This is a genomic window from Streptomyces sp. NPDC048442 (assembly GCF_040651475.1).
GTDB lineage: Bacteria > Actinomycetota > Actinomycetes > Streptomycetales > Streptomycetaceae > Streptomyces.
In genome coordinates this window covers 1-55791 of record NZ_JBEZKB010000019.1, presented here as the reverse complement: position 1 = coordinate 55791, position 55791 = coordinate 1, and the positions used below count along the sequence as shown (strand labels likewise).

Annotated in this window: 55 protein-coding genes and 1 rRNA gene (1 of these 56 only partly in view); 38 read left to right on the top strand and 18 right to left on the bottom strand. The window is 70.2% G+C overall.

What is annotated here, in order from left to right:
* The 3 genes in view from AB0D18_RS26150 to AB0D18_RS26140 are tightly spaced (at most 51 nt apart) and all read right to left on the bottom strand, a layout consistent with a single transcriptional unit that may run on beyond the window.
* A protein-coding gene (locus AB0D18_RS26150; RefSeq protein ID WP_362423211.1) for a hypothetical protein crosses the window boundary here: on the bottom strand, nt 1-1128 show its 5' portion. Its footprint begins 327 nt before the window's first position; 1128 of the gene's 1455 nt are visible here — the first part of the coding sequence; it begins with the start codon at nt 1126-1128; the stop codon falls past the left edge of the window.
* An 8-nt stretch (nt 1129-1136) separates the two neighbouring features.
* Nucleotides 1137-1391 carry a MoaD/ThiS family protein gene (locus tag AB0D18_RS26145; RefSeq protein ID WP_362423208.1) on the bottom strand — a complete coding sequence of 85 codons (255 nt, stop codon included), beginning with the start codon at nt 1389-1391 and terminating at the stop codon, nt 1137-1139.
* A 51-nt stretch (nt 1392-1442) separates the two neighbouring features.
* Nucleotides 1443-2390 (bottom strand): alpha/beta fold hydrolase, encoded by a 948-nt coding sequence (locus tag AB0D18_RS26140; RefSeq protein ID WP_362423205.1) that lies wholly within the window; start codon nt 2388-2390, stop codon nt 1443-1445.
* Nucleotides 2391-2668: 278 nt separating this feature from the next.
* Here AB0D18_RS26140 and AB0D18_RS26135 point away from each other — a divergent pair, with 278 nt between their 5' ends.
* The 5 genes from AB0D18_RS26135 to AB0D18_RS26115 all read left to right on the top strand — a co-directional run bounded on the left by AB0D18_RS26135 (nt 2669) and on the right by AB0D18_RS26115 (nt 8507).
* Complete coding sequence (locus tag AB0D18_RS26135; protein ID WP_362423202.1) at nt 2669-3451, top strand: response regulator transcription factor; 783 nt, start codon at nt 2669-2671, stop codon at nt 3449-3451.
* Between the two features lie 142 nt (nt 3452-3593).
* On the top strand, nt 3594-4616 hold the full coding sequence (locus AB0D18_RS26130; RefSeq protein ID WP_362423198.1) for a LacI family DNA-binding transcriptional regulator: 1023 nt from the start codon (nt 3594-3596) through the stop codon (nt 4614-4616).
* Nucleotides 4617-5161: 545 nt separating this feature from the next.
* The gene (locus AB0D18_RS26125; protein WP_362423195.1) at nt 5162-6244 is read left to right on the top strand and encodes a trypsin-like peptidase domain-containing protein; all 1083 of its coding nucleotides are present in this window, start codon (nt 5162-5164) and stop codon (nt 6242-6244) included.
* Between the two features lie 83 nt (nt 6245-6327).
* A complete protein-coding gene (locus AB0D18_RS26120; protein ID WP_362423192.1) occupies nt 6328-7092 on the top strand; it encodes a response regulator transcription factor in 765 nt (254 codons plus the stop codon).
* The gene (locus AB0D18_RS26115; protein WP_362423189.1) at nt 7089-8507 is read left to right on the top strand and encodes a HAMP domain-containing sensor histidine kinase; all 1419 of its coding nucleotides are present in this window, start codon (nt 7089-7091) and stop codon (nt 8505-8507) included. Before AB0D18_RS26120 ends, AB0D18_RS26115 begins: the two co-directional genes overlap by 4 nt.
* A 31-nt stretch (nt 8508-8538) precedes the next feature.
* Here the strand turns inward: AB0D18_RS26115 and AB0D18_RS26110 are convergent, their stop codons facing one another.
* Together AB0D18_RS26110 and AB0D18_RS26105 are read right to left on the bottom strand one after the other, a co-directional pair.
* Entirely contained in the window at nt 8539-9522 is a 984-nt protein-coding gene (locus tag AB0D18_RS26110; protein WP_362423187.1) for a hypothetical protein, read from the bottom strand.
* A 429-nt stretch (nt 9523-9951) separates the two neighbouring features.
* Nucleotides 9952-10254: a hypothetical protein gene (locus AB0D18_RS26105; protein WP_362423184.1), complete on the bottom strand. Its 303-nt coding sequence runs from the start codon at nt 10252-10254 to the stop codon at nt 9952-9954.
* A 122-nt stretch (nt 10255-10376) separates the two neighbouring features.
* Between AB0D18_RS26105 and AB0D18_RS26100 the strand changes: the two genes are divergently transcribed.
* Together AB0D18_RS26100 and AB0D18_RS26095 are read left to right on the top strand one after the other, a co-directional pair.
* On the top strand, nt 10377-11186 hold the full coding sequence (locus AB0D18_RS26100) for a helix-turn-helix transcriptional regulator (protein ID WP_362423181.1): 810 nt from the start codon (nt 10377-10379) through the stop codon (nt 11184-11186).
* Nucleotides 11183-11368 carry a DUF397 domain-containing protein gene (locus AB0D18_RS26095; RefSeq protein ID WP_362423178.1) on the top strand — a complete coding sequence of 62 codons (186 nt, stop codon included), beginning with the start codon at nt 11183-11185 and terminating at the stop codon, nt 11366-11368. Before AB0D18_RS26100 ends, AB0D18_RS26095 begins: the two co-directional genes overlap by 4 nt.
* 514 nt (nt 11369-11882) lie before the next feature.
* On the opposite strand, the gene AB0D18_RS26090 is transcribed toward AB0D18_RS26095, so the two are convergent.
* Both AB0D18_RS26090 and AB0D18_RS26085 read right to left on the bottom strand, forming a co-directional pair.
* On the bottom strand, nt 11883-12254 hold the full coding sequence (locus tag AB0D18_RS26090) for a hypothetical protein (protein ID WP_362423175.1): 372 nt from the start codon (nt 12252-12254) through the stop codon (nt 11883-11885).
* On the bottom strand, nt 12251-12916 hold the full coding sequence (locus tag AB0D18_RS26085) for a TetR/AcrR family transcriptional regulator (RefSeq protein ID WP_362423172.1): 666 nt from the start codon (nt 12914-12916) through the stop codon (nt 12251-12253). Before AB0D18_RS26085 ends, AB0D18_RS26090 begins: the two co-directional genes overlap by 4 nt.
* Nucleotides 12917-12986: 70 nt before the next feature.
* Here AB0D18_RS26085 and AB0D18_RS26080 point away from each other — a divergent pair, with 70 nt between their 5' ends.
* On the top strand, nt 12987-13649 hold the full coding sequence (locus tag AB0D18_RS26080; protein ID WP_362423169.1) for a class I SAM-dependent methyltransferase: 663 nt from the start codon (nt 12987-12989) through the stop codon (nt 13647-13649).
* A gap of 173 nt (nt 13650-13822) precedes the next feature.
* Complete coding sequence (gene abc-f / locus AB0D18_RS26075) at nt 13823-15481, top strand: ribosomal protection-like ABC-F family protein (RefSeq protein WP_362423167.1); 1659 nt, start codon at nt 13823-13825, stop codon at nt 15479-15481.
* 82 nt (nt 15482-15563) lie between these two features.
* Here abc-f and AB0D18_RS26070 read toward each other — a convergent pair whose 3' ends face one another.
* On the bottom strand, nt 15564-17402 hold the full coding sequence (locus tag AB0D18_RS26070; protein ID WP_362423164.1) for a bifunctional metallophosphatase/5'-nucleotidase: 1839 nt from the start codon (nt 17400-17402) through the stop codon (nt 15564-15566).
* A gap of 198 nt (nt 17403-17600) precedes the next feature.
* Here AB0D18_RS26070 and AB0D18_RS26065 point away from each other — a divergent pair, with 198 nt between their 5' ends.
* The 14 genes from AB0D18_RS26065 (at nt 17601) to pstB (ending at nt 33318) form a co-directional block, all read left to right on the top strand.
* Nucleotides 17601-18674, top strand: coding sequence for a PDDEXK nuclease domain-containing protein (locus AB0D18_RS26065; RefSeq protein WP_362423161.1), 1074 nt, complete (start codon nt 17601-17603; stop codon nt 18672-18674).
* A gap of 116 nt (nt 18675-18790) precedes the next feature.
* Entirely contained in the window at nt 18791-19750 is a 960-nt protein-coding gene (mshD, locus tag AB0D18_RS26060) for a mycothiol synthase (protein WP_362423158.1), read from the top strand.
* A 97-nt stretch (nt 19751-19847) separates the two neighbouring features.
* Nucleotides 19848-20288, top strand: a complete 441-nt coding sequence (locus tag AB0D18_RS26055) for a GntR family transcriptional regulator (protein ID WP_362423156.1) — start codon at nt 19848-19850, stop codon at nt 20286-20288.
* Nucleotides 20285-21217 (top strand): ABC transporter ATP-binding protein, encoded by a 933-nt coding sequence (locus AB0D18_RS26050; protein WP_362423153.1) that lies wholly within the window; start codon nt 20285-20287, stop codon nt 21215-21217. The genes AB0D18_RS26055 and AB0D18_RS26050 overlap by 4 nt, the downstream gene beginning before the upstream one ends.
* A complete protein-coding gene (locus AB0D18_RS26045) occupies nt 21214-22164 on the top strand; it encodes an ABC transporter permease (protein WP_362423150.1) in 951 nt (316 codons plus the stop codon). Before AB0D18_RS26050 ends, AB0D18_RS26045 begins: the two co-directional genes overlap by 4 nt.
* Nucleotides 22161-22874: a hypothetical protein gene (locus tag AB0D18_RS26040; RefSeq protein WP_362423148.1), complete on the top strand. Its 714-nt coding sequence runs from the start codon at nt 22161-22163 to the stop codon at nt 22872-22874. The genes AB0D18_RS26045 and AB0D18_RS26040 overlap by 4 nt, the downstream gene beginning before the upstream one ends.
* Nucleotides 22871-23845, top strand: a complete 975-nt coding sequence (locus tag AB0D18_RS26035) for an ABC transporter permease (protein ID WP_362423145.1) — start codon at nt 22871-22873, stop codon at nt 23843-23845. The genes AB0D18_RS26040 and AB0D18_RS26035 overlap by 4 nt, the downstream gene beginning before the upstream one ends.
* A 795-nt stretch (nt 23846-24640) precedes the next feature.
* Nucleotides 24641-26962, top strand: a complete 2322-nt coding sequence (locus AB0D18_RS26030) for an RNA degradosome polyphosphate kinase (RefSeq protein WP_362423143.1) — start codon at nt 24641-24643, stop codon at nt 26960-26962.
* A 58-nt stretch (nt 26963-27020) separates the two neighbouring features.
* Nucleotides 27021-28103 carry a CHAD domain-containing protein gene (locus tag AB0D18_RS26025; RefSeq protein WP_362423140.1) on the top strand — a complete coding sequence of 361 codons (1083 nt, stop codon included), beginning with the start codon at nt 27021-27023 and terminating at the stop codon, nt 28101-28103.
* Nucleotides 28100-28555 (top strand): NUDIX hydrolase, encoded by a 456-nt coding sequence (locus tag AB0D18_RS26020; protein WP_362423136.1) that lies wholly within the window; start codon nt 28100-28102, stop codon nt 28553-28555. Before AB0D18_RS26025 ends, AB0D18_RS26020 begins: the two co-directional genes overlap by 4 nt.
* A gap of 380 nt (nt 28556-28935) precedes the next feature.
* Nucleotides 28936-30069, top strand: coding sequence for a phosphate ABC transporter substrate-binding protein PstS (pstS, locus tag AB0D18_RS26015; protein ID WP_362423133.1), 1134 nt, complete (start codon nt 28936-28938; stop codon nt 30067-30069).
* Between the two features lie 352 nt (nt 30070-30421).
* Nucleotides 30422-31435, top strand: coding sequence for a phosphate ABC transporter permease subunit PstC (pstC, locus tag AB0D18_RS26010; protein WP_362423130.1), 1014 nt, complete (start codon nt 30422-30424; stop codon nt 31433-31435).
* Nucleotides 31432-32508 carry a phosphate ABC transporter permease PstA gene (gene pstA / locus AB0D18_RS26005; protein ID WP_362423127.1) on the top strand — a complete coding sequence of 359 codons (1077 nt, stop codon included), beginning with the start codon at nt 31432-31434 and terminating at the stop codon, nt 32506-32508. Before pstC ends, pstA begins: the two co-directional genes overlap by 4 nt.
* 33 nt (nt 32509-32541) lie before the next feature.
* A complete protein-coding gene (gene pstB / locus AB0D18_RS26000) occupies nt 32542-33318 on the top strand; it encodes a phosphate ABC transporter ATP-binding protein PstB (RefSeq protein WP_362423124.1) in 777 nt (258 codons plus the stop codon).
* Between the two features lie 147 nt (nt 33319-33465).
* Here pstB and AB0D18_RS25995 read toward each other — a convergent pair whose 3' ends face one another.
* Both AB0D18_RS25995 and AB0D18_RS25990 read right to left on the bottom strand, forming a co-directional pair.
* Complete coding sequence (locus AB0D18_RS25995) at nt 33466-34464, bottom strand: inorganic phosphate transporter (protein WP_362423121.1); 999 nt, start codon at nt 34462-34464, stop codon at nt 33466-33468.
* A gap of 4 nt (nt 34465-34468) precedes the next feature.
* Nucleotides 34469-35089 carry a DUF47 family protein gene (locus AB0D18_RS25990; RefSeq protein ID WP_362423118.1) on the bottom strand — a complete coding sequence of 207 codons (621 nt, stop codon included), beginning with the start codon at nt 35087-35089 and terminating at the stop codon, nt 34469-34471.
* A 217-nt stretch (nt 35090-35306) separates the two neighbouring features.
* On the opposite strand from AB0D18_RS25990, the gene AB0D18_RS25985 reads away from it, so the two are divergent.
* Nucleotides 35307-35654, top strand: a complete 348-nt coding sequence (locus tag AB0D18_RS25985) for a metal-sensitive transcriptional regulator (protein WP_362423115.1) — start codon at nt 35307-35309, stop codon at nt 35652-35654.
* 131 nt (nt 35655-35785) lie between these two features.
* Here AB0D18_RS25985 and AB0D18_RS25980 read toward each other — a convergent pair whose 3' ends face one another.
* The gene (locus AB0D18_RS25980; RefSeq protein ID WP_362423614.1) at nt 35786-35947 is read right to left on the bottom strand and encodes a hypothetical protein; all 162 of its coding nucleotides are present in this window, start codon (nt 35945-35947) and stop codon (nt 35786-35788) included.
* Nucleotides 35948-36128: 181 nt separating this feature from the next.
* Nucleotides 36129-36935, bottom strand: coding sequence for a hypothetical protein (locus AB0D18_RS25975; protein WP_362423112.1), 807 nt, complete (start codon nt 36933-36935; stop codon nt 36129-36131).
* 543 nt (nt 36936-37478) lie between these two features.
* On the opposite strand from AB0D18_RS25975, the gene AB0D18_RS25970 reads away from it, so the two are divergent.
* A complete protein-coding gene (locus tag AB0D18_RS25970) occupies nt 37479-39086 on the top strand; it encodes an FAD-binding oxidoreductase (protein ID WP_362423109.1) in 1608 nt (535 codons plus the stop codon).
* Between the two features lie 21 nt (nt 39087-39107).
* Here the strand turns inward: AB0D18_RS25970 and AB0D18_RS25965 are convergent, their stop codons facing one another.
* The 4 genes from AB0D18_RS25965 to AB0D18_RS25950 all read right to left on the bottom strand — a co-directional run bounded on the left by AB0D18_RS25965 (nt 39108) and on the right by AB0D18_RS25950 (nt 42505).
* Complete coding sequence (locus tag AB0D18_RS25965) at nt 39108-39854, bottom strand: phosphatase PAP2 family protein (protein ID WP_362423582.1); 747 nt, start codon at nt 39852-39854, stop codon at nt 39108-39110.
* Nucleotides 39855-40155: 301 nt separating this feature from the next.
* The gene (locus AB0D18_RS25960) at nt 40156-41172 is read right to left on the bottom strand and encodes a bifunctional lytic transglycosylase/C40 family peptidase (RefSeq protein WP_362423106.1); all 1017 of its coding nucleotides are present in this window, start codon (nt 41170-41172) and stop codon (nt 40156-40158) included.
* Nucleotides 41173-41387: 215 nt separating this feature from the next.
* Nucleotides 41388-41729: a hypothetical protein gene (locus AB0D18_RS25955; protein WP_362423103.1), complete on the bottom strand. Its 342-nt coding sequence runs from the start codon at nt 41727-41729 to the stop codon at nt 41388-41390.
* A 320-nt stretch (nt 41730-42049) separates the two neighbouring features.
* Nucleotides 42050-42505: an ATP-binding protein gene (locus AB0D18_RS25950; protein WP_362423100.1), complete on the bottom strand. Its 456-nt coding sequence runs from the start codon at nt 42503-42505 to the stop codon at nt 42050-42052.
* 202 nt (nt 42506-42707) lie between these two features.
* Between AB0D18_RS25950 and AB0D18_RS25945 the strand changes: the two genes are divergently transcribed.
* The 13 genes from AB0D18_RS25945 to AB0D18_RS25885 all read left to right on the top strand — a co-directional run bounded on the left by AB0D18_RS25945 (nt 42708) and on the right by AB0D18_RS25885 (nt 55035).
* Nucleotides 42708-43559 carry a helix-turn-helix transcriptional regulator gene (locus AB0D18_RS25945; protein ID WP_362423097.1) on the top strand — a complete coding sequence of 284 codons (852 nt, stop codon included), beginning with the start codon at nt 42708-42710 and terminating at the stop codon, nt 43557-43559.
* An 11-nt stretch (nt 43560-43570) separates the two neighbouring features.
* Nucleotides 43571-43756, top strand: a complete 186-nt coding sequence (locus AB0D18_RS25940) for a DUF397 domain-containing protein (RefSeq protein WP_362423094.1) — start codon at nt 43571-43573, stop codon at nt 43754-43756.
* Nucleotides 43749-43925 (top strand): DUF397 domain-containing protein, encoded by a 177-nt coding sequence (locus AB0D18_RS25935; RefSeq protein ID WP_362423091.1) that lies wholly within the window; start codon nt 43749-43751, stop codon nt 43923-43925. The genes AB0D18_RS25940 and AB0D18_RS25935 overlap by 8 nt, the downstream gene beginning before the upstream one ends.
* Nucleotides 43922-44104, top strand: a complete 183-nt coding sequence (locus AB0D18_RS25930) for a DUF397 domain-containing protein (RefSeq protein WP_362423088.1) — start codon at nt 43922-43924, stop codon at nt 44102-44104. The genes AB0D18_RS25935 and AB0D18_RS25930 overlap by 4 nt, the downstream gene beginning before the upstream one ends.
* A gap of 286 nt (nt 44105-44390) precedes the next feature.
* Complete coding sequence (locus tag AB0D18_RS25925; protein ID WP_362423085.1) at nt 44391-44663, top strand: DUF397 domain-containing protein; 273 nt, start codon at nt 44391-44393, stop codon at nt 44661-44663.
* Between the two features lie 59 nt (nt 44664-44722).
* A complete protein-coding gene (locus tag AB0D18_RS25920; RefSeq protein WP_362423082.1) occupies nt 44723-45139 on the top strand; it encodes a hypothetical protein in 417 nt (138 codons plus the stop codon).
* A 690-nt stretch (nt 45140-45829) separates the two neighbouring features.
* A complete protein-coding gene (locus tag AB0D18_RS25915; protein ID WP_362423079.1) occupies nt 45830-46138 on the top strand; it encodes a hypothetical protein in 309 nt (102 codons plus the stop codon).
* 204 nt (nt 46139-46342) lie between these two features.
* The gene (locus tag AB0D18_RS25910) at nt 46343-47194 is read left to right on the top strand and encodes a hypothetical protein (protein WP_362423076.1); all 852 of its coding nucleotides are present in this window, start codon (nt 46343-46345) and stop codon (nt 47192-47194) included.
* Complete coding sequence (locus tag AB0D18_RS25905) at nt 47184-48581, top strand: hypothetical protein (RefSeq protein ID WP_362423073.1); 1398 nt, start codon at nt 47184-47186, stop codon at nt 48579-48581. Before AB0D18_RS25910 ends, AB0D18_RS25905 begins: the two co-directional genes overlap by 11 nt.
* A complete protein-coding gene (locus tag AB0D18_RS25900; protein WP_362423070.1) occupies nt 48578-50128 on the top strand; it encodes an SCO6880 family protein in 1551 nt (516 codons plus the stop codon). Before AB0D18_RS25905 ends, AB0D18_RS25900 begins: the two co-directional genes overlap by 4 nt.
* A gap of 22 nt (nt 50129-50150) precedes the next feature.
* Entirely contained in the window at nt 50151-51584 is a 1434-nt protein-coding gene (locus AB0D18_RS25895) for an ATP-binding protein (RefSeq protein WP_362423068.1), read from the top strand.
* A gap of 1 nt (nt 51585) precedes the next feature.
* Nucleotides 51586-53250 (top strand): type IV secretory system conjugative DNA transfer family protein, encoded by a 1665-nt coding sequence (locus tag AB0D18_RS25890; protein WP_362423065.1) that lies wholly within the window; start codon nt 51586-51588, stop codon nt 53248-53250.
* Between the two features lie 141 nt (nt 53251-53391).
* On the top strand, nt 53392-55035 hold the full coding sequence (locus AB0D18_RS25885) for an amidohydrolase family protein (RefSeq protein WP_362423062.1): 1644 nt from the start codon (nt 53392-53394) through the stop codon (nt 55033-55035).
* A gap of 8 nt (nt 55036-55043) precedes the next feature.
* Here AB0D18_RS25885 and AB0D18_RS25880 read toward each other — a convergent pair whose 3' ends face one another.
* Both AB0D18_RS25880 and rrf read right to left on the bottom strand, forming a co-directional pair.
* A complete protein-coding gene (locus AB0D18_RS25880; RefSeq protein WP_362423059.1) occupies nt 55044-55601 on the bottom strand; it encodes a GNAT family N-acetyltransferase in 558 nt (185 codons plus the stop codon).
* 109 nt (nt 55602-55710) lie between these two features.
* Nucleotides 55711-55791, bottom strand: a 5S ribosomal RNA gene (gene rrf / locus AB0D18_RS25875); the annotation flags it as partial.

Genomic DNA, 55791 nt, shown 5'->3' with positions numbered 1-55791 from the left:
GTGCCCTGCGGCGACGACGGTCAGCGCGGCCGTGGTGACCCCGGCCGTCAGCGCGTACATCCGCTCGTCGGCGGGCATCCGGTTGCGCAGATGCAGGACGACGGTCAGCAGGACCCACACGCCGAGCGTCCCCAGAATCGCGGCGGGCGCGTGCAGGGCGTCGACGGCGAGAAGCGCGACGTCCGCGACCAGACCGCCGAGGAACGCGAGCGCGATTCCCTGCCTGGCCGGCCACATCCCGTTCAGCCGGAACCAGCCCGCAGCCGTCACCGCCTGCAGCAGCACCACCGGCACGACCAGCGCGAACTGCCCGAACACGGCCGCCCCGGCGAGCAGCGCCGCCAGCACCGCGGTCAGCAGGGCGGGCCTCATGCCGGGCTCTATGATCGGCGACCGCCCTTCCGCGCGGGCCCGCTGGGCGTCGGTGATCCGGGTGTTGCCGCGGGTCGCCGGGGAGCTGTAGGCGGGGGCGGAGGTGGAGGGCGTCTCGTACGGGGCGGGGGCCGGGGTCCCGGCCTGAGGGGACGCGTAGGAGGGCTCGGGGGTCTGGAGCGGGCTCTGCATGGGGACCTCGGGCGGCAGGGGGTACGAGCCGGAGGGGCTGGTGGGGCCGGAGGGACCGGTGTGGCCGGTGTGCCCGGTGTGCCCGTTCTGCGGCGGGAGGTAGGCGGTGTCAGCCGCGGCCGGAGCCTGGTGCTGCGGGGCCTGGTGCTGCGGAGCCTGGTGCTGCGGTGCCTGCTGGACCGGCTGGTACTGGGTGTCCCAGGTCTGCCCCTGCCAGGTCTGCGTCGCGTACGGGTCCTGTGCGGCGGCGGGTCCCGGGTACGACTGGTGCTGCTGCGACTGCTGGTGCTGCTGCGGCTCCGGGTACTGCTGGTCACCGTACGAAGGCTGCGGGGCCTGCTGGGCCTGCTGGGCCTGCTGGGCCTGCTGGGCCTGCTGGGCCTGCTGGGCCTGCTGGGCCTGCTGGGCCTGCTGGGCCTGCTGGGCCTGCTGGCCATACGGATCCTGCCCGTACTGACCCTGTGCGTACGGATCCGGTGCATACGGATCCTGCCCGTACTGGTCCCGCCCGTACTGGTCCTGCCCGTACGGCGGCGGGTACTGCTGGTCGTTGCTGCTGCTCATGGTCTCGGTCACCCTCCTGCGAACGGTGGGAGCACCTCGACCGTGCCGCCTTCGGCCAGCCGTACCGTGCCGTGGTCACGTTTCCCGACGGGGTCGCCGTCGATCAGGAACGAGCACCGCTGGAGCACCCGCACCAGCTCCCCGGGGTGCTGTGCGCGCACCGCGTCCAGTGCCTCGGCGAGCGTTTCGGCCGCGTACGGCTCCTCGCCGGTCCCGGCAGCGGCCTTGGCCGCCGCCCAAAAGCGGATGGTTCCCGCTGCCACAGCGGCACTCCTCTCGCGCAACTCCCACAGCCCTCGGGTCCCTCGGGCTCCTCAGCTGTCCATGATGGGCCATCCGGCCGCCCGTTCCGGCGAACGATCAATGGCCCACTCCGCGATGCGGGCCAGCAGCGCCGCGTCCGCCGCGTTCTCCGCATGCCCCATCCCTGGCTCGATCCACAGTTCCGAGCCGGGCGCGGCCGCGGCGAGCGAGCGCGGGTGGTCGAGCGGGAAGTAGGGATCGCGGTCCCCGTGCACGACGAGCAGCGGTGTCGGCGCCAGATACGGTGCGGCCTCCACCGGCGACAGCGGTACGGGGTCCCACGCCCCGAGGTGAATCCGCGTACGGAATCCGGCCCTCCCGACCAGACGCCCGGCCGGTCGCGTCACCACCCAGTGAAGGCGCCGCATCGGGGCCGTCCCCCGGTAGAACCACCGGGCCGGAGCACTGACCGCCACCACGGCATTCACCCTGGCGTCCACCCCGACGTCCACCCCGACGTCCGCCCCGGCAGTCACCCCGGCGCCGACCGCCACCTCACCGTCCGCGCCCGAGCGCGCTTCCGTGCGCCCCCTCTGCAACGCCTCGTACGAAAGTCCGTACAGCGCCCCCTGCCGCAGCACCACGGACCCGCCCATCGAGAACCCGACGGTGGTCACGTACCGGTGCCCCAGCGATCTCCCCCAGGCGATCGCGGCGGCCAGGTCCAGCACCTCCCGGTCCCCGACCGTCGAGCGCCCGCCCGACCTCCCGTGCCCCCGGAACGAGAACGTGATCACGGCCCCGTACTGCGCGAACACCCGGGCGGCCCGCCGCACGGCCGGCCGCTCGGCGGACCCCGTGAAGCCGTGCGCGAGGACGAAGAGCGGGACCGCCGAGGGGGCTGCAAGAGGGGCAGGACCCGGCTCGTACACCGCCTCGACGGACACCGAATCGCCCGTACGGAGCGTGCTCCGCCGGGCCGTCGGAGTGACCAAGGAAACAGCGGAGGCGCCTGTCATGTGGGCTATTCTGCTGGGCAGAGGACTCGGGCACCGTTGCCCCCGGGTCCTTTTGTGCTTTCCGGGAGACCTAAAAAGCTCGGAAAGAACAGGGCAAGAGAGCAGGAAAACGGGCACGTCGGACCCCGGGGCGCGGGGGCCTTCGACCTAGTAGTACGAAACAGAAGCAGTACGAAGCAGTGCCGTAAACGTCCTCGCAGGGACCGAGGAGGAACCGACGTTATGGGCGAGCGAACCGTGCACGAACCGGAAATGAAGCTGTGGGCAGGTGGAGCGCGATGAGCTCTCTGCTGCTCCTCACCAATGCCCTCCAGCCGTCGACGGAGGTGCTTCCCGCCCTCGGCCTGCTGCTGCACAGCGTGCGGGTGGCCCCCGCCGAAGGCCCCGCACTCGTGGACACCCCTGGTGCCGACACGATCCTGATCGACGGCCGGCGCGACCTCCCGCAGGTGCGTTCGCTGTGCCAGCTGCTGCGCTCCACCGGCCCCGGCTGCCCGCTGATACTGGTCGTCACGGAGGGCGGTCTGGCCGCCGTCACCGCCGACTGGGGCATCGACGACGTACTCCTGGACACGGCGGGGCCCGCGGAGGTCGAGGCGCGGCTGCGGCTCGCGATGGGCCGCCAGAACCTGGCCGCCGACGACATCCCCACCGAGATCCGCAACGGCGACCTGTCGGTCGACGAGGCGACGTACAGCGCGAAGCTCAAGGGGCGGGTCCTGGACCTGACCTTCAAGGAGTTCGAGCTGCTGAAGTACCTGGCGCAGCACCCTGGCCGGGTCTTCACCCGGGCGCAGCTCCTGCAGGAGGTGTGGGGGTACGACTACTTCGGCGGCACGCGGACGGTGGACGTGCACGTCAGGCGGCTGCGCGCGAAGCTCGGCGTCGAGAACGAGTCGCTGATCGGGACCGTCCGGAACGTCGGCTACCGCTTCGTGGTGCCGGAGAAGCCCGAGAAGGCGGAGCCGAAGCCGGAACAGGAGAAGGCCGCGGGCCGGGAGGCCGAAAAAGCCCGTGCGCGCGCCTCGGCGTCGGTGGCGCGGCCCGAGGCCGGGTCGTAGGCCGGGTTCGCCAGGCCCGCAGGTCCGCAGGTCCGTAGGCCAGACGGAGGAATCACTCGTACCGGAGTAAGAAGGTCTCAACTCGGCATGATCCTTGGGACGACCGGCCTGTGACCTGGTCCATCCGCGTAGACTGCCGCGCGTGGCCAAGGTGACGCGGGACGATGTGGCACGACTGGCGGGTACTTCGACCGCGGTCGTCAGTTACGTCATCAACAACGGACCCCGGCCGGTCGCCCCGGCCACGCGCGAGCGTGTCCTCGCCGCGATCAAGGAACTGGGCTACCGCCCGGACCGGGTCGCGCAAGCGATGGCGTCGCGCCGCACCGATCTCATAGGCATGATCGTGCCGGACGCCAGGCAGCCGTTCTTCGCGGAGATGACCCACGCGGTCGAACAGGCCGCCGCCGAGCGCGGAAAAATGGTCCTCGTCGGCAATTCGGACTATCGCAACGAACGCGAGATCCACTACCTCCGGGCCTTCCTCGGCATGCGGGTCTCCGGCCTCATCCTGGTCAGCCAGGGCATGAGCGAGAGCGCGGCGGCGGAGATCGACGCGTGGGACGCGAGGGTCGTGCTGCTGCACGAGCGCCCCGAAGCGATCGACGACGTCGCGGTCGTCACGGACGACGTGGGCGGTGCGCAGCTCGCCACCAGGCACCTTCTGGAGCACGGCCACGAGTACGTGGTGTGCTTCGGCGGCACCGAGTCCACCCCGTCGGTGGGCGACCCGGTGGCCGACCACATCGAGGGCTGGCGGCGGGCGATGCGGGAGTCCGGGCGGCCGACGGAGGGGCGGCTGGTCCAGGCGCCGTACGACCGGTACGCGGCGTACGAGGTGGCGCTCGGGCTGCTCTCGGGGCCGGACCGCCCCCCGGCCATCTTCTGCTCGACGGACGACCAGGCGATCGGCGTACTGCGGGCCGCCCGCGAGCTCCGTATCGACGTCCCCGGCGAGCTCGCGGTGGCGGGCTTCGACGACGTCAAGGAAGCGGCCCTGACGGACCCGCCCCTGACGACGGTCTCCTCGGACCGGCCTGCGATGGCCCGCGCGGCGGTCGACCTGGTCCTGGACGACGGGCTGCGGGTGGCCGGCTCCCGACGCGAACGCGTCAAACAATTCCCCTCAGCCCTAATAATCCGCCGCTCCTGCGGCTGCGGGTAGCCGCACCTGACCCTCAGCCCCAAGCCCCCTCGGGCGGCTGACGTCGCCGACCCCTAGCCCTCTTGGGCAGCGGGGCCGCCCCCGGGGGCGGGACGGGTGGGCAAGGGGGCGGCCCCACGCGGAGCACGCCCCCTCCGCGACCGCACACCCCGGAGGACCTCCTGCGGGTGCGTCGTGGCTGATCGCGCAGTTCCCCGCGCCCCTAACTGCCTGCCCCTTACCCCCTAGCCTCCTTGGGCAGCGGGGCGGTCATCGTGCCGGTGCGTCGTGGCTGATCGCGCAGTTCCCCGCGCCCCTAAAAGCCTGCCCCCGAGCCCCCAGCCCCCTCGGGCGGCTGACGCCGCCGACCCCTAGCCTCCTTGGGCAGCGGGGCCGCCCCCCGGGGGCGGGACGGGTGGGCAAGGGGGCGGCCCCCACGCGGACCCCCGCCCTCCGCGACCGCCCGCGCCCCTAAGGGGCCGTCCCGTCCTTATGTCCGGCATACAGGAATCTGGCGCCCTTCTTAACCGCCCCTCAGACAGTTCTCATTCACCGCCCCCAAGCTCATGAGCATGACGACCGAGACCCCGCGCCCCAGCGGCGAGCAGCCCGAGCAGCCCGAGCAGCAGTCCTCGTACTCGTACGCGTACGCCGGATTCCCCCCGCCCCCGGCCCACGCGCCGGCACCGGCACCGACCCCCCGCGCCCGCCGTGCCCGCGGGCCCGTCGCGCTCCTCGCCGCCGTCGCCATCGTCGCCGCCACCGTCGGCGGTGGTACCGCCTACCTCACCCAGCGGCTGGCAGGCAGCGACGGCGCCACCGCGGACGGCGTGAGCGCATCCGGCAGCAACGTCTCGCAGTCCAGCATGGGGACCGTCGCCGGTGTCGCCCAGGCCGTCGGCCCCGCCATCGTCGAGATCAGTGCGAAGTCGAGCGCCGGTGCCTCCACCGGTTCCGGCGTGATCGTCACCGCCGACGGCGAGATCGTCACGAACAACCACGTCGTGGCGGGCGCCGACACCGTCAAGGTCACTCTCTCCACCGGCAAGACGTACACCGCGAAGGTCGTCGGCACCGACCCCGACAAGGACCTCGCCCTGATCAAGGTCCAGGGCGGGAGCAAGCTGCCGACCGCCAAGCTGGGCAGCAGCAAGAGCCTCAAGGTCGGTGAGGAGGTCGTCGCGATCGGTTCGCCCGAGGGCCTCTCCGGCACCGTCACCAGCGGCATCGTCTCCGCCCTCGACCGCGACGTGACCGTCTCCAAGGACCAGCCGGGACAGCAACAGCAGCGCGGTGGCGGCGGTTGGCCGTTCGAGTTCGGCGGCGAACAGTTCAACGGCGACACGGGCCAGTCCAAGACCACGTACAAGGCGATCCAGACGGACGCCTCCCTCAACCCGGGCAACTCCGGCGGCGCCCTCATCAACATGCGCGGCGAGATCGTTGGAATCAACTCCGCGATGTACGCCCCGAGTTCGGGCGGTCAGAGCGCGTCGGGCAGCGTCGGTCTCGGGTTCGCGATCCCCGTCGACGCGGTGAAGGCCGACCTCGACAGCCTCCGCAAGGGCGGGCCCGGGGGTCAGGACCAGCAGCGGAACCAGCAGCAGGACCAGGGCCGCGACGGGTTCGGCAGCGGGTTCGGGGTCTAGGACCTCCGGCCTCAGGGCCCGCCATCGTGTAAAGCTGGACGTGCCCCCGCCCGTACCGGAGAAGAGCAGGACAGGACAGCCGGATGACCCCCGCAGCCACACCCCCCGAGGACCGGCCCGCCACCGAGCGCATCCTCGTCGTCGACGACGAGCCCGCCGTGCGCGAGGCGCTTCAGCGCAGTCTGGCCTTCGAGGGGTACGGGACGGAGGTCGCCGTCGACGGCATCGAGGCGGTCACGAAGACCGCCACGTACGCACCGGACCTGATCATTCTCGACATCCAGATGCCCCGGATGGACGGCCTGACCGCCGCCCGCCGCCTGCGGCACGCCGGGGACACCACCCCGATCCTGATGCTGACGGCCCGCGACACGGTCGGCGACCGGGTTTCGGGGCTCGACGCGGGCGCCGACGACTATCTCGTCAAGCCGTTCGAGCTCGACGAACTCTTCGCCCGGGTAAGGGCGTTGCTCCGCCGCAGCTCGTACGCACAGCAGGCGGGGCTGCCCGCCGCCCCGGGCGACGTCCTCACCTTCGAAGATCTGCGCATGGACATGGTGACGCGGGAAGTGACGCGCGGGGAGCGTCAAGTCGAGCTCACCCGGACCGAGTTCACCCTCCTTGAGATGTTCCTCGCCCACCCCCGGCAGGTCCTCACGCGCGAGCAGATCCTCAAGTCCGTCTGGGGCTTCGACTTCGAGCCGTCCTCCAACTCCCTCGACGTGTACGTGATGTACCTGCGCCGCAAGACCGAGGCGGGCGGCGAACCCCGCCTGGTGCACACGGTGCGGGGCGTCGGGTACGTACTGCGCGCGGACTCCGGTACGCAGCCGGGCGGCGCGGCGTGACCTCGCTCGCCCACCGCCTGCGCACGCTCCGCATCCGTACCCGGCTCGCCCTCCTCGTCACGACGGCGGTGGCGGTCGCGGTGGCTCTGTCGGCGGCGGCCTGCTGGCTCCTGACGCAGAATCAGCTGCGTTCGGAGCTGGACAACACCCTCCAGAACTCGCGGGCCTCGACGGACTACCTCCGTACGACGGCGGGCAACTGCCGCGACACCGCCTTCCCCGGCGGTCAGACACTGCCGGGTTCCGCGTACGTACAGATCGTGCTGGAGGACGGCAGCCGCTGTGTGGGTCCCGGGTCGACCCCCGTCCGGGTGCAGAAGGTCGACCAGGCGGTGGCCATCGGCATCGCCACCGAGACCCTGCACGACGGGGTGGACACGGACGGCAAGGACGTGCGCGTGCTCACCCGCCGCGACCCGTCCACCCACTTCACCGTCTCCATCTCGCGCCCGCTCTCGGAGATCGACACCCCCCTCAACAACCTCGCGCTCGTCCTCCTCCTGGTCGCGGGCCTGGGAATCGTCGGCGCGGGAGCGGCCGGCTTCTGGGTCGCCCGTACCGGCCTGCGCCCGGTCGACCGCCTCACGGAGGCCGTCGAGCACATCGCCCGCACCGAGGACCTGACCGTACGGATCCCCCTCACGGGCTCCCCCGAGGACGAGACCGCCCGCCTCTCCGCCTCCTTCAACGCGATGACCGCCGCCCTCGCCTCGTCCCGCGATCTCCAGTCCCAGCTCATCGCGGACGCGGGCCACGAGCTCCGTACCCCCCTCACCTCACTCCGTACCAACATCGAACTCCTCTCCCGCAGCGAGGACACCGGCCGCCCGCTGCCCCCCGCCGACCGCAAGGCCCTCCTCGCCTCGGTCAAGGCCCAGATGACCGAACTGGCCGCGCTCATCACGGACTTGCAGGAGCTCGCCCGCCCGGAGACCTCCCCGGGCAGCCCCTCCCCGCAGGTCGTCTCCTGGCACGACCAGACCCGTACCGCCCTGGAACGGGCCCGGCTGCGCGGCCCCGAGCTGAACTTCGACGTGTCACTCGCCCCCTGGTACGTACGTGCCGAACCGGCGGCCCTCGAACGCGCGCTGGTGAACATCCTCGACAACGCGGTGAAGTTCAGCCCGCCCGGCGGCACGGTCGACGTCCGTCTCCACCTGGGCACCCTCACCGTCCGCGACCACGGCCCGGGGATCCCGCCCACCGACCTCCCGCACGTCTTCGAACGCTTCTGGCGCTCCCCGTCCGCCCGCGCCCTCCCCGGCTCTGGCCTCGGCCTCTCGATCGTCGCGCGTACGGTCCGGGAGGCGGGCGGCGAGGTGTCGCTCCGGGCCCCGGAGGACGGCGGACCGGGTACGGAGGCGGTCGTACGGCTGCCGGGCGCGCCGACGCTGCCGCCGAGCGAGGTTCCGTAACGGGCTTACCGGCGTGAGTGCCGTTGCGGGCTTACCGGCGCTTGCGCCGCCGTCGCGCCCGGCCCGCCGGGCCCGCCGGGGTCGCTCCCCCACCCTCGCGCCTCACCCGCATCTCCCTGCGGATGCGTGCGGCCTTGCCCCGTACGGCCTTCGGCGAGGGCCCGCACGCCGGGTCCTGGCAGCCGGACCGCCCACACCCACCGCCTCGCTCCCCGCCCGCGCACCGCACCGGCTTCGCGCTCCGGCACGGGCGGCACAGCCCGCCCGGCAGCTCCTCGGGCCGCCCGGCGGCCCCGCACCCGACGCACTCGGTCATCGGGTCGCCGAGGGGTGTCGGGGGCAGCTCGGGCGGCAGCTTGGACAACAGCCGCGACTGTACGAAGCCGAAGGGGTGGGTGATCCGGCCGGGCAGCAACAGCGTGAGGGCGTAGGCGAGTTGGGTCTCGCTCGCCCCTCGCCGGAACCACTCCCCCGCTGTCTCGGCGAGCGCGTAGCACTCGCTCTCGGACAGCGCCAACTGCGGCTCCCGCCGCCCGATCCGGGCCAGCGCGCGGAACCCGCGCCCCTCGTTCCCGCCACTCTGGGGTACACCCGGCTCGGGATCGTCGTAGCCGGACGAGGGCACGCTGTCGGTGAAGACGTCGTGCCACCAGGCGGCGGGCCTGGGCGTACGGCTGAAGTAGGACTGGGTGACGTACCTGACGTTGCCCTGGTCGTCCATGAGCCCGGTGCGGCGGCGGCGCAGGTGACCGGCGGTGGTGAGGCGGTTGAGGACGGTACCGAGGGCGCACTGGCCGTAGTCGGCCATCTCGCGGGCGAGGGTCTTGATGCTGATGTCGGCGCCCTCGGGCAGCCGGTCGATGTACTGGGCGACGGCCGCTTCACGCCTGGGCAGGTGTGCGAAATCGCCCCTGGCGCGGGGCTGTTGGTCCGGCGCTTCGCGCTTCCCGAAGCCGGGGGAGGCCATGGGGTGGGCGGGGGCATGGAGGGTACGACTAAGCTGGCCAGCAGCCATGAGATCGTCTCCGCGATCGGAATGGTCAGGCCTCTGTGCGGTGCGACAACACCCACAGGGGCCGTTCTGTTGTGACGGACCGTACACGGTCGCCACGCACTGCCGCCACCTGGTCACGAAACGTCACCCGGCTTGCTGAATGGGCGAGTTGGCGTCGCGCGCGTGCGTACGCGGGGACGCGTGGGCGCGAGGGGCGGGTGGGTGGGTAAGTTCCCACCGGCCTCTTCCGAGTAAAAACGTCTCGACTCTCTGAGCTCGAATCTCAAGGCTGGAAGGCCTGGTCAGAGGCGGTCGGGCGGGCGGGCTGCGGGAGCGGGTAAATAACCGGCAGAGGTGCACGGCAGGCCGGGCAGCGGCTCGTACCGTCCATCCACAGAACGATCTTCTGGCATCCGGGGCACAGGACTGCCTCACCCCCGTCCTCGGCACTCAACTCTGCGCCGCCGTCCACCTGTGGCCGAGGAGAACGGCCCGCGATTTCTGAATCTCGGCCTCAAGGGCCAGGAGGAAGTTGAGCCGCCGGGCCAGATTCAGGCAGTCCACCGCGCTGAGTCGGCCGAGGTCGAGCGGGACGCCGGGCTCGTCGAGGCAGAGGGCGAGGTGCGGGAGCAGGGTGCCGGCTTTCGCAAGGGCGGCGAAGAGCTCGTTGAAGGCGATGGTCGCGGTCTGATTCTGCTTCTCAAGGGCGGTGTCGCGCGGGGGTGTGGGGGTTGTTCTGGACCTGGTGCTCATTCCGCTTCTTCCTGCTCTCGCATCCGAACTCCACTGTTCTCCTTCCAGGTTGACCACTCACGGTTACGATCGGTAGGAGTTCGCTATCGGAGTGCGATCGAGGTGCGCGGCATATGCCAGGGATGCGGGAGCCGGACCCCAGCGAGAACATCGAGCAGTACATCGGGAATGCGGTGCAGGAGGCCCGGCTGGCCAAAGCCCGCGCGAAGGTCCCTGGCGAGGACTGGTCGCAGACGTTCCTGGCACGGCGGGTCTTCACGAGCCAGTCCCGAATCTCGGAGGTGGAGACGGGGGATGCGCCGCCGGATACGGATCTGGCGCGGAAGCTCGAATCGGCGTTGGGGCTGCGGCCGGATGAACTGGTGAACCTGGTCAGGATTCTGGAGCAGGACACGGTAAGGGACTACGCAAAGCCCTTCCTGCGTCGGCAGGCTCAAGCGGAACTGATGCACGCATGCGGGCCCGTCGTACCCGGCCTGCTCCAAACGCCGGACTACACACGCGAATTGCTGCTCTCCGGCCAGGCAGGCGACCCGAAGGACATCGAATCCTTCGTGGAGCAGCGCATGGCACGGCAAGCCGTCTGGGAGAGGGACAGCCCTCCATGGATGTCCGCAGTGCTGGCTGAATCCGTCCTGCACGGAGCTACCGCCCCTCAGCTCAAAAGGCTCCTGGAAGCCCAGGAGACGCCGAACATCACCTTGCAGATTCTCCCGAGCCGAGCCGGACACGTACTGGGGACCATGATGATCCTCACTCTCCCCAACGGTGTCCGGGGTGCCTACACAGAAGGTTTCGACACTGGCCGTTACAGCGAGGAGCTGGCCCAAGTCCTGCGATTCCAGAAGGTTTATGATCGGCTTGCCGCCGACTCGATGGCGGCCGAGGCGTCCACTGCGGCCATCCACGAGGCACTGAAGAGGTTCCTTTGAGCGGCGACACTCTGAACTGGTACAAGTCCTCGTACAGCAGCGGGGGCAGCAACGACTGCGTCGAGGTCGCCGACAACACCCCCGGGGTCACGCTCTTCCGCGACACCAAACTCGCCGCCACCAGCCCCGTCATCACCGTCACCGACCACGCCTGGAACACCTTCCTGACCCTGGTCAGGTAGCTCGCGCTCCGGGCAGCGGGTCCGCCCCTCCGCCTGAACCGCTCGCCGCGGGGCGGGGACATCGTGCGGGTGCGTCGTGGCTGGTCGCGCAGTTCCCCGCGCCCCTAAATACCTGCCCCTTAGCCCCGAGCCCCCTTCGTCCCCCTAGCCTCCTTGGGCATAGGGCCCCCGGGGGCAAGGGGGCGGCCCCTATGCGAGCACGCCCCATCCGCGACCGCACCCCCGCGCGGGCCCGTGGGCCGCTTCGCGGGAACGGCCCCTCCCCACCCCCTCCACCTGAACCGCTCGCCGCGGGGCGGGGACATCGTGCGGGTGCGTCGTGGCTGGTCGCGCAGTTCCCCGCGCCCCTAAATGCCTGCCCCTTACCCCTTAGCCTCCTTGGGCAGCGGGGCCGCCCCCCGGTGGCGGGACGGGTGGGCAAGGGGGCGGCCCCCACCTGGGCCACACCCCCTCGCTCCGGCTTGCGCCGGTCCTCCCGCTCGCCCGGAGCGGACCGGTGGCCCGGGACGCGCGCTCAGGCAGGGGCGAAGACGTCCTCGTCGGCCCCGTCGAGGATGAACCCGTTGTCGAAGCGGACCCGCACGCTCACGCGAGGCGCCCGTTCCTGGAAGGCGGTCCACGCGGGTTCCAGAGAGCCGATGTTCTCTTCGAGCTGCCTCCTGGTCTCCGGGGGCATCTCGCCCCCGAAGGCGTCGAGCAGCGACTTGAGCCGCTCGTACTCGCGTACGTCGTCGCTCTCCTCCTGGTGGCCGACCACCTGCTCGACGGTCCCGCCGGTGCCCGCCGCCAGGGACAGGAAGCCGACGACGACCCCCGCCACCTCGGCCGAATCGGTCAGCCGGGTGTCCGCTGCCAGCACCACCCGCTGGCCTGCCTTCAGAGTCATCTGCTCCCCCTCTCCGCCGCGTCGGCCACGTCCGCCACGTCGGCACGGTGCAGGAACGCCTCGACGAGGCGGTCGGTGAAAGCCTGGTCGACGGGTTCCGCCGTCACCAGGACGCGGTGGTAGACCGGCCCCACGAGCTGGTCGATCTCCGCCGCCATGTCGATTCCGGCGGCGAGCTGGCCGCGTTCCACCGCGCGTTCCAGCGGGAGCCGGTCGCGTCGGCGCTGTTCGTCGAGGTACCCGGACCGCAGGGCGGCGGCGAACGCGGGATCGTGCTGGGCGTGCCCGATGAGGGCCTTGAAGACGGCGCCCGCGTCGGACCGGGTGAGGAACAGGGCCAGTTGGCGCAGGTGGGCGCGGAGGTCCGGGGCCAGGTCGCCGTGGTCGGGCGGGGTCAGGGCTTCGGCCGCGTCCTGGAGGAAGGCGTCCAGGAGGATGTCGGTCTTGGTCTTCCACCAGCGGTAGACGGTCTGCTTGGCGACGCCCGCCCGTGCGGCGATGCCCTCGATGGTGACGCCGGTGAAGCCCTTCTCGACCAGGAGGCCGTCGGCCGCCTCCAGCACTGACTGCCGGGCCTGCTCGCTGCGGCCGTGCCTGTTGCCGTGGTGGCGCGCCGCCGGTTGCGGCCCGGTGCTGGCTGCGGCCGTACTTCCTTGTCCCATGTCTGCCTCCTGGGGCCAGAGTAGGCCAGAACCTCTAGACGCTACGCAACGGTTCGTCTAGTCTAGATTTATGACACCTACCCACACCCTCGAAGACCCCCGCGTCACCTCCGCCCTCGACCGGATGTTCCGGGCCGCCGAGCAGGACGAGGAGACCGGCAGGCGGATCCGGGCCGCCTGGCCCAAGGGCTCCGCACCACTCGGACCGCAGGAGCAGGCGGACGCCAAGGCAGAGGTGTACATGCCGATTTCCGCCCAGGGCGGCCTCCTCCTCTACAACCTGGTACGGGCCGTTCGCCCCGCCACCGTCGTCGAGTTCGGCACGTCCTTCGGCATCTCCACGCTCCATCTCGCCGCCGCGGTGCGCGACAACGGGACGGGGCGGGTGATCAGTACGGAACTGAGCGCCGCCAAGGCCGCGGCCGCCCGCCGGACGTTCGCCGAGACGGGGCTCGACGACCTGATCACCGTCCTCGAAGGAGATGCCCGCGAGACCCTCGCCGCGGTCGCCGGCTCCGCGGACTTCGTCCTCCTCGACGGCTGGAAGGACCTGTGCCTGCCCGTCCTGCGGCTCCTCGAACCACGCCTCGCGCCCGGCACCCTCGTCGTCGCCGACGACGTCGACCTGGAGGACCTCGCGCCCTACCTCGACTACGTCCGTGACCCCCGGAACGGCTACCAGAGCGTCACGTTCCCCGTGGAGGACGGGATGGAGATCAGCTGCCGCCTCTAGACGTGTGTGACGTGGTGAACGGGGGCATTGCGCGGGTGCGGCGGGGCTGAGCGGGGGGATTGTGCCGGTGCGTTGTGGCTGGTCGCGCCCACGCGGCGGAGTCGCATATCAACACAGCCCCGCGCCCCTAAATACCTGCCCCTTACCCCTAGCCTCCTTGGGCAAGAGGCGCTATGTTCATCGAACAAGACGAAACGTCTCGTCTTGTTCGACGTCCCCTACGGAAGGCCCGCCACTTGTTCCCAGCAGCGCCGCTCACCAGCACCTCCCAGCTCGCCGCCGTCGACCTCACCAAGCGCTACGGCGACCGCACCGTCCTCGACCGCGTCTCCTTCACCGTCCGCCCCGGCGAGAAGGTCGGCGTCGTCGGCGACAACGGGTCAGGAAAATCAACCCTGTTGAGGCTTCTCGCCGGACAGGAACAGCCCGACAACGGCACCCTCACCGTCACCGCCCCCGGCGGCACAGGGCACCTCGCCCAGACTCTGGACCTGCCCGACTCCGCCCTCGTCGGCGACGCCATCGACCTCGCGCTCCAGGACGTACGAGAGCTGGAGCGCGCGATCCACGCCGCCGAGGCCACCGCCGACCTGGAGGCGTACGCCACCCTCCTCGAAGAGTTCGAAGCGCGGGGCGGATACGAAGCCGATCGCCTCGTCGACACCGCCCTCCACCACCTCGGCGAGACCGAAACTCTCGACCGCACCCGCCGGCTCGGCACCCTCTCCGGCGGCCAGCGCTCCCGGCTCGCACTCGCCGCCGTACTCGCCTCCGCCCCCGAGCTGCTCCTGCTCGACGAACCCACAAATGACCTTGATGACAAGGGAGTTGAGTGGTTGGAGGAGCGCCTGCGTGCTCACCCCGGCACGGTCGTCGCCGTCACGCACGACCGCGCGTTCCTGGAGCGGGTCACGTCGACCGTTCTGGAGGTGGACGGGGATCTGCGGACGGTACGCCGGTACGGAAACGGCTACGCGGGCTTCCTCACCGCGAAGGCCGCCGCGCGGACCCGCTGGGCGAGCGCGTACGAGGAGTGGCGCGAGGAGATCACCCGCCAGTCCGCCCTCGCCGAGAGCAACGGCGGCGCGCTCGCCGCCATCCCCCGCAAGGTCCCGCGCGGCTTCAGCGGCGCGGGCGCGTTCCGCGCGAGGTCGCGGGCGCACGGGGCGATGGGCCGGATCAGGAACGCGCGCGAGCGCCTGCAAAGGCTGACCGACAACCCCGTACCGCCGCCACCGGAACCACTGCGCTTCACCGGTCAGGTGGCGGGTCAACTCCCCTCCACAGGCGTGGAGTTGATGGATGTACGAGTCGACGGCCGACTCGCGGTGGAGTCGCTGACCCTCGCCCCGGGCACCCGCCTGCTCATCACCGGGCCGAACGGCGCCGGAAAGTCGACCCTGCTGGAGCTGCTGGCCGGCTCCCTCGCCCCCGATGCGGGGACCGTCGTACGGCCACCCCGGGTCGGCATCCTCCGCCAGCACACCCCGTACGCCGTCACCCGCGACACTCGCTCCGTACTGGCCGCGTACGGAGAGGACTACGCCCAACTCCTCCTCCACCACGGCCTCTTGAGGGACCAGGACCTGTCCGTCCCGGTCTCCTCCCTCTCCACCGGGCAGCGCCGCAAGGTCGAACTGGCCGCCCTGTTCGCCGCCGGGCCCCTCGACCTCCTGCTCCTCGACGAGCCGACGAACCACCTCTCCCCCGCCCTCGTCGAGGAACTGGAAGCAGCCCTCGCGACCTTCCCCGGCACCCTCGTCATCGCCACCCACGACCGCCGCCTGCGCGACGGCCTCGCGGGCGGCGAGCGGCTGGAGCTGGGGCGGTGAGACCGGGCTCGGCTCAGGCACGCAGAAGGGGCGGCACCCGGGAGATCCCGGATGACGCCCCTCAACGTACGTACTGGCAGGCTTACTTGACGATCGTGATCCGGCCCGCCGCCGGCGGAGCGATCGGCTTGGCGGCGGAGGAGTTCGCGGCCAGGTAGGCGTTGAAGACGTCCAGGTCCGAGGCCGCGTTGAGCTTGTTCTTGCCGAGGGCGAGGGCGGGGAAGTTGTCGCCGCCGCCTGCCAGGAACTCGTTCATCGCGACGCGGTAGGTCTTGGCGGGGTCGATGACCTCACCGTTGAGCTTGATGCTCGCGGCGTCGACGCGGTCGGCGCCCTTCTTGGTCAGGTCGAGGGTGTAGGTGAGGCCCTTGGAGATCTGGAGGATCTTCGGGGAGGCCTCGTTGCCGCCGCTGACCTGCTGCTTCAGGGCGGCGATGAGGTCGGCGCCGGTCAGGTCGACGACGTTCATGAGGTTGGTGAAGGGCTGGACGGTGAAGGCTTCGCCGTACGTGACGACGCCGTCCCCTTCCGCGCCCGAGGCCTTGTAGACCAGGTCCGAGCGGATGCCGCCGGGGTTCATCAGGGCGAGCTGGGCGCCGCCCTTGTCGGCGGCCGCCAGGCCCTGCTGCTGGGCGTCGGCGATGAGCGAGCCGAGGGGCTTCTCCAGCTCCTTGGAGCCGCGGCCTTCGATGTCGGCGGAGATGAAGCCCTGGGGGCGGTTGGCGATCGGGGCCGCGAGGACGTTCCAGCGCTCGATCAGCTTCCGCATGTCCGCGCCCAGCTTCTCCCGCTCGGGCTGGTCACGGGTGACGATGTGGTTGCGCGAGGTCGGCGACTTGGCCGTCGTACGGACGATGTCCTGGGTACGGCGGTCGTAGGTGAGCGTCGTCTCCGTGTAGACCTTGCCGAAGGAGGCCGCCGACGTCACCAGGCGGGGGTTGCCCGCCGGGTCGGGGATGGTGCAGACGTACGACTGGTGGGTGTGGCCGGTGACCAGCGCGTCGACCTTCGGGCTGATGCCCTTGGCGATGGCGGTGATCGGACCCGAGATGCCGTCACCGGGACCCGGGCTGTCGCAGTTGTAGTCGTACGCGCTGGAAGCGGGTGCGCCGCCCTCGTGGATGAGCGCGACGATGGACTTCACGCCCTGCCGGTCGAGCTCCTTGGCGTACTTGTTGACGGTCTCGATCTCGTCGTGGAACTTCAGGCCCTTGACGCCGTTGGCCGTGACGACGCCCGGGGTGTTCTCCAGCGTGACGCCGATGAAGCCGATCTTGACGCCGTTCTTCTTCCAGACCGTGTACGGCTTGAGGAGCGTCTTGCCGGTCTTCTCCTTGGTGACGTTCGCGGAGAGGTACGGGAAGTCGGCGCCCTTGAACTTCTTGGGCTTGCCCTTCTTGTCCTTCTCGTAGCAGCCCTCGGTGGGGTGGCAGCCGCCGTTCTGGATGCGCAGGAGTTCCGCCGGGCCCTCGTCGAACTCGTGGTTGCCGACGCTGGTCACGTCAAGCTTCATCTTGTTCAGGGCTTCGACGGTGGGCTCGTCGTGGAACAGCCCGGAGAGCATGGGGCTGCCGCCGATCATGTCGCCCGCGGCGGCCGTGATCGAGTACTTCTTGCCCTCGCGGGCCTTGCGGAGACTGGTCGCCAGGTGCTCGGCGCCACCGGCGTCGACCGTGCCGACCTTGCCCGAGGAGCCGGCCGGGGGCTCCAGGTTGCCGTGCAGGTCGTTGAGGGAGAGGAGCTGCACGTCGACGGTGCGGGACGAGGGCTTCGGGTGGCCGTTTCCGTTGCCACCGCCGTGGCCGCCGTGGCCGTTCGCGGACGCGGGCATCGCGGCGACGAGGGCGCCGACGGTGGTGAGCCCGGCGGCGGCGACGAGGAACCGGCGGGCGGCACGGTTCGGACGAGGGTTCGCTGACATCTGTCCCCTTGTGAGTTCAGCGTGAAGGTGGAGCTGCGTTCGGCAGCCTAAAGTCAACGCGCGTAGCGCAACAGGGGGTGACGGGTTACGAGGTGGTTTCCGTTGGCGGTACGTCAGGGTTTGGGTAGAGGTCACCCATTCGGCTGAGCGTGGACGAATTTCACGCCGATGGCATATGCGGGGCGCAAGCCTGTGCGTGTGAACGAGAAGATCGCGGCTGAAGCCGATGTCGTTGCTGTGCCCGCTCAGGGCGCTGGGCTGCCGCCCGGGTTCCACGAGATGGTCGACGACCTGAAGTCGATCGTGCGTGGGGCGCATGTGCGGGCGCAGCTCAAGGTGAACACCGAGATGATCCGGATGTACTGGGAGATCGGGAGGACGATTCTGGAGAAGCAGGGCGAGGAACGGTGGGGGACGAAGGTCATCGACCGGATCGCGACGGAGCTGCGGACGGAGTTTCCGGGGCAGCGGGGGTTCAGCCGGAGCAACATCAAGTACATGCAGCAGTTCGCTCGAACATGGCCCGAACAAATTGGCCAACAGCCTGTTGGCCAATTGCCGTGGGGCCACATCATCGCCCTCATGAGCCAGTGCAAGACCCACACTGAGCAGGACTTCTACGCCCAACGCGCTATCCAGCACGGCTGGTCCCGCAGCGTCCTCGACCACCAGATCAAGCAACGCCTGCACGAGCGCGAGGGTGCCGCCCTCAACAACTTCACCCTCACCGTCCCCGAGGACTCCGACGTCCTCCTGGAGATCACCAGGGACCCGTACCTCTTCGACTTCACGGGGCTCGGTGGCAACACCTCCGAGCGCACCCTGGAGGACGCGCTCGTGGCGCGGATGGTCCTGTTCCTCACCGAACTCGGCACCGGCTTCGCCTTCGTGGGCCGCCAGCACCCACTGCGGGTCGGCGACTCCGACTTCCGGCTGGACCTGCTCTTCTACCACGTGCGGCTGCACCGCTTTGTCATCATCGAACTCAAGACGGGCCGGGCCGAGCCCGAGCACTACGGCAAGCTCAACTTCTACTTGGCCGTCGCCGACGATCTCGTACGGAACAAGGAAGTGGACGGACCCACCATCGGCCTGCTCGTCGCCGCCAATCGCGACGGCGAAGTCGCCCGGTACGCGCTCGAACGCAGCGGCAGCCCGATGGCCGTCGCCACCTGGACCGGCCTGGACCGTGAGGCTCAGGAATCGCTGCCCGCCGCCGACGATCTCGCACGCGTCGCGGACGGAGTACTCCGGGACTACGAGTCGAGCTGAGCCTCCGAACAGGGGTCGAACGATTTGGGCAACAGACTGTTGCCCAATTGGCCAACAGCTTGTTGCGCAATTCGTTCGACCCCACCGCCCAACCCCACCCCCGTACCCTCGATCCCATGACCAGCGACGCACCCCTCCCCACGCCCGGCCACCTCCTGTCGACCCTCGACGAACTCACCGAGGTCCAGGCCGCGCAGGTACTCGAACTCCTTGCCGCCGCCGCCCGCTCCGACGGTGTGCAGGCCGTTTCCGAGCAGGGGCGGCTTCAGTTGCGGGGCGGCAGGCGGGAGGGTGTGCGGCACTTCCTGCTCACCGATCCCGACGCCGATCCCCGTGCCGATTCCGACCCCGGCTCCGGCGACCTCCTCGGGTACGCCCAGCTTGAGGACACCGATCCCGTCGAGGCGCCCGCCGCCGAGCTCGTCGTACATCCCCAGAAGCGCGGGAAGGGCCACGGGCGGGCGCTCGGGGACGCCCTCCTTGAGGCTTCCGGGCGGCGGCTGCGGGTCTGGGCGCACGGCGGGAAGTCGGCGGCGCGGCATCTCGCGCAGGTGCTGGGGCTGACGATGTTCCGCGAACTGCGGCAGCTGCGGCGGCCGTTGAGCCCGCTGGGCATCCCCGAGCCGGTCTACCCCGACGGCGTCACCGTCCGGACCTTCGTACCCGGCCAGGACGACGCCGCCTGGCTGGCCGTGAACGCGGCGGCCTTCGCGCACCACCCCGAGCAGGGCTCCCTGACGCAGCGGGACCTGGACGACCGGATGGGTGAGGACTGGTTCGACCCGAAGGGGTTCTTCCTCGCCGAGAAGGAAGGCCGGATCGTCGGCTTCCACTGGACCAAGGTGCACCGCACCGAGCAGCTCGGTGAGGTGTACGTCGTCGGGATCGCACCCGGCGCCCAGGGCGGCGGCCTCGGCAAGGCGCTCACCGCGACCGGGCTCCGGCACCTCGCCTCCGAGGGCCTGCCGACCGCCTCGCTGTACGTCGACGCCGACAACATCGCCGCCGTGACGGTCTACGAGCGGCTCGGCTTCACGACGTACGAAACGGACCTGATGTATCGAACCGAGTCATAACCACCTCATTTCTCCCCGAAGGGCCGGTGTCGATTGACACCGGCCCTTCTTTGGATCACCCTTTCACTACTTGATTAGTGAAAGGGGGTTCAACGCGATGGTCGAGTACCGCATCGACCGGCGAAGTGGCGTCGCCACCTACCTCCAGATCGTGCAGCAGACCAAGCACGCCCTGCGGCTCGGACTGCTGGAGCCCGGCGACCAACTCCCCACCGCCCGCGCGGTGGTGGAGGCCACGGCCATCAACCCCAACACCGTGCTCAAGGCGTACCGCGAGCTGGAACGGGAGGGCCTGGTGGAGGCCAGGCGCGGAATGGGGACCTTCGTGACCCGGTCCCTGGGGGCCGCGCAGCCCGCCGATTCACCACTGCGCGACGAGCTGAAGGAGTGGGGTGAGCGCGCCCGTACGGCCGGGATGGACCGGGAGGACGTGGCCGCGCTCATCACTTCCGTACTGGACGAAGTCTTTGTGAGCCACGTGAGCCACGTGAGCCACGTGAGCGACATGAGCGACATGAGCGAAGGGGAGCGGGCATGACGACGACTGCCGCGATCGAGGCCGTCGGCCTCGGCAAGAAGTACGGGCGACTGGGGAAATGGGCGGTCCGGGACTGCTCGTTCCGGCTGCCGCAGGGACGGATCTGCGCGCTCGTCGGCCCCAACGGGGCAGGAAAGTCAACGCTGTTGGGACAGCTGGCGGGCCTGGTGAGGCCCACCGAGGGCGCTGTACGGGTGATGGGCAAGGGTCCGGGCGAGGCCCGTGAACACATCGCGTTCCTCGCCCAGGAGAAGCCGCTCTACCCGCAGTTCACCATTGCCGAGACCCTGCGCATGGGCAACGAGCTGAACCCGGGCCGATGGGACCGCGAGCGCGCCGCCCGCATCGTCGCCGACGGCGGCCTCGACCTCTCCGCCAAGGTCCGCGAGCTCTCCGGCGGCCAGCGCACCCGCGTCGCCCTCGCCCTCTGCCTCGGCAAGCAGCCCGACCTGCTGCTCCTCGACGAGCCGATGGCCGACCTGGACCCGCTCGCCCGCCACCAACTGATGGGCAACCTGCTCGCCGAGGCCGGCGACAGCGGCACCACCGTCGTCATCTCCTCCCACATCCTGGCCGAACTCGAAGGCGCCTGCGACTACTTGCTCCTGATGGAGAACGGCCGCGTCCGGCTCGGCGGCGAGACCGACGAACTGCTGTCGGCGCACGCACTGCTCTCCGGGCCTGTGGCCGAGATCGGCGCGGACACCACCGTCGTCGAATCGAAGGTGACGGGACGTCACATGACTGCGCTGGTACGGCGCGAGGGGCCCATCGGTGGCGACTGGGAAGTCATCGAGCCCACGCTCGAAGAGCTGCTGCTCGCCCACATGCGCTCACCCGAAGCACCTTCACTGCTCACCCCGAGCGCCGAGCCGCGCGACCTCCTGGCCTCGACGTCCGCCCGCACCACCACGGGAGCCGCCGCATGAGCGCCCTGTCCGTCCTCCCGAACCTGCGCGGCCCGCACTGGGTCGCCGCACGCCAACACCGCTCCACCGCAAAGGTGTTCGCAGTCGTGGTGCTCATGGCCACGCTCCTCGTGACCGGCTTCCTGACAGCCCTGAACACCGACCCGAAGGAGACCCTCTCCAAGGGCGCCGACAGCGGCCTGTCCGCGCTGCTGCACACGTCCCTCACCCCGCTGGCCCTGCTGCCCGCCCTCGTCGGCGCGTTCGTCGCGGGCCCGCTGGTGGCCCGCGAGCTGGAGTCGGGAACGTACACCTGGCTGTGGACCCAGTCCGTCTCCCCGGCCCGCTGGCTGGCCGCCAAGCTGGCCCTGGTGTCGGCGGTGGCGCTGACCGGGACGACCGTCCTGGTGCTGGCGTTCCGCACCGCCAGGAACGGGCTCCCCATGGGGGAGTTCAACTTCAGCTGGCACGACAGCGCGTACGAGATGCTCGGCCCGGTCGCGGTCGCGCAGTGCGCGCTGGGCATCGGAGTCGGCACGCTCGTGGGTCTGCTGGTGCGCAGGACGGTGCCCGCGATGGTGGTGACCGCCGTGACCGTCGTCGTCATCCAGTCGGTCTTCATACTGTGGCTGCGGGAGCTGCTGTGGCCGGTGCAGACCCTCGTGTCGAACAAGCCGATCGAGTCGGCGAACACCGTCGGCGTGTGGAACTTCGCGGAAGGCATGCTGACCTCGTCCGGGGAGCGCATCCTCAGCGACCCGTGCAACGGGACCGAGGGCGTCGGCATGACGTTCGAAAAGTGCATGGCCGGCAAGGGCGGGGTGACGTACTTCGTGGACGTCCACCCCACGTCCCACTTCTGGCCGATGCAGCTCGTCGAGACGGGCATCCTGCTGGCCGTCGCGGCACTCGCGGTCACGGTGGCGTTCCGGGTACTGCGCGGGCGGCACGCGGGCAGCACGTCATGAGCGCGCCGGTCGCCGTAGCACCGTCCGTGGGACGCGCACCCGGCCGCCGCTTCGTCCCGTACCGGCACGTGCTGCACCAGCACCGGGCGGCGCTGCTTCTCGCCGTGGTGCTGGCGGGCCTCGCCGCGGTGCTGGTGGCCGGCGCCCTGGTGTGGTCGGGGCCGGACACGGCGGACCGGAGCTGGACGTTCACCTTCGCCGAAGCGGTGCGCATAGCGCTTCCGCTGCTCTGCGGGGTGCTGGTGGCGGGGCCGATGGTCGCCGAGGAGCTGGCGTCGGGGACGTACAAGCTGGCCTGGACGCAGTCGGTGACCCCGGCCCGCTGGCTGGCGGCGAAGCTCGCGGTGGCGGCGGGGGTGCTCGTCGCTCTGATGGTGCCGCTGGCCGTACTGCTGTGGTGGGTACGGGCGGCAGGGCCCGACCCCCTCGAACGGGCCCCCGAACCGGCCCTCGCGACGGTTCCGTACGCCTACGCCCTCCTGTCCATCGCCCTCGGCGCACTGGCCGGGCTCCTGGTGCGGCACACGACCTGGGCGATGACCCTCACCGCCTTCGCCCTCGTTTTCACGCTGCTGGTCCTGCGGTCACAGCCGATGGAGACGTGGAAGGACCAACTCACCCTGACCGTACCGATGTTGGTGTGCGCGGGGGCGGGTGTGGTGGTTGCCTTCCTGCTCCTCCGCCGCGCCTCACAGGGGGTCGCTCAGTGAGTGGACCGACGAGCACGTCGCGCCTGCCGGGGATCGGCAGGGTGGCGCTGTGGCAGCACCGGCGCATGCTGTGGGCCGCCGCTACGGCCGTCGTACTGGCCGCCGTCGCGACGGGCGGGCTGCGGGGGTGGAACGCGGCGTCCGGTACCGACCCGAGCGGCCACCCCCTCGGCAAGGCGCACGGCCTGCTGAGGCTCTGCACCGAGTACGGCGGCACCCTCCTCACGGTCCTCCCGCTCGCGGTCGGCGCGTTCGTGGCGGGGCCGATGATCGCCCGCGAGCTGGAGTCGGGCACGTACAAGGTCGCCTGGACGCAGTCGGTGTCCCCGGCCCAGTGGCTCACGTCGAAGCTCGCGCTGCCGCTGGTCGGCGCGGTGCTCGCGACGAGTGCGCTGGTCGGCGTCTTCCGGCTGGGCCGGGCACCGTTCACGGAGAGCGCTTCCGAGAGCGCTTCCACCCTCACCTGGTACGTACGCGGGGTGTACGAGGCGATGGGCCCGGCGGTCGTCGGGTACACGGTCCTCAGCATCGTCCTCGGCGCGCTGACCGGCCTGCTGGTGCGGCGTACGGCGCTCGCGATGGGGGCGGCGTTCCTCGCCACGGGGACGGTGATGCTGACGCTCAGCAGCGTGCGCGCCCACCTGTGGCCCGCCGTGACCCGCCTGGGACCGGCCGACCTCAGGGAGTACCTGACCAGCGAGCCGGGAAGCATGCACGTCGGCGGGGGCTGGCAGACGGCGTCCGGCGAGCGGCTCGATGCGGAGGCGTGCCTGCGAGCCGCCACCGAAGCGGGCAATGGGCAGACCTTCCAGGGCTGCATGACGGGGCGCGGGGCGACGCAGCGGTACCTGGACTTCCACCCCGAATCCCACTTCTGGCCGCTGCAGGCGGTGGAGACGGGAATCCTGCTGGCACTGGCGGCGGGCGCCACATGGCTGGCCTTCCGGGTGCTGCGGAAGCTGCACGGGTAGCTACTCGTCGCGGCGGAGAGGCGGGCGGCCGGGACCGGCAACCTCTCGCGGAATCAACTCGCGGGGCGGAGCTGCCCGTGGGGCCCTCCAGGGGCGAGATTACGGAGCCGGGCCGCGAGGACACGGGTGGGCGCAAGGCTCCGCTCCCCCAGGGGCACGGGTGGGCACAAGCCCCTGCTCCCCCAGGGGCACGGGTGGGCACAAGCCCCTGCTCCCCCAGTGCGCGGGTCGACGCAAGGCTCCGCCCCCCAGGCACGGGTCGACGCAAGCCCCGCTCCCCCGGGCACGGGCCGACACAAGCCTCCACACCCCCCAGGCACGGGTGGGCGCAAGCCCCCGCTCCCGCGGGCGCGGGTCGACGCAAGCCCCCGCTCCCCGAGGGGCACGGGTCGACGCAAGCCTCCGCCCCCCCGGCACGGGTCGACGCAGCCCCCGCTCCCCGAGGGGCACGGGTCGACGCAAGCCTCCGCCCCCCGGCACGGGTCGACGCAGCCTCCGCTCCCCCAAGGCGCGGGCCGACGCCGCTCCCCCCGGGCACGGGCGGGCACAAGCCCCCGCACCCCCAGGCACGGGCCGACACAAGCCTCCACACCCCCCAGGCACGGGTGGGCACAAGCCCCCGCTCCCCCCGGCACGAGTCGGCGCAAGCCTCCGCTCCCCCAGGCGCCACCTCCCCGTAACCCCCGATTCAGACACCCTTGCGATCCTCGCTCAATGCGACCCCTCGTGCACTCTCCGCCCGCCGCCCTCTATTTCGGCGCGCCCGCCGAGGGCCCCGCGCGGAAGAATGGGGTCATGAGCCAGCAGTCGCAGCCCAGCAGCAGCTCCCACGGCAGCGCCGGCGCCGGCGCCGACGTCCCCGTGCAGCACTCCCAGCCCGCGCAGCCCTCCGTCGGTTCCATAGCCGCGCACCGCCCGCACACCCTGGCGGCGGCGGCATCCCCCGGGCTCGATCCCGACCTCGACTCGGACCTCGACATGTACGTGGAGCGGGAGGCGGGGAGGGACGGGGACGGGGGCGGGGCGAACGAATTCGGTGATGGGACGCGGGTGCCGCTGCCCCAGGGCCGTTTCCTCGACCGGGAGCGCAGCTGGCTCGCCTTCAACGAGCGGGTCCTCGAACTGGCCGAGGACCCGGCGACCCCCCTCCTCGAACGGGCCAATTACCTGGCGATCTTCGCCAGCAACCTCGACGAGTTCTTCATGGTCCGGGTGGCAGGCCTGAAGCGGCGGATCGCGACCGGGGTGGCGACGCGCTCCGCCTCCGGGCTGCAGCCGCGCGAGGTGCTGGATCTGATCTGGACCAGGTCCCGCGAGCTCATGGCCCGGCACGCCGCCTGTTTCCAGCAGGACGTCGCACCCGCACTCGCCGACGAGGGCGTGCACCTGATCCGCTGGCCGGAGCTGACCGAGAAGGAGCAGTCACGGCTCTTCACGCTCTTCAAGCAGCAGATCTTCCCGGTGCTCACCCCCCTCGCAGTCGACCCGGCGCACCCCTTCCCGTACATCTCCGGCCTGTCCCTGAATCTGGCCGTCGTCGTACGCAATCCGGTCAGCGGTCACCGGCACTTCGCCCGGGTGAAGGTGCCGCCGCTGCTCTCCCGCTTCCTGGAGGCCTCGCCCGAGCGGTACGTACCGCTCGAAGACGTCATCGCCGCCCACCTCGAAGAGCTGTTCCCGGGGATGGAGGTGCTGGCGCACCACATGTTCCGGGTCACCCGCAACGAGGACCTGGAGGTGGAGGAGGACGACGCCGAGAACCTCCTCAAGGCGCTGGAGAAGGAGCTGATGCGGCGGCGGTTCGGGCCGCCGGTGCGCCTTGAGGTCGAGGAGTCCATCGATCCTTACGTACTCGACCTGCTCGTACGGGAGTTGAAGGTCTCGGTCGGAGAGGTGTATCCGCTCCCAGGACCCCTGGACCTCACCGGGCTCTTCGGCATCGCGGGTCTCGACCGGCCCGAGTTGAAGTTCCCGCGCTTCATCGCGGGGACGCACCGGGACCTCGCCGAGGTCGAGTCGGCGTCGGCCCCCGACATCTTCGCCGCCCTGCGCGAGCGCGACGTGCTGCTGCACCACCCGTACGACTCCTTCTCGACGTCCGTACAGCTCTTCCTGGAGCAGGCGGCCGCCGACCCCGACGTCCTCGCCATCAAGCAGACGCTGTACCGGACTTCGGGCGACTCGCCGATAGTGGACGCGCTGATCGACGCGGCCGAGTCCGGCAAGCAGGTCCTCGTACTGGTCGAGATCAAGGCCCGCTTCGACGAGCAGGCCAACATCAAGTGGGCCAGGAAGCTGGAGGAGGCGGGCTGCCACGTCGTCTACGGGCTCGTCGGCCTCAAGACGCACTGCAAGCTGTCGCTCGTCGTACGGCAGGAGGGCGACCTGCTGCGCCGCTACAGCCACGTCGGCACGGGCAACTACCACCCCAAGACGGCCAGGCTGTACGAGGACCTGGGCCTGCTGACCACCGACCCGCAGGTCGGCGCGGACCTCTCCGACCTCTTCAACCGGCTCTCCGGATACTCGCGCCGCGAGACCTACCGAAGACTGCTCGTCGCCCCCAAGTCCCTTCGCGACGGCCTGATTTCACGCATCAACAAGGAGGTGACCCACCATCTGGCGGGCCGCCCCGCCTACGTCCGCATCAAGGTCAACTCGATGGTCGACGAGGCCGTCATCGACGCGCTGTACCGGGCGTCCCAGGCCGGTGTGCCGGTGGACGTGTGGGTGCGCGGGATCTGCGCCGTACGGCCCGGCGTCACCGGACTATCCGAGAACATCCGGGTCCGCTCGATCCTCGGCCGCTTCCTCGAACACTCCCGGGTCTTCTCCTTCGGCAACGGCGGCGAGCCCGAAGTCTGGTTCGGCAGCGCCGACATGATGCACCGCAACCTCGACCGCCGCATAGAGGCGCTGGTACGGGTCACCGACCCGGCGCACCGCGCGGCGCTGAGCCGGATGCTGGAGACCGGGATGTCGGACACCACGGCCTCCTGGCACCTCGGCCCGGACGGCAACTGGACCCGCCACTCCACGGACGCGGACGGACACCCCTTGCGCCACGTACAGGAAATGCTGATCGACGCCCGGAGGCGCCGACGTGCCACGCCATGAGCCACTCACGACACACCATCACCAGGGATCTCTTACGAGGGCGGGGGGCGACTCTCTCATGAGGGCCGAGGGCACTCCTCCCGCGAGGACCGGGACCACCCCGCCTGCGCGCGCGCAGGGCGACCTCCTCCCCTCCTACCTGCACGCGCAGGCCGCCGAGTTCCTGCGCGCGCTGCGCCGCCACCGGGAGAGCTCGGACGCCACCGACCAGGACCGGTCCGTGCGCTCCGCGCTCGACATGCGGCGTTCGGCGCGGCGGATCGGCGGCGCGCTGCACACCTTCCGCCCCCTGACGGACCGCGGCTGGGGGGACCCACTGCGGGCCGAACTCGCCTGGCTTTCGGGGATGCTGGCGCGCGAGCACGCGTACGCCGACCGGCTGGAGCGGCTGCTGGACGCGCTACAGCGGCTGGGCGCGCCGACGGCGCTGCCGGTGGCGAGGGGGAATGCTGCGGGACAAGGGGGACAGGCGGGACCAGTGGGGCAAGAGGGGCCGGGGACGGCTCCCGGGCCTCGCGAGGCCCTCTCCCGAGAGGCTCCCTCCCGAGAGACCGCGCTCGGCATCGCCCGTGCCGGGGCCCTCCTGGAGCGGCAGCTCACCCTCGCCCGTACCCGCGCCCACTCCGCCGCCCTCCAGGCCCTCGGCTCCTCCCGCTTCCACGCGGTCGCCGACGCCGTCGCACTGCTCGCCTCCGAAGCACCGGTCGAGCCGGGCGACCCGGCCCCGTACGCGGCCCACGCCGAACACCGGCTGACCGAAGCGGTGGCCGCCCTTCCGCTGGGCCGCGCGGCCCGCCCGTACAACTCGGAAGCCGTCCACGAGGGCCAGGACTCCCCCTGGCACCAGGTCCGCCTGCTGCTGCGCCTGCACCGGTACGCCCAGGAGGTCACCGGCGGCGACACCACCGCCCTGACCGAGGCGAGCCGCACCCTGGACCTGCACCGCGACGCGGCGGAAGCGGCCTCCGCGGCGGCGGCCTCGGCCCGTACCGCACGCATCGCACCGGCCACGGCGTACGCGCTCGGAGTACTCCACTCCGAACAGCGCCACGAGGTCGAAGCGGCCCGCTTCACCTTCCAGCGGCAGTGGCGGCGCACGGCTACGGCTGCGGCAGACGTGACCGAGGTGGTCCGCCGATGACCGAAAGCAGCCGTACGGGCACCCGTACCGGCAAGGGAACGATCCTCGCCGCCGGCTGCGTCCTCTGGCGCCGCGCCCCGTACGACGGCGACCTCGAGGTCTGTCTCGTCCACAGGCCGCGCTACGACGACTGGTCGCACCCCAAGGGCAAGCTCAAACGCGGCGAGGACCCGCTGACCGGCGCGCTGCGCGAAGTGCTGGAGGAGACAGGTCAGCACTGCCGGCCGGGGGCCCGGCTGCCCTCCGTGCGGTACGTCGTGGGCGGCCGCCCCAAGAGGGTCGACTACTGGGCGGCCGAGTCCACCGGCGGCACCTTCGTCCCGTGCGACGAGGTGGACCGCATCCTCTGGCTGCCCCCGGTCGCGGCCGGAAACCGCCTCACCGAACGCCGCGACCGCGAGCTGATATCCGCGCTGCTGAGGGTCGTCCCGCTCAGCCCGTCCGGCATCTGAGGGCGCGCAACTTCAGCCGTCCGGCATCTAAGGCCGCGCAACTTCAGCCCGTCCGGCGTGTGAGTGCGCGCGACTTCAGCCCGTCCGGCCTGTGAGGCCGCGCGGACGCGCCCCGTGCACGGGGCGCAGCCCCGAACACCGCCTCCCACCAGCGTGAGCGCAACAGCGCGCGCCCCCCGGCGTGCAGCAACACCCCTCCGCCCGCCACGGTTCACCTCGCGTTCACCCTCCCCCGTAGGCCGCTTCACCTGATCTGCCTAATTTCGTACTTACAAGGTCTCCGGCGAGCAGCCGGGAACCTCCCGCTCACGTACACCCCACGACTCCACGCACGCCGCCCGCCCAAGGGACAGGCGGCACCCGGAAGGAACCAGAGAGTGATGAAGCTCCAGCGCAAGAACCGGCTCCGCGCCACCGCAGTCGGCGCCCTCGCCGTCTCCGGCGCCCTGCTCCTCACGGCGTGCGGCTCGGACAACAACAGTGGTGGCAGCACCGGGGGCACCAGCAACAGCTCCGCCGCCAAGAACGTCAAGTGCGACGGCGCCAAGGGCAAGCTGCTCGCCTCCGGTTCCTCGGCGCAGAAGAACGCCATGGACCTCTGGGTCAAGAACTACATGGCCGCCTGCCAGGGCGTGGAGATCAACTACAAGTCCTCCTCCTCCGGCGACGGCATCTCCAACTTCACCACGGGCACGGTCGGCTTCGCCGGTTCGGACTCCGCGCTGAAGCCCGACGAGGTCGAGGCCTCGAAGAAGGTCTGCAAGTCCGGCCAGGGCATCAACCTGCCGATGGTCGGCGGCCCGATCGCGATCGGCTACAACCTGCCGAACGTGGAGAACCTCGTCCTCGACGCCTCCACCACCGCCAAGATCTTCAACAGCCAGATCAAGAAGTGGAACGACCCGGCGATCGCCAAGCTGAACCCGGGCGCCAAGCTCCCGGACACGGCGATCCAGTCGGTGCACCGCTCCGGCGACTCGGGCACCACCCAGAACCTCGGCAAGTACCTGGGCAAGGCCGCCCCCGCCGACTGGAAGTACGAAGCCGAGAAGAAGTGGCCCGCCCCCGGCGGCCAGGGTGCGAACGGCTCCGCCGGTGTCGCGGCCCAGGTGAAGCAGGTGGAGGGCTCCATCGGCTACTTCGAGCTGAGCTACGCGACCTCGCAGTCCATCCCGACCGTCAAGGTCAACACGGGTGCGGCGGCCCCGGTCGCCGCCAACTCGGAGAACGCCTCCAAGGCCATCGCCGCCGCCAAGATCAAGGGCACCGGCAAGGACCTGGCGCTCAGCCTGGACTACACGACCAAGGCCGAGGGCGCGTACCCGCTGGTCCTGGTCACGTACGAGATCGTCTGCGACTCCGGCAACAAGGCCGAATCGCTCGGCAACGTGAAGTCCTTCCTCGGCTACACCGCCTCCGACGAGGGCCAGAAGATCCTCTCCGAGAACGGCTACGCCCCGATCCCCGCCGAAATCAACTCCAAGGTCCGCGAAACCATCGCCGGCCTGAAGTAACCGGGGCCGGGTGGGACGGCCCGACCGGCCAACCCCACCCTCCCCCTCCGCCCCCAGCCCCCCTAGCCCCCTTGGGCAACGGGGCCGCCCCCACCGCCCCCAGCCCCCTTGGGCAGCGGGGCCGCCCCCCGGGGGCAGTGGGGTCTCCCCTGCTCGAGCGAAGCCGAGAGCTTGGGGAAGGGTGGGCAAGGGGGCGGCCCCCACGCGGAGCCGCCCCCTCACCCCCGCCCACCCCACGACCGCCCCACCCGCCAGCCCCGCCCACCCCGCCCCACCATCCGGTGCACCGCCGCCCGGGAGCACCCCCGCCACCACCGGCGCCCCGCTCCCTCCCAGACCGGAAAGACCCGCCATGCCACCCACCGCAGCACCCACAGACTCCCCACCGGCACCTCCCCCGCCCGCCGAGGGCAAGGCCAAGGTCAGGGCCACGGGATCCGCCACCCGCCCCGGCGACAAGATCTTCCTCGGCCTCTCCCGCGGCTCCGGCATCCTCCTCCTGGTCGTGATGGCGTCCATCGCCACCTTCCTGACGGTCCGCTCGGTAGTCGCCATCTCCGGCAACGAGGGCAACTTCTTCACCACGTTCGACTGGAACCCCTCCGGAGACCCCCCGGTCTTCGGCATCGCCGTGCTCCTCTACGGCACCGTGGTCAGCTCGATCATCGCCATGCTGATCGCCGTTCCGATCGCCGTCGGCATCGCGCTCTTCATCTCGCACTACGCCCCGCGCAAGCTCGCCGCGCCCCTCGCGTACGTCGTGGATCTCCTCGCCGCCGTGCCGTCGATCATCTACGGCATCTGGGGCGCCCTCTTCCTCGTCCCGTACCTCGGCGGACTGAACTCCTGGCTGGACGAGTTCCTCGGCTGGACGCTCATCTTCGAGAAGACCGAGGTCGGCCCCGCCCGCAACCTGTTCACCGTGGGCATCCTCCTGGCGATCATGATTCTCCCCATCGTCACGAGCGTCAGCCGCGAGGTCTTCCTCCAGGTCCCGAAGATGAACGAGGAAGCAGCCCTGGCCCTCGGCGCCACCCGCTGGGAGGTCATCCGCCTGTCGGTCCTCCCCTTCGGCCGCTCCGGCGTGATCAGCGCATCGATGCTGGGCCTGGGCCGCGCGCTCGGCGAGACGATGGCCGTCGCCACGGTCCTCTCCCCCAGCTTCCTCTTCTCCGGCCACCTGCTCGACGCGGGCGGCGGCACCTTCGCGCAGAACATCGCGGCGAAGTTCGACGAGGCCAACGAGTACGGGCGCGACGCACTCATCGCCTCGGGCCTCGTCCTCTTCGTCCTCACCCTGCTCGTCAATGGCGCGGCGCGGCTGATCATCGCCCGCCGCAAGGAGTACTCGGGGGCCAACGCATGAGCCAGGCAACGATGACCCAGGACACGATCCCCGCCCCCGTCGCCCGTACGAACTCCCTCTCGGGCAAGAGCCTCCCGCGCTGGTCCCCGATCGGCTTCGGCGTCGTCTCGCTCGCCCTCGCGATCGGCCTCGGCACGGTCGCCGGCTGGCAGAGCAAGGTCCAGTGGGGTCTGCTCGCCGCCCTCTTCTTCGTCGTACTGACCTACACGGCCAGCACCGTCGTCGAGGGCAAGCGCCAGGCCAAGGACCGCGTCGCCACGAGCGTCGTCTGGGTCTGCTTCCTGCTCGCGATCATCCCGCTCGCCTCCCTCCTGTGGGTGACGGTCAGCCGCGGCATCAAGGTCCTCGACGGCTACTTCCTCACCCACTCGATGGCCGGCGTCCCCGGCTTCGAAGCGGGCGGCGGCGTCTACCACGCCCTGATCGGCACCATGGAGCAGGTCGGCATCGCCACCCTGGTCGCCGCGCCGGTCGGCCTGCTGACGGCCGTCTACCTGGTCGAGTACGGCAAGGGCGCACTGGCCAAGGCGGTCACGTTCTTCGTCGACGTCATGACCGGCATCCCGTCCATCGTCGCGGGCCTCTTCCTCCTCTCGATCATGCTGATGTTCGAGCTCCAGCCCTCCGGCTTCATGGGCGCCCTGGCGCTCGCGATCCTGATGGTCCCGGTGGTCGTACGGTCCACCGAGGAGATGCTGAAGCTGGTACCGAACGAGCTGCGCGAGGCCTCCCTCGCCCTCGGCGTGCCGAAGTGGCGCACGATCCTCAAGGTGGTCCTGCCGACCGCCGTCGGCGGCATCACCACCGGCGTCATGCTGGCCATCGCCCGCATCGCCGGCGAGACCGCCCCGATCATGCTCCTCGTCTTCGGCTCCCAGCTGATCAACTCGAACCCCTTCGACGGCGCCCAGTCCTCGCTCCCCTTCTACATCTGGGAGCAGTACCGGGTGGGCAGCGAGGCGTCGTACGACCGCGCCTGGGCAGCCGCCCTGGTCCTGATCGCCTTCGTCATGATCCTCAACCTGGTGGCCCGCGGCATCGCCCGCTGGAAGGCCCCCAAGACCGGTCGCTGACGCGACACCCTTGAAAGCGAAGTGACCGTCACCATGGCAAAGCGAATCGACGTATCCGGCCTCTCGGCCTTCTACGGCACCCACAAGGCGATCGACGACATCTCGATGACCGTCGAGCCCCGCTCCGTGACCGCCTTCATCGGCCCGTCCGGCTGCGGAAAGTCCACCTTCCTGCGCACCCTCAACCGCATGCACGAGGTCACCCCGGGCGGCCGCGTCGAGGGCAAGGTCCTCCTGGACGACGAGAACCTGTACGCGTCCAACGTCGACCCGGTCTCCGTACGCCGCACCGTCGGCATGGTCTTCCAGCGCCCCAATCCGTTCCCCACCATGTCGATCTTCGACAACGTGGCGGCGGGCCTGCGCCTCAACGGCTCGTACAAGAAGTCCGAGCTGGCCGACACCGTCGAGAAGTCCCTCAAGGGCGCCAACCTCTGGAACGAGGTCAAGGACCGCCTCAACAAGCCCGGCTCCGGCCTCTCCGGCGGCCAGCAGCAGCGCCTCTGCATCGCCCGCGCCATCGCGGTCGAGCCCCAGGTCCTGCTGATGGACGAGCCCTGCTCCGCCCTGGACCCGATCTCCACCCTCGCCATCGAGGACCTGATCGGCGAGCTCAAGGAGCGCTTCACGATCGTCATCGTGACGCACAACATGCAGCAGGCCGCCCGCGTCTCCGACCGCACGGCCTTCTTCAACCTGGCGGCCGTCGGCCAGCCCGGCAAGCTCATCGAGCTCGACGAGACGGAGCGGATCTTCTCGAACCCCTCCGTCCAGGCCACCGAGGACTACATCTCGGGCCGCTTCGGCTAGACCGTACGAGGCCGGACGTACGAGCCTCCCCACACACTTGCGGTGCTGCATGGCGGTGCCACCGCAAGGCGAAAGGGCCCGCCCCCGGTGCGAACACCGGGGGCGGGCCCCTCCTACTCCTACGTAAATCTCGTACGAGAACCTGCTCTAGCCGAAGGCCAGCTGCACGGCCCAGAAGCTGACCGCGGCCACCACGGCCGCCGCCGGCATCGTGATGAACCAGCCCATCACGATGTTCTTGGCAACGCCCCAGCGCACGGCCCGCGGGCCCTTCGTCGAGCCGACGCCCATGATCGCCGACGTGATGACATGCGTCGTCGAGATCGGCGCGTGGAACATGAACGAAGCCGTGTACATCACCGAAGCAGCGGTCGTCTCCGCCGCGAAGCCCTGCGGCGGGTCCAGCTCGATGATCCGGCGGCCGAGCGTCCGCATGATCCGCCATCCGCCCGCGTACGTACCGAGCGAAAGCGTCAGCGCACAGGCGATCTTGACCCAGATCGGAATCGCGTCGCTCTGACCCTCGACATCGGCGATGACCAGCGCCATCACCACGATGCCCATGGTCTTCTGCGCGTCCTGCAGACCGTGACCGAGCGCCATGCCGGCCGCCGAGACCGTCTGGGCGATACGGAAGCCGCGCTTCGCCTTGTGCGGGTTCGACCTCCGGAACATCCACATGATCGCGACCATCACCAGATAGCCGATGATCAGGCCGACGAACGGCGACAGGAACATCGGAATGACGACCTTGGACAGCACGCCGCCCCAGATCACCTCGGTCCCCCCGGCCAGCGCCGCGCCCACCATGCCACCGAACAGTGCATGCGAGGACGACGAAGGAAGCCCGAAGTACCAGGTCACGAGGTTCCACACGATCGCACCGACGAGCGCGGCGAAGAGGATCGCCATGCCCTTCTGCCCGTGCGGAGTCGCGATCAGGCCCTCACTGACGGTCTTCGCGACGCCCTGCCCGAGAAAGGCACCGGCGAGGTTCATGACCGCGGCCATGGCGAGCGCCGCACGCGGCGTCAGCGCGCGCGTCGACACCGAGGTGGCGATCGCGTTCGCCGAGTCGTGGAAGCCGTTGGTGTACGTAAAACCGAGCGCGACACCGATGGTCACGATCAGCGCAAAGGTGTCCACGAAGTCAGGACTCCTTGACGGCGATGGTCTCCACCGTGTTCGCCACGTGCTCGAAGGCGTCGGCTGCTTCTTCCAGCACGTCCACGATCTGCTTGAGCTTCAGCACCTCCATGGCGTCGTACTTGCCGTTGAAGAGCTGGGCGAGCAGCTTGCGGTGGATCTGGTCGGCCTGGTTCTCCAGCCGGTTGACCTCGATCCAGTACTCGGTGAGGTTGCTCATCGTGCGCAGCCCAGGCATCGCCTCGGCGGTCAGCACGGCGGCCCGCGCCAGCACCTCGATCTGCTGCTCGACGCCCTTGGGCAGCTCTTCCACCTGGTAGAGGACGACCAGATCAACGGCCTCCTCCATGTAGTCCATGATGTCGTCGAGCTGCGAGGCGAGGTTGTAGATGTCCTCGCGGTCGAACGGCGTGATGAAGGAAGAGTTCAGCTGGTGGAAGATCGCGTGAGTGGCGTCGTCGCCCGCGTGCTCCGCTGCCCGCATCCGCTCCGCGATCTCGGCCCGGGCGGAGGAATCCGCGCCGAGCAGTTCCATGAGGAGCTTGGAGCCCGTGACGATGTTGTCCGCGGATGCGGAGAACATGTCGTAGAAGCTCGTCTCCCGGGGGGTCAGACGAAAGCGCACGTGGGGTCCTCGGGGTGCATTGGATTCGGTCAGGCTGATGCTAGGCGCATCATCCGGCCACGGCTAACCGGCGTTCCTCAGTGTCGCCCATCGGGCAGAGTGGCGGGCAAGGACCCCCGCAGGACCCCTGCAGCACCCCCGCGGCTCGCCCCGGAACCCCGTAGAATATACCCACGAGGGGTATCAAACCCCCGCTGACCTTCCCCTGGAGGACGCGATGACGACCACCGAAGAGGCGGCCGACGTGACCGTGCCGGACGCGGCATCGCCGGCCCCCGCCACGACGCACGGATACCACAAGCAGAAGGACGAACACCTCAAGCGCCTGCGCCGCATCGAGGGCCAGATCCGCGGCCTCCAGCGGCTCGTCGACGAGGACGTCTACTGCATCGACATACTCACCCAGGTCTCGGCCTCCACGAAGGCCCTCCAGTCCTTCGCCCTCCAGCTCCTGGAGGAACACCTGCGGCACTGCGTCGCGGACGCGGCGGTCAAGGGCGGGACGGAGATCGACGACAAGGTCGAGGAAGCGACGAAGGCCATCGCCCGCCTGCTGCGCACCTGACCCCTGGCCTCGACCCCTGGTCCCCGACCTCTGGTCCTCGACCTCTGGGGATTTCCCTACGTACGAGGTACGAGGAGGGGGGAAGCGGCCGATGCCCCTTCCCCCCTCCTCGCACTCTCTCCTGCCACTCGCTAGTCGAACTCCTTCGCAGCGAGCAACAGCACCTCGTCGATCCGGTCCGAACTGAGCCGATCCCCGTCCGCCGAGGACGCCGCGATCATCAACTCACCGCACAGCTCGATCTCGGCGAGGGCAACGCGGTCCTGTACGGCCGCACCACGCATGGGAACCACCTGCATCACCTCTTCCGACTTCTTCCGCCGCGGGCCGGTTTCCTAGCGTAGGGAGGACAGCACACACCGCGCATGGCACGGACGGACCATTTCGCCCCCACCCGCCCTCGCCATGCGCCGGGGCACGCCGGGCAAGTACGGCACCGATCCGCCTGCTGACGGATCTTCCCCAGGTATCCGCCTACTGACGGATCTTCCCCAGGTAAATGTCCTTCACCGGCGGCAGCACGATACGCACCGGCCTCCCGAACCCCTCCAGCCCGGTCGTGGACGTCACCGCAACCGCCTTCCCCGCATTGACAAAGCTGAACCGGTGCCGCACCTTCCGCACCCGCCCCAGGTCATCCAGATACGCATCGAACGCCACGCCTTTCCCGAAGAGCCCTTTCGCCGCCGCCCCGAGCGGCCCGCGCAGCTCCGCGGTCGCGGCCCGAGCGGCCCGCCCCAGGTCGGCGACGCCGCGGTAGTGCCGCAGCCCGTTCTCCTCCCCCACGTACGAAACTTCCCGCGCGCCGCGCAGCAGCTCGACGGCCGCCAGGGGGTCGGTGGCCCCGCCCGTCACCAGGTTCCCGTCCGAGAGCGACGCGGTCTCGATGCGCACCCACTTGTCGGCGGGCACCCCCGCGCCGCGGTTCTTCATGAACAGCGCCCCGGGCGCGAACACCTCCACCATCGGCCGGTGCTCCTGCTGCCCGGCGGGCCCGGTCGGCAGCAGCACCCTCAACTGCCCGCTCCGCCCCCGGAAGTCGTAATTCCCCGTCCCCCGGATAGTGACCCGGGTCCCGCCGGCCGCCATCTCCATGGCCGTACGCACATCCCCCGCGCTGCCCGCCCGCAGCACCACGTCGGCGGCTCTGCGCACGGTCCCGCCGGGGTCGCCGCCCCGCCGGTCCTCGGCAACGGCCCCACCCCCGCTGCACCCTGCCGTGGTCCCCACCAGCCCGGCCACGACGGCCAGTGCGACCGCCCCACCGCTCACCCTGTCCATCCGTCCGCCTCCGGAGTACGAGCCTCCTGCTCGCCCCGTTCAACGAGCCCTCGCGCAACTTCGTCACGCCGTACCGTGGACCTGTGCCCGAGAACGAGCCCTCCACAGGCCCCGCCCCCCACCGCACCACCACCACCGAACGAGGCTCCTTCTGCCACGCCCACTGCACCTGCGGCTGGCGCGGCCCCGCCCGCCGAAGCAGAGACAGAGCCCGCACAGACGCAACGGAACACACGCAACCCACCCCGTAACGGGGCGCCCCTTTAGGGGCGCGGGGAACTGCGCCACCAGCCCCAACGCACCCGCACAGGCAATCGGGGTCCGGGGCGGAGCCCCCGGTTTCGGGAAGGGGCGGGGAGGGGACAGCCCCGCGCAGCGGCCCCACCCGCACACTCCGACCAGCCGCAGGCGGGAACCCCCACCCGCACACCCCGACCGGCCCCGCCCGGGAACCCCCACCCCCACTTCACCGTCCCTCCCAGGGAAGGGAGGAGCCCCCCCCCGCCTCAGGGAGGAGACCCCATGGCCCAGGGAGGAGACCCCATGACCCTGCCCCGCCGCACCCTCCTCACCACCACCGCCGCGACCGCCGCGACCCTCGCCCTGGCCACGGCCACCGCCTGCCAAGGCGACCCCAAACCCACCCCACCCAGCCAGCCACCGGCCCCCAGCCCCAAGCCCCCCGCTCCCCAGCGCCCCAAGCCCCCCAAACCCCCCACCCCCCAGGACTGGCCCGCCCTGGCCCGCTCCCTGGAAGGCCCCCTGATCCGCCCCGGCGACCCCGCCTACCCCACCGCCCGCCAGCTCTACAACCCCCGCTTCGACGACCAGAAGCCCGCCGCCGTCGCCTACGTCGCGCACACGGCCGACATCCGCGAGGCCCTCGCGTTCGCCCGAGCGACCCGCACCCCCGTCTCGATCCGCAACGGCGGCCACTCGTACACCGGCTGGTCCAGCGGCGCGGACCACCTCGTCATCGACGTGTCACCACTCGCCACCATCAAGACCCCCACCCCCACCTCCGCCACCATCGGCGCCGGCGCGAAACTCCTGGACGTCTACCGCACCCTCACCACCTCAAGGAGCCGTACGATTCCTGGCGGCTCCTGCCCCACCGTGGGAATCTCCGGCCTCACCCTCGGCGGCGGCCACGGCGTCGTCTCGCGCGCGTACGGCCTGACCTGCGACAGCCTCACCGCCGCGACCCTCATCACCGCCGACGGCAAAACCCTCCGCTGCAGCGCGACCCAGAACCCCGACCTCTTCTGGGCCCTGAGAGGCGCAGGCAACGGCCAGTTCGGCGTCGTCACCGCACTCGAATTCCGCACCCACCCGGCCCCGCAGGCGGTCACCGGCTATCTCTCCTGGCCCTGGTCCAAGGCCGCCGCGGTCCTCACCGCCTGGCAGGAGTGGGGCCCGGACCAGCCCGACGAGATCTGGTCCTCCGCGCACATCTCCGCGGGAGCGGTGGGCGGCAACCCCACGATCTCCCTGGCGGCGTTCTCCCTCGGGTCCAAGTCCGACCTGGCGAACGCCCTGGACCGCCTCACCGCGAAAGCCGGAGCCCCCCGCTCCACCACCCTGCGCTCCCGCGGCTTCCAGGACTCGATGCTCCTGTACGCGGGCTGCGCGGACCTCTCCGCCGCCCAGTGCCATCTCCCGGGAACCACCCCCGGCCGCACCCCCGAGGGATCCCTCAACCGCGAGACATACGCCTCCCGTTCGGACTTCTTCGCCCGCACGCTTACTCCCGCGGGGATACGGACCCTCCTCACGGGGATCGAGAACTTCACCCGCATCACGGCCGCCCAGGGCGGCGGCGGAGGCACGATCGCCCTGACCGCACTGGGCGGTGCGATCAACCGGATCGCCCCTGACGCCACGTCATTCGTCCACCGGAACATGCGCGTACTCGCCCAGTACACGGCTTCCTGGCGCCCCGGCACCCCCGGCATCGCGCAGCAAAAGTGGTTGACGGCCACTCATGACTCCATGCGCCGCCACGCATCCGGCTCGGCCTACCAGAACTACCCGGACGCGAACCTCCCCGACTGGCGCCGCGCCTACTACGGCACGGCCGCCGACCGCCTGGCCGAGCTCAAGTCCCGCTACGACCCGACCCGCCTCTTCGACTTCCCCCAGGCGCTCTGAATCTCCACCCACCTACGCGACTCACGCAGCAAGGTCACTGACCGCCGAATCCCCACCGTCGCCCCGTCGCCGCGAAGCCGCCGCCGCCCGTGCCTGTCCGGCCAGCGCGGCAGCCCGCCGCTCGTCGTCCCCGTCCCGCGCCTTCCGCGACCGTACGAGTGAACTCGTCGCGCCCCAGCGGGAGACGGCCGCCGTCGCGGGCGTCAGCAGCATCATCGCGAGCGGCGCGAGCAGCAGCGCCACAGCGGTCCCCAGCGCGAATCCACCGATCACGTCGCTCGGGTAGTGGACCCCCATGTACACCCGGCAGAAGCCCTCCGCAAGCGCCAGCCCGACCGCGAGCAGACCCCACTTCCGGTTCGCCATGAAGACACCGATCGCGATCGCCATCGCCATCGTCGAGTGATCGCTCACGAAAGAGAAGTCCGTCTTCCCCTTCACCAGGACCTCAAGTCCCTTGTGCTCCAGGAACGGGCGCGGACGCTCCACGAACCCCCGGATCGGGATGTTGACCAGCAAGGCAATCCCGGCCGCGAGCGGCGCCCAGACGATCGCGGCGGCCGACGCCACGGAATCCTCCGCCGTCCCACGGCTGCGCCCGCGCCACCAGCACCACAGGGCCACCAGCACGAGGCCGAGCATGATGCCGTACTCGCCGACGTACTCCATGATCCGGTCGACCCAGCCCGGCGCATCGGCGGCGATCCCGTTGATGTCGTAGAGCAGGCTGACATCGGGGTTCGACCCGTCCATTGAGAGTCCAGCCAGTCCAGCCATCCGCACGGCCCCTTGCCTTGCTGTGTCGCAGTCGCACGTCTCCCGCCGTACGCACGCCGGTGTGCGTGGCGGGTCCATCACCCCCGTGACAGTCCCTGTCGGTGTGGTCAGTGCGTGGTCAGTGCCGCTGTCCCCGTCCAGGGAACGCCCCACGACCGGCAAGGGTTCCACTCTCTACCGAACGATCACCATGACGTTATCGAAGAGTGACTCATCGTCCCAGCTCAGGGGCGAATGGTTACGGAGAGTTCCGGCCGAATTCGACGCCCCGTCAGCTTCCGCCGGACCGGATTCAGGCTCTCGGCCGGGTCGTCGGCAGCGCTTTCGCGCCATCCTCCGTCACCCGCGTCGCACCGAAGTAGTCAGGGGTGTCGATCTTGTCGAACCGGATGACGGCCCCCGTGAAGGGCGCATTGATCATGTACCCGCCGCCGACGTAGATGCCCACGTGCCGGATCATCCGCGAATTGGTGAGGTCGTCGGAGAAGAAGACCAGGTCCCCGGGGAGCAGCTCCTCACGGGCCGGGTGCGGCCCCGCGTTGTACTGGTCGTTGGCGACGCGCGGCAGGTCGATGCCGACGGTGTCGTACGCGGCCACGGTCAGCCCGGAACAGTCGAACCGCCCCTGCTGATCGGCGGTCCCGTTCCCACCCCAGAGATACGGCGTACCGAGCTTCTTCTGCGCGTAGTAGATGGCGGCGGCAGCCTGCTGCGAGGGCGCGACGCGGCCGACGGGCTTGGCGAAGCTCTGCTCCAGGGAGCGGATGATCTTTACGTAGTTCTTGGTCTCGCGGTACGGCGGGACGCCGCCGTACTTGATGACCGCATACGCGCCCGCGTTGTACGCGGCGAGCATGTTGTCGGTCGGATCGCCCGGCGCCTTCTTCACGTACCCGGACAGTTCGCAGTCGTACGAGGCCGCCGACGGAATGGCATCGGCCGGATCCCACACGTCCCGGTCGCCGTCACCGTCCCCGTCGATGCCGTGAGCGGCCCAGGTACCCGGGATGAACTGGGCGATCCCCTGCGCCTTGGCCGGGCTCACGATGTCCGGGTCGAAACCGCTCTCCTGGTAGAGCTGGGCAGCCAGCAGCGCTGGATTGATGGCCGGGCAGAGGTTGCCCCACTTCTGCACGATCGGCTGGTAGAGCGCGGGCACGGCGCCCTTCGCCAGCCCGACGGCCCGCCCTCCGGCGCCACCCTGCCCGTTGAGTCCGGCCGCAGCCGAGAACGTACCGACCACGAGCAGCGCGACGAAGGCCAGGAACATCCCGGCCCCGATCCCGCTCGCCAACCAGATTTTGCGCACTCCACAACCCTCCCCCATCGGAGCCCTGTTCACGGCAGTTCCGCACACTGTCGTGTCGTTCTGTCGGATCCGACAGTGCTGGCGCGCGACGGCCTACGGGGGGGGACGCAAGGGCTGGGTGGCAGCCAACTGCGCCGGCGGCCTCGGCGCGTACGACACGTAGCCCGCCTCCCCCGTCCGGGGCGTCCGTCCCCCTCGCTCGGGGGAGACGGACCTCAGACCGACAGCAGACCGGCCAGGATCGCGAGCGAGGAGAGGGCGCTGACGTGGGTCAGCCCGAACAGGACCCACTCCTTCACGGGCATCCGCCACCGGCAGCGCACGAGCAGCTGCCAGTCGACGGCGGCCACGCCGAGGGCAGCGACGTACAGCGGCGCCCAGAGCAGCGCCCACCAGTTCCACACCCCGCCGTAGCGGAGGGCGAGGGACGCCGGCGCGAAGAGGACCAGAACGAGCCCCCACTCCGGCTTGTCCCCGGCCTGCCCACCGGCCCCGGACCTGTCGTCGCCGGCAGCCCGCTCGTCCACCCTGCCGTCTGCCGATTCGATGCTGCTCATCACGCTCGTACCCCCTCCATTCCCTGCACGCGGGGATACGACGAAGGGCCGCACCGCCCCCGCAAACAACGGGCCCACCGGCACGGGGCGGGGACGGCTGCCACGCCACCCCCGCCCCACCCGACTCGGCACTCGCCTCCCAGCCCCGCAGACAGCCAGCCATTCCTGATGGCCTGAACGGAACGGTTGGCGTCATCTCAGCAGCACTCCAGCACTGGGGAGTTGGCCTACGGCAAATCGGCGGACCGTGTAAGGAAATGAGCCATCATGGCTCCGTACGGCACACGGTCGTGCCCGAAATCGCTGACGAGCCTCGCGAATTACGCCGCATCGCTCCACGCGCCGCCACTGCCGGCCCGGCCGCACTCCGCCCACAGCAGCTTGCCCGTGGTGCCGAAGGCCGCGTCGCCGAGCTGGTACGCACCCCAGGCGTCCGCGCAGAGTTGTACGAGGAGCAGCCCGCGCCCGCACTCGGCGGAGTCGTCGGGGACGTCGGGCTCCTTCACGAAGGCGGTCGGGATCTCCGGGTTCGTGTCCCAGACGGAGATGCGCACCTGCCCCGGCAGGGCGGACCGCAGCCGGAGGGCGTAGTCGCCGTCGGAGTGCAGGTGGGCGTTGGTGACGAGTTCGGAGGCCAACAGTTCGGCGGTGTCGATGAGTTGGGTGAGGTGGTGTGCTTGGAGGATGGAGCGGAGGGTGCAGCGAGCGATGCGGGGCGAGTGCACTTCGTGCGGGAGCTGGAGGGTGTAGGACCACGGCTTGGATACGGTTGACATCGAAGTCTCCGTTCACGGGAGGGAGTTGGCGTGGTGCCCGGTGACGATGCCGCTCCGTCGAGCGGGGTTCTTCCAGGCGGTAGGCCTGAGAGAGACACTAGAGTGTGCGCAAGCATTACTTGGCTTTTCTCCAGGATTCCTGTCCAATCCCACCCATGTGAGTGACTACTCGAACTCCCTATCTTGAAAGGCAAGTTGAGAAATGGCGCCCAGGGCCATCCCCACCGTGCGACGTTCCCGCCTAGGCGCTGAGCTGCGGAAACTGCGCGAGCGAGCCAAGATGACATCCATCGAGGCGGCGACAGCGCTAGCGGTGCGGCCCGGTCAGATCAGCAACATCGAGACGGCGCGGTTCGGTGTCAGCGTCGACCGGGTGCGTGCCATGGCGAATGCCTACGGCTGCGAGGACGAAGCCTTCGTCGACGCCCTGACGGACATGGCTCAGGACCGCAGTCGGGGCTGGTGGGACACCTTCCAGGAAGTCCTGCCCCGCTCGCTCCTCGATGTAGCCGAGCTGGAGCACTACGCCACGGCCCTCCGCTCCGCCAACACGGCACACGTCCCTGGCCTGCTCCAGACGACCGACCACACCCGCGAAGTCATGCGGCAGGCCGTCCCGGCCCTCTCCCGCACGGAAGTCGAGCACCGGGTGAACCTCCGCCTTCAACGCCAGGGCGTGCTGGACCGGGAGGACCCGGTGACCTACCAGGCCGTCGTTCACGAGGCCGCGCTCCGCGTCCCCGTCGGAGGCCGTGACGTATCCAAGCGCCAGCTTGGGCACCTGCTCGACCAGAGCGAGCGGGAGCACATCACGCTCCAGGTCATCCCCTTCTCCGCCGGGGCCTACCCAGGCTCCGGCCAGACGCTCGTGTACGTACACGACGTCGTGCCACAACTCGACACCGTGTACCTCGACCAGTCGCACGGCCCGCTGATGGTGGATGCCGCAGCCGAATTGGACGGCTACCGCGCCCTCCTGGCCCGGATGGAATCCGTCGCCCTCAGCCCTTCCGAGTCCCGCACCTTCATCCACACCATGACCACCGAGCTGTGAAGGGTTCTCCCATGACAGAGCACGCCTGGCAGAAGTCGTCCTACTGCGCACAGGGTGGTTCCTGCGTCCATGTCGCCGCATCCCAGTCCACCGTAAAACTCACCGAGAGCGCCGACCCGACCGGGCTCATACTCCACACCACTCCCACCGCCTTCGCCGCCCTCACCCGCGCGCTGAAACAACCCCGCCATGCCTGACCCGTGGCAGAAGTCCTCGTACTGCGGGGAAGGCGAGGCTTGCGTGCACTTCGCCGCGACCAAAGAACGCGTCGAACTTACCGAGAGCGCGGACCCCAGCGGGGGCATACTCCGGGCAACCCCGAGCGCCTTCGATGCGCTCACCCGCGTACTGAAGGAGCAGCCATGACCGGGACCTGGCAGAAGTCCTCCTACTGCGCCCAGGGCGACTCCTGCGTACATGTCGCCACCAGCGACAACGTGGTCCAACTCATCGAAAGCGGAGACCCCAGCGAGGTCATACTTCGCTCCGCCCCCGCGGCCTTCGCGGCACTCACCCGCACGCTGAAACAACCCCGCCATGCCTGACCCCTGGCAGAAGTCCTCGTACTACGTCCAACTCCCCGAGACCAGCACCCCACTCAGCCCGTCCGGCGTTTGAGGACGCGCGGCGCAGCCGTGCACCGGGGCGCAGCCCGGGGCCCCAGCCCCCACCGGCGCAAGCCATAACCCCTCCAGCCCTGCGGCCAGCAGTTTCGGGAAGGGGTGGGGAGGGGCCAGCGCCGCAGGCAAGCGCAACCACCCACCACCCCGCACGGCACCCACCGGCCCACGTCACGAGCTCGTCCCCGTCCCCGTCCCCGAGGAGCCCCCTATGACCACCCCCGACCCGGCCCCCACCCCCACCCCCCGTCTCGACTGGACCCGCGCCGCGCCCGAAGGCGAAGACGGTCCCGGGCCCTGGATCGAGATCGCCTTCGGGCCCGGCGAGGGGCCCGAGGACCCCGTCTACCTCCGGGAGACCAGCGACCCCGACACCGTCGTCACCACCAACCGCCGCAAGTGGGACGCCTTCGTACTCGGCGTACAGGCCGGCGAGTTCGACCACTTCGTAGAGGGACTCGACGAAGAGAACCACGCCACCTGAACCGGACCTGCCAACTTTCGCGATTCCCGCGTGATCTCCGACCACTACGCTCCAGCACCATGAAATTCAGCAAGGCAGGCAAAGCGGTCGGCGTTCTCGCGGCAAGCTTCGCCCTCACCCTCGGCATCTCCACCTCGGCCATGGCCGCCGACCACACCATGAACACCGGCGACGCCTGGGGCGCCTTCGGCTACAGCGGCAAGGCGGAGTTCACCGAGTACGGCGACATCGTCAAGATCTGCGACATCGACGCGGACGGCTACGCCGTCAAGATGTGGGTCGCACTCGGCGACGCGTACGGCCCGACCCTGTACGAGACCTGGGTCGGCGGCGAAGGCAACTGCATCACCCACCGCGCGAGCGAGGGCGGCAAGCTCAACCTCCCGGAGAACAAGACCATCGGCTTCCTCTTCTGCCGCTACAAGGGCGGCAAGGAGTCGGAGTGCCGCGCGTACAAGTTCAAGAACGACCACTGACCCAGCGGTAGTTCGGCGAGCACGGGTGGGCCCGGCCCCGCACACCAGCGGCGCCGGGCCCACCCGTGTCCGCCGCGGCCAGCACGTTCCACGACCGAGTCATCCGGAAGGCTGACCACCGCTCACCCGGCGGGCCACACCAGGAGCCGTACAACGTCGACGCCGGCCCGGCGAGGCGAGGCGAGGTGAGACGAGGTGAGACGAGGTGAGACGAGGTGACGGTCACTCAGAGTCCGGTCCGCGACGCCCCACTGAACCCCGGCGAGCGGCATCTCCTCGCGACTGCGGCCCGGAACGGTGACGCCGGTCGCGCCCATCCGAGGGTGGACCGCGCAGGGGCGAACAGTGCGGGGCGGGGCCGGAGGCGAGCCCCCGCGCGCGCGCAGACACACCGCCCGCGCACGGGGTCGCACGCCCCGACCGGACGTAACAGAGCCAGGGTGTACAACGCCAGTCATTGCCCGGAGTCACCCTCCGTGATACACAGAGTGACCATACGGCTTTTCGCATACATCCGGTCCCGTATCGCCCCGCACCGCAGGTCAGGGCGGTGAGACCGGCCTCTGGTGCGGGGGTCGGGCAAAGAGAGCCGCCAAGTCGACATACCGGGGCGGTTTCATCAGGGAAGATAGGGCGATGCTCTCTGCCGCCCGGCAGGGACACGAACTAACCGACAGGGGCGGTGACTTAATGATCCTGGCAGCCGACAAGGGCGACATCACCACCATCATCGGCGGTATCGCGCCGAACTGGGGCCCGTTCGGAAACCTCGGCACCGAAGCCAAAATCATGATCGAGGTCGTGATGGCCGTGGCCATCCTGCTCTGCCTCGGCATCGCCATCTGGGGTGCGGCAAAGCAACGGATCGGCGCGACGGCGCTTCGGGACACGTTCAGCGCGGAACAGGGCAAGGGACTCATCGTCGCGGGCCTGACCGGCGTCTTCATCATCGGCTCGCTCGGGACTCTGTTCACCATCGTGTACGGAATGGCCGTCTAGCCACCTCTTCCCCAGTCCCCACCGGGCGTGCCCGGAACTCCCCCCGAGGTTGCGTTCTCTGATGCCGACTCATGTGACGGGTCACCACACCGCGCCCACGCGGGATGCCGCACCGCTACCGTCTAAGCACTACGCATGCGAATGCGAGTACGGATACGGCGACTACTGCGCGGGACTGCGAAAGGCTGAGGGGGCGTACGCGGCATGAGCCTCGGTGACGACGACCGGCGGGGGACGGACGACCCCTACACAACGATGGGCGGGACCCGCCAGACGCGTACCCGGATGCCGGAGGACGCGGGCACGGGCCGACCGCGCAATCCGCGGGTACGGGCGTCCAGGTCGATGGTCACGGTGGTGGGTGTGGTGGTGCTGCTGGTCGCGGCAATCGCCTTCGCCAACCGGGGCGGCCCGGGAGACGGCCCGGCCCAGAGCGGCGGCCAGGAGGGTGCGCCACCGGCGGCGAACTCTACGGCGCCTACGGGTGAGAAGCCGGTGACGGGCAAGGGCGCGACGGTCCCCTCCGGGTACGCACACGACGCCCAAGGTGCCCAGAGCGCGGCTGCGAACTTTGCCGTGGCGCTCGTCTCCGCCGACATTCTCAAGCCGGACCGCCGCCGCGAAATCGTGCCCCAGGTGTTCATCCCGGCCAAGGTCGACGAACTCCAGGGGAAGTTCGACAAGGCCTACGACAAGGCGTTCCTCGACAAGGTCGGCCTCGATGCGAACGGCAACGCCGCGCAGGGCAGGACCTACGTCTCACGCACCGCGCCTGTCGGCACCAAGGTCACGGAGTCGTCGGCCACCACCTCAACGGTCGAGGTCTGGTGCACGGGCGTGTTCGGGACCGCGGGCGGCGGAGCCGAGAGCAGCCCCGTCACCAATGACTGGTTCACCATGGTCTTCAAGCTTCAGTGGAGCGACAACGACTGGAAGGTCGAGAGCTACTCCCAGAAGGAGGGCCCGGCTCCAGTGAACGCTGACCGTAAGGCCTCCGACGCAGACACGATCGCCAAGGCGGTCGAGCAGTACGGAGGGTTCACGTATGCCCGGTAGCCCGCGCCGCGCGCTCAAGGTCGCCGCCGTCCTGGCCTCTGCACAGGCCACGGTCGTCGTCCTGTCGGCCCGCGCCTTCGCTGCACCCACTCCGCCACCCACCCCGTCGCCGTCCGCAACCAGCAACTGCGACCTGATCGTTGGCCCCGCCAAGGACTACTGCGAGCGCGGCAACTCCGCCCCCGGCAGCACCCCCACCCCCGCCGCCCCCACCCCCGACTCCTCCTCCCTAGACCCCCTCACCTCCCTAGCCAAAGGCTGTGCCGACGCCGCCGCCTGGATCGTCGGCAAGCTCAGCGAAGCGGTGAAGTCGACCGCCAACGTGGACTTCACCAACCCCAAGTTCCTCCAGCAGTACGCCGTCGTCTTCGCCGCCTCCACGATCCTGACCCTCGTCCTGTGGCTCCTCGCCGTGGCCAAGCGGGCGATGCGCGGGGTGCCGCTCTCCACCGCCGTCTCCGAAGCCATCGGTTTCCTGTGGCTGACGGTCATCGCCTCCGCCTTCACGCCGCTGATCCTCTACACGATCGTCTCGGCGACCGACGGTGTCACCCAGGTCATCTCCACCGCGTCCGGCGGCCAGACCGACGTCTTCTTCGGCTCGTTCGCCGAGGCGCTGAAGAATCGCGACTCGATCGGCGGCGGGCCGATCATGCTGATCGTCGTCGCCCTCGTCACGATCCTCGCCGCCGGCGTCCTCTGGCTGGAGCTCGTCATCCGGGCCGCCCTGCTCTACGTCGGCGCCCTCCTCGGCACCGTCGTGTACGCAGGACTGGTCGACAAGAACCTGTGGGGCCATGTCCGCCGCTGGGCGGGCATCATGATCGCGGTCATCCTCGTCAAACCGGTCATCGTGATCGTCCTCGGCCTCGCCGGGGCGCTCTCCACTGGCGACGGGCCCAACGCCTTCTCCGCCGTCGTCTCCGGCCTCGCGATCATCCTGCTCGCCATCTTCGCCTCGGCGATGATCTACCGCTTCGTGCCCGGCTTCGGCGACGACATCGCCGCCGCCAGCGCCAGCCGCAAGCAGGTCACCGACGGAGCCCGCGCCTCCGCGGTCCTCTCCTCCCCGGCCAACCTCGTCTCCCAGGGCATCAAGACCCACAGCAGCCGAGGCGGCGGAGGAGGCGGCGGAGGCAGCGCACCCGCGCCCCGCCAGGCCGCCAACGCAAGCGGCGGAATCGCCGCCCACAGCTCTCGCGCGGGCGACTCGGGCAGCCCGTCAAGCGGAACCGGATCCGGAGGCGGCGGAGCGATCCCGTCCGCCGCGCCGTCCGCCCGTAGCAACAGCACCCACAGCAACCGCGGCACCGGCTCCACGGGCAACACCGGGACCTCCGGCAGCCCCCACGGCCACCGCAAGAACACAGGAGGTGGCGGGCGTTGACCACCCAGTCCCATCCGATCACGCCCCGCCGCACGTATCTCATCGGCCGTGCCCGGCCGAACGCGATCGTCGGCAAGAACCGCGAGACCGGCGAGATCGCGCTCATCATCGCCGGGGGGTTCCTCGGCATGATGTGCGGGCTTCTCGTCCCCGCCCTCTCCCTGCGCATCATGCTGCTCGTCGGGTTCCCGCTGCTCGCCCTGATGGTGGTGTACGTGCCGTACAAGCACCGCACCTTCTACAAGTGGTTCGAGATCAACCGGAGTTACAAGCGGAACCTCCGCAAGGGCACCACCTACCGGTCCCAGGCGATGGACGCGGGCACCAAGGGCGACGGCCGCGAGGTCGAGATCGGGCCGCCCCCGGGCATCGGCCGGATCAACTGGCTGGCCGCCCCGTTCGGCCCCGACGAGATCGCCGTACTCCTGCACGCCGACCGGCGGACCGTCACCGCCGCCATCGAGATCGAGGGCCCGGGTGTCGGCCTGCGCGACAGCGAGGACCAGGAAGCCCTGGTGGACCGTTTCGGCACGCTCCTCAAGCACGTCGCGAACGGCGACGGCTTCGTCACCCGCATCCAGATGCTGGCCCGCACCCTCCCCGCCGACCCTGACGCGCACGCCAAGGACGTCACCCAGCGCGGCGACCGCTCCGCTCCCGAGTGGCTCCAGGACTCGTACGACCAGCTCCAGTCGATGGTCTCCACCTCCAGCGAGCAGCACCGCGCGTACCTCGTCGCCTGCATGCACTACACGCGCGAACTGGCCTCCGAGGGCGCCGCGATGGCCCGCGCCACCCGCCCCAAGGGGCAGCGCAAGCTCGACAAGGACGCCGGTCTCGCGATCGTCATGGCGCGCGAGCTGACCGACATCTGCGCCCGCCTCGCCGAGGCCGACATCCGGGTCCGCCAGCCGCTCGGCCAGGGCCGGCTCTCCTCGCTGGTCCACTCGATGTACGACCCTGACCACCCCATCGACCACATCCAGGCGATGACCAAGCGCAACGCCTGGCCCGCCGAGCTGGACGCGATGGAGGCCACCTACCTCCAGGCCAAGACCCGAGAGTCGCTGACCCGAGAGCCCTGGTGCCATGCCACGGCGTGGGTGAAGGAGTGGCCGATGACCCCGGTCGGCGTCAACTTCCTCGCCCCCCTCCTCGTCCACACCCCCGATGTGATCCGTACGGTCGCCGTCTGCATGGACCTCGAACCCACCGAGGTCGCCATCGAGCGGATGCTCACGGAGAAGACCAACGACGACGCGGACGCCTCCCGCGCCGCCAAGATGAACCGCACCGTCGACCCCCGCGACATCGCCGCCCACGGCCGCCTCGACCAGCGCGGCGAGGACCTCGCGAGCGGGGCCGCCGGGGTCAACATCGTCGGCTACATCACCGTCTCCTCCCGCAGCCCCGAGGCCCTGGCCCGCGACAAGCGGACCATCCGCGCCTCGGCCGGCAAGTCGTACCTGAAGCTGGAGTGGTGCGACCGCGAGCACCACCGGGCCTTCGTCAACACCCTCCCGTTCGCCACCGGCATCCGTCGCTGACCCCCTTCCGAAAGGACAGACCATGCGAGACCCGCTGTCCGCAGCCTCGGATGCCTTCACCAGCTTCCTCTTCGGCAAGGTCGAGACGACCCGCCTGCCCGTCCGTACGTCCACGGGCCAGGCGCAGGCCGTCTACCTCCCGACGGCGGCACCAGGACTCGGCGACTCGGGCGTGATCATCGGCCGCGAGGTCTACAGCGGCAAGGGCTACATCTACGACCCCTTCCAGCTGTACGGACAGCAACTGCCCGCCCCCCACTGGCTGGTGCTCGGCGAATCCGGAAACGGCAAGTCCGCGCTGGAGAAGACGTACGTACTGCGCCAGCTCCGCTTCAAGGACCGCCAGGTGGTCGTCCTCGACGCGCAGGGCGAGGACGGTGTCGGCGAGTGGAACCTCATCGCCCAGCAGCTGGGCATAACCCCCATCCGCCTCGACCCGATGGCCGCCCTCAACGACGGCATCCGGCTGAACCCCCTCGACCCGGCCATCACCACCACCGGCCAGCTCGCTCTCCTCCGTACCATCATCGAAGTCGCGATGGGCCACGGCCTGGACGAGCGCTCCGGCTTCGCCCTCAAGGTCGCGCACGCCTACGTCCACACCACGATCACCGACCGCCAGCCCGTCCTCATGGACATCGTCGAGCAACTCCGCCACCCAAAGCCGGAGTCGGCGGAGGCGATGAACGTCGACATAGACGACGTACGCGCCTGGGGCCTGGACGTGGCGCTCGTCCTCGACCGCCTGGTCGACGGCGACCTCCGCGGCATGTTCGACGGCCCCACCACCATCGGCATCGACCTCGACGCCCCACTGATCGTCTTCGACCTGTCCCACATCGACCGCAACTCGATCGCGATGCCGATCCTGATGGCGATCGTCGGCGTATGGCTCGAACACACCTGGATCCGCCCGGACCGCGTCAAGCGCATCTTCCTGGTCGAAGAGGCCTGGCACATCATCAACAGCCCGTTCGTGGCCCAGCTCTTCCAGCGCCTCCTGAAGTTCGGGCGCCGCCTCGGCCTGTCCTTCGTCGCCGTCGTCCACCACCTCTCCGACGTCGTCGACGGAGCAGCCGCCCGCGAAGCGGCCGCCATCCTCAAGATGGCCTCCACCCGCACCATCTACGCCCAGAAGGCCGACGAGGCCAGGGCCACCGGCAAGGTCCTCGGTCTCCCCCGCTGGGCGGTCGAGATCATCCCCACCCTGACTCCCGGCATCGCCGTCTGGGACGTCAACGGCAACGTCCAGGTCGTCAAACACCTCATCACCGAAGCCGAACGCCCCCTGGTCTTCACCGACCGCGCCATGACCGAATCCTCCGCGGCCCCCGCCGACGACGACGGCTTCCTCAACGAGGAAGCCCGCGCGGCGGACTGGGAGGCGGAACAGCGCGCAGCCCTCATCGAGCAACAGATGAACGAGGTCGAGTCCTCCGACGCAACGGTGGCCTGACATGCCCAACAGGAGGTACGAACACCCTCCCCGGGACGGCGACGCCGGGACCGACTACCGCGCGTGTCACGGCGACGACGGGGTCGGCCGCGCATGCTACGGGGACGACGGACCCGGCCGTCCCCGCCGGGAGAGCCACCTCAGCGCCCACCGCAGCGAGGGCTACCGCGACCGCCGTGACGGTCGCGACGGCCGCCGTGCCGGTGGCGTACCCGACGGGCTGCTGCTCGGCCTCCTGGGCCTCATCCTCGGCCTGAGTGTCCTCACCTGGACCGGCACCGGCCTCGCGGGGCTCCTCTCCCACGGCGCCTGGCCCACCGGTGTCACCTTCCCCAACACCCCCGTCGCCCTGCGCCACTTGGTCACCGCACCCCACGACCTGACCGGCGCCTGGCCGGCCACACCCGCCACCCAGCTCTCCGGCTACGGCCTCTTCTGGGGCCTGCTCATCGGCCAGCTCCTCGTCCTCATCGTCCTGACCATCTTCGTCATGGGCGTCTTCACCCGCTGGCGCCTACTCCGAGCCCGAACCCGCGAAACCCGCCGCCACACCCCTGCGGACAACAGTGCCGCCCGCCGCCCTGTGGGCAGCAGGGCCGCCCTGGGGGCGGAACGGGTGGGCACTGGGCGGCCCCCGGCGGAGCCGCTCCCCTCGCGTCCGCCCACCCCGCGTCCGCCCGCCGACACCGCACCGCCCACCGCCCCGGTACCGTCCAACCCGGCATCCCCCACCCCCACCCCACCCACCCCCGCCCCCCTCTACAACCGCCCCACCCACCGCCCCACCGCCCTCCACACCATCCTCGAAGCCCCCGGCCCCGCCCTCGTCCTCACCTCGGACCCCTCCCTCTGGGAGGAGACCAAGGACTCGCGCGCCAAGCTCGGCCCCGTCCTCCTCTACGACCCCGAGCACCGCTGCGACACCCCCGCACGCCTCCACTGGTCCCCGACCACCGGCTGCGAGGACCCCGCCGTCGCCGCCGCCCGTGCCGCCGCGCTCCTCGCCCCGGTCCGCCCCCAGGCCCGTATCGACGCGGCGATCGCGGAGACCGCCGAGACCCTCCTCCGCAGCTGGCTGCACGCCGCCGCCATAGACGGCCGCCCCTTCAAACACCTCCTCCGCTGGGCCCAGGGAACAGGCGCTCACGAAGCGGTACGTGTCCTCCGTACCCACCCCGACGCCCAGTCCGGCGCCGCCGGCCTCCTGGAGTCCGCCCTCACCGCATACCCCGAACGCCGTGAGCAGGCCCAGCAGTTGACCATCCGGGCGTTCTCCGCCCTCTCCTCGGTCCACATCCGTGAGGCTTGCACCCCAAACCGAACTGATTCGCTCACCTTGGAATCATTTGCGGACGAGGGGGGAACGCTTTATGTGGTCGGTGAAGCAATCGAAGACCCCCGCACCCGCCCCACAGGACCGGGCGCGATGCCGTTGCTCACCGCCCTCGCCTCACACGTGGTCGAGCACGGCCGCCGCATGGCCGCACGGTCATCCGACGGTCGGCTCGACCCACCAATGACGCTCGTCCTGGACGACGTCGCGGCTGTGGCTCCACTTCCCCAGCTCCCGGAGCTCCTCACGGCCGGTCAGGGCCAAGGTCTGCCGACCCTGGCCCTGCTCCGTTCCCAGGAACAGTTCAACTCCCGCTGGCCACAAGCCCGTTAGGGCTCGCACCCCTCCCGAGGTGCACCCATGTACACCCCGGTCCGGCCGGTCACACCCACTGCTCCCCGCCTCCGAAAACGAGAGAGTCGTACGTACCCCACTCGGGGCACGCCGCACTCCCACCCTCGGAGACAACCACCCATGCCCACCCCTGCCCCCGCCCCCTCGCACCGTCCCACCCCCTCTCGCCGTCCCGCCCCCACCCGCCGCGAAGCCCTCGTCACCGCCGGGCTCGGCACCGCCGCAGCCCTGACCGGCATCACCCTCGCCCCCGGCGCCACAGCGGCAACTCCCACCACCACATCCCCCACAGCCACCACGACCACCACCACCGACCGCCCCGGCGCCCCCACCGAAGTCCTCGCCCTCACCCACGCCACCGTCCTGAACGGCGCCGACTCCCGCACCCACCCCGACCAGACCCTGATCCTCGCCGCCGGCCGGATCGTCGGCTCCGGCCCGAGCGCCCAGCTCAAGCCCCCGCCGCACGCCAAGGTCGTCGACCTCTCCGGCAAGTACGTCGTCCCCGGCCTGGTCGAGTCCCACATCCACACCAGCGGCGACGAAGCCCTCACCCCACCCCTCTTCCCGCTGACCGGCATCACCGCGGTCCGCGAGATGTGGGGCCAGCCCCTCCATCACGCCTGGCGCAAGAAGATCGAGTCCGGCACCCTGCTCGGCCCCCGCTTCGTCATCGCCAGCCCGCTCCTCGACGGCCCGCCCTCCATCTGGGCCCGGGACACCGGCCTCCCCCTCATGGAGGTGACCGACGAAGCCTCCGCCCGCGCCGCCGTACGCCAGGTCAAGCGCGACGGCGCCGACTTCGTCAAGGTCTACTCACGCCTCTCCCCCGAGGCCTACTACGCCATCGCCGACGAGTCCGCCCGCCAGCGCATCCCCTTCGCCGGCCACTGCCCGGACAGCCTCCCGATGTCCCGGGCCGCCACCTCGGGCCAGCGCTCCATCGAGCACCTGCACGCGATGCTCCTCGCCACCTCCTCCCGCGAGCGCGAGATCCGGGAGGCCCTGGCCAAGGTCAGGATCGACCCCAACGACCCCTCCAGCACCTCCCGTTACGGCAGCTGGTTCCGCCAGGTCCATCCCCTGGAGTGGCAGGCCATGCGCTCGTACGACAGGTCCCGCGCCCGCCGCCTGTACGACACCCTCGCCGAACGCGGCACCACCGTCACCCCGACCCTCACCATCCACCACTCCCTGGAACGCACCGACGAGCTCCCCACGGCCGTCGACGAGTGGAAGTACCTCCCCGCCTGGCTGATCCAGACCTGGCCGCAGACCTGGGAGTCCCTGGTCGGCTCCCGCACCCCCGACGACACCGCCCGCATCCGCCAAATCTACGAGCACCGCCTCGGCATGGTCGAGGAAATGCACCGCGCCGGCGTCCCGCTCGTCGCGGGCACCGACACCGGCACCGGCTACGCGGTCCCCGGCTTCGCCCTGCACGAGGAACTCCGGCTGCTCTCGGAAGCAGGACTCCCCACCCACCAGGTACTCGCCTCGGCCACCACGGTCCCCGCCCGCCTCCTCCGCCTCCCGGAGAACCGCCCCGCCGACCTGGTGGTCCTCGACGCGAACCCCCTCGCCGACATCCGCAACACCCGCCGCATCCACGCCGTCGTCAACGCGGGCCACTACATCGGCCCCCAGGAACGCACCCGTCTCCTGGCGGGCATAGAAAAGGCCGCGGCCGCGAGCACCCCTCCCGAAGGAGAAGGCATCCCGACCACGGCCACCCCGGGCTGCGCCTGCAACGCACCCCACTGATCAGACATTTACCGAGGCCGCTGGACCGCCATCTCGATCTCCACCGTGCTGGGGTCACCCTCCGCCGGCACGGTGGTCCCGGTCCGCTCGAAGCCGCACTTCCGGTACAGTCCCTCGGCCCGTACGTTGCTCTCGTGCACGAACAGCCGCACCCGCTCGACGGGCCTCGGCTCCCGAACCTCCCACGACCACTCCACCACGGCCCGGAACAGTTCCTCCGCGAGCCCGGAACCCCGCGCCGTGGACCGTACGAACACTCCTACCGCGTGGGCCTGGTCGACCACGGGCTGCGAGGCGAACCCGGTGGCCTCGCCCGGCCTCTCGATCAGTGCGGTGACGGTCCCGTCCCAGCTCCCGTCCGGAGCCTCGGCGACGAACTGTGCCACCTGCTCCCCGGAGGCGGCACCGGCCGCCCGCTCCTGCCACATCGAGTCCGGCCGGGCCGCCGCGAGCTCGTATGTGTCGTGGAAGGCGATCGAGGCCATTGGATCCAGCAGGGCAGCCAACCGAAGATCCCGGACCTGCTGCCATTCGTCGGCGCGCACACGGCGTATGAGGTGTTCCATGAACCGATCCTGGCCGGGCGGCGCTCCACAGGCAACGTGATTAAAACGACCCGTAAACGCAGAAAAGCCCCGCACCAGTTTCCTGGTGCGGGGCTATCCCACAATAATTGTTCGGCGGCGTCCTACTCTCCCACAGGGTCCCCCCTGCAGTACCATCGGCGCGGAAAGGCTTAGCTTCCGGGTTCGGAAT

Excerpts from the sequence above, each read along its gene's own strand:
- AB0D18_RS26055 (WP_362423156.1), top strand. The coding sequence starts at position 19,848 with ATGGTCGAGTACCGCATCGACCGGCGAAGTGGCGTCGCCACCTACCTC.
- AB0D18_RS25935 (WP_362423091.1), top strand. The coding sequence starts at position 43,749 with ATGCCTGACCCGTGGCAGAAGTCCTCGTACTGCGGGGAAGGCGAGGCT.
- AB0D18_RS25910 (WP_362423076.1), top strand. The coding sequence starts at position 46,343 with ATGAGCCTCGGTGACGACGACCGGCGGGGGACGGACGACCCCTACACA.
- AB0D18_RS25970 (WP_362423109.1), top strand. The coding sequence starts at position 37,479 with ATGACCCTGCCCCGCCGCACCCTCCTCACCACCACCGCCGCGACCGCC.
- AB0D18_RS25905 (WP_362423073.1), top strand. The coding sequence starts at position 47,184 with ATGCCCGGTAGCCCGCGCCGCGCGCTCAAGGTCGCCGCCGTCCTGGCC.
- AB0D18_RS26030 (WP_362423143.1), top strand. The coding sequence starts at position 24,641 with ATGAGCCAGCAGTCGCAGCCCAGCAGCAGCTCCCACGGCAGCGCCGGC.
- AB0D18_RS25895 (WP_362423068.1), top strand. The coding sequence starts at position 50,151 with ATGCGAGACCCGCTGTCCGCAGCCTCGGATGCCTTCACCAGCTTCCTC.
- AB0D18_RS26020 (WP_362423136.1), top strand. The coding sequence starts at position 28,100 with ATGACCGAAAGCAGCCGTACGGGCACCCGTACCGGCAAGGGAACGATC.
- AB0D18_RS25975 (WP_362423112.1), bottom strand. The coding sequence starts at position 36,935 with ATGGACAGGGTGAGCGGTGGGGCGGTCGCACTGGCCGTCGTGGCCGGG.
- AB0D18_RS26100 (WP_362423181.1), top strand. The coding sequence starts at position 10,377 with ATGCGGGAGCCGGACCCCAGCGAGAACATCGAGCAGTACATCGGGAAT.
- AB0D18_RS26120 (WP_362423192.1), top strand. The coding sequence starts at position 6,328 with ATGACCCCCGCAGCCACACCCCCCGAGGACCGGCCCGCCACCGAGCGC.
- abc-f (WP_362423167.1), top strand. The coding sequence starts at position 13,823 with ATGTTCATCGAACAAGACGAAACGTCTCGTCTTGTTCGACGTCCCCTA.
- AB0D18_RS26045 (WP_362423150.1), top strand. The coding sequence starts at position 21,214 with ATGAGCGCCCTGTCCGTCCTCCCGAACCTGCGCGGCCCGCACTGGGTC.
- AB0D18_RS25885 (WP_362423062.1), top strand. The coding sequence starts at position 53,392 with ATGCCCACCCCTGCCCCCGCCCCCTCGCACCGTCCCACCCCCTCTCGC.
- AB0D18_RS26050 (WP_362423153.1), top strand. The coding sequence starts at position 20,285 with ATGACGACGACTGCCGCGATCGAGGCCGTCGGCCTCGGCAAGAAGTAC.
- pstA (WP_362423127.1), top strand. The coding sequence starts at position 31,432 with ATGAGCCAGGCAACGATGACCCAGGACACGATCCCCGCCCCCGTCGCC.
- AB0D18_RS25920 (WP_362423082.1), top strand. The coding sequence starts at position 44,723 with ATGAAATTCAGCAAGGCAGGCAAAGCGGTCGGCGTTCTCGCGGCAAGC.
- AB0D18_RS25915 (WP_362423079.1), top strand. The coding sequence starts at position 45,830 with ATGATCCTGGCAGCCGACAAGGGCGACATCACCACCATCATCGGCGGT.
- AB0D18_RS25890 (WP_362423065.1), top strand. The coding sequence starts at position 51,586 with ATGCCCAACAGGAGGTACGAACACCCTCCCCGGGACGGCGACGCCGGG.
- AB0D18_RS26085 (WP_362423172.1), bottom strand. The coding sequence starts at position 12,916 with ATGGGACAAGGAAGTACGGCCGCAGCCAGCACCGGGCCGCAACCGGCG.
- AB0D18_RS25930 (WP_362423088.1), top strand. The coding sequence starts at position 43,922 with ATGACCGGGACCTGGCAGAAGTCCTCCTACTGCGCCCAGGGCGACTCC.
- AB0D18_RS25955 (WP_362423103.1), bottom strand. The coding sequence starts at position 41,729 with ATGAGCAGCATCGAATCGGCAGACGGCAGGGTGGACGAGCGGGCTGCC.
- AB0D18_RS26090 (WP_362423175.1), bottom strand. The coding sequence starts at position 12,254 with ATGACTCTGAAGGCAGGCCAGCGGGTGGTGCTGGCAGCGGACACCCGG.
- AB0D18_RS26140 (WP_362423205.1), bottom strand. The coding sequence starts at position 2,390 with ATGACAGGCGCCTCCGCTGTTTCCTTGGTCACTCCGACGGCCCGGCGG.
- pstB (WP_362423124.1), top strand. The coding sequence starts at position 32,542 with ATGGCAAAGCGAATCGACGTATCCGGCCTCTCGGCCTTCTACGGCACC.
- AB0D18_RS26025 (WP_362423140.1), top strand. The coding sequence starts at position 27,021 with ATGAGGGCCGAGGGCACTCCTCCCGCGAGGACCGGGACCACCCCGCCT.
- AB0D18_RS25985 (WP_362423115.1), top strand. The coding sequence starts at position 35,307 with ATGACGACCACCGAAGAGGCGGCCGACGTGACCGTGCCGGACGCGGCA.
- AB0D18_RS26105 (WP_362423184.1), bottom strand. The coding sequence starts at position 10,254 with ATGAGCACCAGGTCCAGAACAACCCCCACACCCCCGCGCGACACCGCC.
- AB0D18_RS26110 (WP_362423187.1), bottom strand. The coding sequence starts at position 9,522 with ATGGCTGCTGGCCAGCTTAGTCGTACCCTCCATGCCCCCGCCCACCCC.
- AB0D18_RS25940 (WP_362423094.1), top strand. The coding sequence starts at position 43,571 with ATGACAGAGCACGCCTGGCAGAAGTCGTCCTACTGCGCACAGGGTGGT.
- mshD (WP_362423158.1), top strand. The coding sequence starts at position 18,791 with ATGACCAGCGACGCACCCCTCCCCACGCCCGGCCACCTCCTGTCGACC.
- AB0D18_RS26080 (WP_362423169.1), top strand. The coding sequence starts at position 12,987 with ATGACACCTACCCACACCCTCGAAGACCCCCGCGTCACCTCCGCCCTC.
- pstS (WP_362423133.1), top strand. The coding sequence starts at position 28,936 with ATGAAGCTCCAGCGCAAGAACCGGCTCCGCGCCACCGCAGTCGGCGCC.
- pstC (WP_362423130.1), top strand. The coding sequence starts at position 30,422 with ATGCCACCCACCGCAGCACCCACAGACTCCCCACCGGCACCTCCCCCG.
- AB0D18_RS25925 (WP_362423085.1), top strand. The coding sequence starts at position 44,391 with ATGACCACCCCCGACCCGGCCCCCACCCCCACCCCCCGTCTCGACTGG.
- AB0D18_RS26040 (WP_362423148.1), top strand. The coding sequence starts at position 22,161 with ATGAGCGCGCCGGTCGCCGTAGCACCGTCCGTGGGACGCGCACCCGGC.
- AB0D18_RS25950 (WP_362423100.1), bottom strand. The coding sequence starts at position 42,505 with ATGTCAACCGTATCCAAGCCGTGGTCCTACACCCTCCAGCTCCCGCAC.
- AB0D18_RS26070 (WP_362423164.1), bottom strand. The coding sequence starts at position 17,402 with ATGTCAGCGAACCCTCGTCCGAACCGTGCCGCCCGCCGGTTCCTCGTC.
- AB0D18_RS25880 (WP_362423059.1), bottom strand. The coding sequence starts at position 55,601 with ATGGAACACCTCATACGCCGTGTGCGCGCCGACGAATGGCAGCAGGTC.
- AB0D18_RS26125 (WP_362423195.1), top strand. The coding sequence starts at position 5,162 with ATGAGCATGACGACCGAGACCCCGCGCCCCAGCGGCGAGCAGCCCGAG.
- AB0D18_RS26135 (WP_362423202.1), top strand. The coding sequence starts at position 2,669 with ATGAGCTCTCTGCTGCTCCTCACCAATGCCCTCCAGCCGTCGACGGAG.
- AB0D18_RS25945 (WP_362423097.1), top strand. The coding sequence starts at position 42,708 with ATGGCGCCCAGGGCCATCCCCACCGTGCGACGTTCCCGCCTAGGCGCT.